Raw genomic sequence first — 43,365 nt, 5'->3', positions numbered from 1 at the left:
TACCTACGTGTTACTCACCCGTCCGCCGCTAGCTTATCCCGAAGGATAAACCCGCTCGACTTGCATGTATTAGGCACGCCGCCAGCGTTCGTCCTGAGCCAGGATCAAACTCTCCATAAAGTTTTCCCCATAAAGTGAAGTGAAAGCTCCGAAGAGAATTCCAATTACTTTCCGGGGGCCCCTAAGGGTTTGATGATTTGTGCTCATTTGAAGCTAGCGAGATTTTGCAATCTCTTTTTGAACGATTACTCGTTCGTGCTTACTCACTCGTTGTTCAGTTTTCAAAGATCAATTTCTTTCGTTCGCTGCCGTGTTACCGAAGCAGCGAAAAGTAATATACCATGTTCATTTTTTATTTGCAAGCTTTTTTTGAAATTCTTTTTTCATTCTTTTTCGTTGCCAGCCTGTCTGTCTTGCGGCCGAAGTGATAATATAGCATGGATGGTAAACACATGGCAATGTTTTATTTTTCCAATTGCAAAATGATTTAATCGCTTCAGCCGCCACCAGTTATCTCTCCGAATGTTTGGCAATCAAACAGATCTGTTCAACTTGGGAACTTCCTTGGTAAGTCCATTATAATTTTGGGTACCGAGTACGCCAGCAATGATTAATACTGAGCCAATAACATGATATCGTGTTACTTCCTCTCCTAGGAATAACGCGCCTGCAGCAATTGTAACCAGTGTGGAAAGATTCGTGAAGACACTCATTTGGGAAGCTTCGATTTTGGACAGCACATACGTTGACGCCAGAGCCGTTACTAGAGAAGACACCAGGCCTAAGAATAGTATTGACACAAGAAAGAGTGGATGAGACAAAGGCATTATCAAGTTCTCGAAAGATCCCACTTTCCAATGTGTAATTAATGAGGAGATTAGAAACACTACAAATCCGGTGCTCAGCATCAAGTAACTGATTTCAGATGGACTAAATTGTTTGGATAAGGAGCGTGCCATTACGCTGTATCCCGCAAATGAAACACTAGTGAGAATTAGCAAGGAGATGCCTGTTATATTAGAGATGTCTAACTCAGCTCCCTTCATTAGAAAGATAAATACAACACCGAACACCGAGCAACATATCGCAAGCTTCTGAGCCCGATTGGTCGATTCTTTCAAAAAGAGCGATGCACACAACATGGTAAGGATAGGTGTAAATGCGTAGAGGATCCCCGCCTCAGCGGCGGTTGCGTGCTGTAAGCCATACGCTTGTAAGGTGAAAAAGCCCAATGGATACATAGATGAGAGTAAAAGTGCTTTGCCAATGGGCTTGCCGCGATAGCGCAATTTTACGATTCCCAAAACAACTGGCAGCGATAATCCAAGAAACGATACGGCAAATCGATACATCAGCGTATCGAGGGGTTGCGCGTAGTCCAGCGCTATTTTGGCAAATAAAAATGAAATACCGATAATGACTGCATTGAGTACAGCTAGTAAATAGGCAAGTTTTCTTTCTTTGTGAGATGTCATCTCTTCAACTCCTTACTCATAATAGAATACGTCTAGCCAATCGGCTGACTGAAACGTTCTCTGATATCAGCATAAGTCCTTGAGCTATGCACAACAATGCTTTTACGCGGCAACTGTACCGGTACAATTCTAAGATGAAGAACGGAGGTTCAACGCTCATGTATAAATATTTGCTTATTGTGAATGACATTGAACAGCAACTCGAACAGGGGCAATTCAAAGCTGGACAGAAGCTTCCTTCTATTAGAGATCTCTCCATTCAGTATGCGTGCAACAAGAGCACTGTGATTCGTGCTTTTACCCTTCTGGAAAGTCGCCATCTTATCTATTCGATCCCTCAAAGCGGTTATTACGCGGTGCAACAACGAGGAGCAAGTCAGCAGCTACCTGAGAATATGGTATTTGACTTCTCCTCTGCTGCACCAGATCCCGAGCTGTTTCCTTACTTGGACTTTAAACATTGTGTTGATAAAGCTTTTGATATGTACAAAAATGAATTGTTTATTTACGGGACACCGCAAGGATTGCCCTCATTACTACGGCTTCTATGTAAGCATTTGGCTAACTACCAGGTATTCACGAAACCCGATCACATTCATATCACTTCCGGTGTGCAGCAGGCCCTCTCTATCTTGGCATTGATGCCTTTTCCGAACAAAAAGCGCGGAATTCTGATGGAGCAGCCTAGCTATCATTTGTTTATCCAATTAGTCGAAAGCTACCAGCTGCCCGTACACGGTATTCGTCGTTCACCACAGGGTGATATCGACTTAAATCACTTGGAGCATCTCTTCCGTACGGAGGACATAAAGTTCTTCTATACGATGCCGCGTTTTCACAACCCGCTTGGCTGCTCCTACCCTGAGGGCACAAAAAAAGCAATTGCCAAGCTAGCCAAACGATACGACGTGTATATAGTTGAAGATGATTATTTGGCAGACCTAGAAATGGATTCGAAATCAGATCCAATTTACGCCTATGATTCTTCTCACGTCATTTATTTAAAAAGCTACGCTAAAATCCTGTTCCCCGGGTTAAGAGTCGGCGTTGCCGTTCTCCCCCCAGCTCTGAATGACGTATTCCGCACATATAAAAAGGTAGCCGACATTGATAGCCCCATGCTTTCCCAAGCAGCCTTGGAAATTTATATTCAGAGCGGTATGTTCGAACGCCGTAAATATGCCATCAGGGATGCGTATTCGAGACAGTTACAGCAGTTGCATAGATCACTGCATGCCTATAAGGAGGATAGCTATCTAGTAGCTCCCCCAAGCCAATCTGGTGTATACACGCATATCATGTTCCCTCCTCATTTGCCGATTCCGCTTTTGGTGGAAAGATTGCAAAAGAAGCAGGTATTAATTCAAAACCTTACGCCTAATTACTTGCCAAGTTTTGAACCGCTGCCTTTAATGAATCTTAGCATCACACGGGTACCTGAGGATCGCATTGATACGGGCGTACGCATTATTGCGAATGAGATCAAGCATTTGCTGAAACAGGGAAGACAAGTCCTAAAAAGTAAAAACTGAGCACCGAGACCGCGTCACTTCCTGTCGACATCGGTTTCAAGCACTCAGCCCTTATGTGATTATGGTGTTATCGTTAACTTAGGTCGATCGGTGCTGGTGATGCTCTCACTTGATGCGAAAGAGACGTTTCCATTTGAATTTACTGCTGACGTGCTGTATACGCGAATGGAGAGCTTTTTGCCAGTAGACATCGCCGCTTGTACCTGAGAAGTTACATTAATGGTAATCGGCGTACCAGCAACGATCGTATACGTGCCAAGCACGGTGCTGGAGGAAGGCTTCGTATCCCAGGTGATGGCGCCTTCTGTCCAGGTGTTGTCGCTAACGAGTGCGACCTCATTTTGAATGCCGCTCATTGCTGCTGTGATTGGCTTCAATGTGATCGTTGCATTAGCGACGGTACCGCTATAACTGTTAAAATCGAATTTAAAATAACCATCCCGTTTGTAGCTGGTTAAGTCGTTCTTCGTATCAACCGTAACAGCCGTTGTTCCAGCTTGATTCGTAGTGGCGTAAGTGCCATCTCTCACATTCGCATCATCTACAGCTATCCAAGTATTAGGGGTAGTCAGGACGACACCAGCACCATTGTACGCACCGCGATTCGGTGCAGTCGACGATGAGACAGTGTTACCCCAGTAGTCTTTGCCGCCATTGCTGCTGATTAGGACCCCAGAGGACAAAGCAGGGGAACCTGTTCCCAGCTTATAGCCATTCACCGTGTTTAAACCAATGCCACCACTGCCTGCCCCTGCAAGGAGCGGATCTGTCGTTAATTTATGAGCATCGCTTGGCTCACTGGCAGGATGGTTACCATAGAAAACATTGTAATCATACACATCATTCGCTTTGACGGCGTACCCGCCGCTGCCCGCGTTGTAGACAATGTTGTTTTTAAAAGAGAGCGGATTACTTCCTCCAATCCCTGTTGTGATATTTGTGCTCAAACCAGAACCAATATAGAACGTATTATTATAAATTTGGCTATTCAATGGGGTATAGCTGCTATCGAATTGGAAAATACGCGCTCGATCATTCTGACTAATATTATAACGGACAATCATATTATCATTTCTTTTCGATCCACTCCCCATGATCAAAAGGAAGCCGCCCTCATTGTCATGACTATAATTGTACTGAACGGTACAGCCCGTCAAGTTAAAGTCGCAGTCAAAGCCTTGGCCGTCATTGGTTGTTTTGGTATTGTAGGCTTCGTTATATTGCATGACAGGATTCGTGCTGTTGATGGCCCAGATCGCCACATTATAATGGGTATCCCGCGCATGGGCTGTATTCACCACGTTATATTGAATCAAACCATCAATAGAAGCTCTCATAACAATGCCATCTCCGCCGATATCGTTCAGCGTGTTGTTGCTGATGACAAGATTCGTGTACGGCTCAAAGTTGCCTGCCCCGTCATTGTTCCCCCATGAACTGCCGTTGCTAATTCCCGTGCGATCTGTGCGCTCAATCGTATTGCCATCAATAAGAACATCGTTCCATTTTGTTCTTACAGCGGTTCCCGACACGGTCACAAAGATACCGCCGGTTACTTTTAGCGCATCAGTATTCGTTCCAGTGACGTCGTGAACATACATGTTTCGGATGTAAAAATGGTTATAGGTTCCCACATCATGCGCCTCAACCTTAACCCCGTAACGATCACCTGCCGAAGCGGAAGTGTTCGTTACTTCCAAATTATTGAGTTCCCAATACTGCTGATTGTAAAAATACACCGTGCCCCCGGTTAATCCATTCCCATTAATAATCGGTTTATTGCCTGTGCCGTATTTATCGATGATGATGGGGGATCCCGAAGCTCCGGACCCTAGCGGATGCAATTGTCCCGTCCAGACAGAGCCTGATTTAAAAAGGATTTTATCCCCTGGCAAAAAGGTCGTGCTGTTGACTTTGGTTAACGTTTGCCATGGTGCACCAGTGCTCAAACCATTGTTACTATCACTACCTCCGGCCGAATCGACATAGTAGGTTGTATTGTTCGCATAAGTTGTAGTCGAAAATGCAGGCATGGATACTACGACCGTTACTAGGAGTGTAAAAATTAGGCCGACAGTTAGGCACAATCGAAATGCTTTGGATATTTTCATTATTCATTCTCCTTTAACTCGAAATATAAGCGCTTTCATTTGAGGTCTAATCAAGAACACGACTTATTGCAGCCTTATTTCTTGATAGATGTGCTCCACAATCCTCACTTGTGCAGCGGCTGCCAATTGCTTCACTTTCTCTGTGTAACTGGCGTCTAGCGCGCGTTGCTTTTGATCATCCGTTAAGCCGCTAGCGTCCGTGTCACCTCCCTTCGGTGCCGTCTGTTCTTTAAAAACCGCTTTCACTTTCAAAACTAAATTGGAAAAAACATAGGTGTAATAGCCTCGTTCGTCATACTGCTTAGGACCGTATATGACTTGATTATTCTTGATTGCCTTTTCCCTACGCTGATTTTCCGTTAACCAATTCTCGAGAAAGACCGCATAGCTAAGGTCATTCACAAGGCCGTATTCTTGGGCTAAAAACTGTTGAACTTTGACTTCTTTCAATCGGTCTAGTGCCAGTTGTTTTGCTTTCTCGATCGGCACCTCGCCCTGAAAGCTTGTAGTCCAAAAGGAGGATGAGTTATCCGCATTATAGGTCTGCTTAAAGTAGCCAGCAGTCTGAGCCTTCACATCATGTAAAAAAAGTTGAAACTCTCGCTCATCTATCGCGGAATCATTGATATAAGCCACAGTTGCGGGTAAGGAACCCGCTAATGAATGATTTTGCCGCTCGGAGCAGCCTGTCGTCACAAAAATAGCTAGAAATAAGATGATCACGCTTAGCTTCATAATTCCCCTCCTTCATGAACACTTGGCGATGAGTTGATCCTACTGCTCCGACATCCGAAACACCCAACTGCCTTGTTGTACGGCATGACGAAGTTTAAATTGAATGCGATGCAGGCTGTCTCCCCACACCCGTACCAAACTTTCGTCTGTTATCGTGATGTGTTCAAACACGGCCTCCCATTGCTCATGCTCATAAAAAAGAATGAGCTGATTGTTCGCATGATCTTGCAAACGTATCTGACCCTGCTCATGATGCCGGGGGAGTTGACTTGACATGATATGGAGAAGCACTTGATCGGTAGGCTCAACAAACAAACACGATTCCCGCAGCTCAACAGATGGGTTCAGTCCTCTATGCAGTGTTAGACTGCGATGCCAACTCTGCACGCCCGCTTCATCCGGATAAGCACTGGCTAGCTCTACCTCGAAACGGACAGCGGCTTCGATGTGCGCATAGGTAACGTCCTCCGCACGGAAGGAACGGCCTTCCTTTTGCTCATAACCATGGATGACCGGCACACTGTGATAGCCAGACTGCATCGTCCAAATCTCATATCGCTGTGGACTGAAAGTCTTCTGGGTATACGTCTCCACCCCGATATCAATCAAGAACGGCTTCCCGTTCACATAAACCACAAAATGACCAATGTCATTATGGTTATGGCTTTCACCGTTGTGACCGCCTTTGATGGCCACAAATAGGCCTTGCGACGAGCCTTCCATTTCCCTTGCTGCCATCACTTGCAGATTCGGAAGCCATACATCTTGGACTAATGGTGGCTCCAGCGCTGCCTCTGCATGAATACTTGCGAAGCTATGCAAGCTGATCATTTCTTGGAAAAAGGAAATTCCCTTCCCTTTTCGATCAGATACCTGATAGCTGCGGAAGCCAATCTGCCCCAATGCACGAAGCTGATCATCCTGAATACGCGAGCCATACAAGTGGATCATGCTGTAATCCTGTGAAGCGATCGCAGAGCCATCCGCGAAATTAACATAGTAATGGTCGTCAATATGCATGTTGGAGACGAATTGTCCTAGCTTTCTAATCAAGGGTTGATCGTAAACCTGCAGCGCCCCATCTGATGCTCGATACAGCAGCTCAAGGTTGACCAAAAGCATCCCCGCCGCTCTAGCCCAGTACGTTGAACCTTCGTCGCAGCCGCCATCCTCGAACTGCACCTCTATGTACCGATCCAAGCTGCGCAGTACTTTATCGAAAAGTTTTAATTTCCATTCCGGCTCCAACTCTTGGAGCAGCAAGACGGTCAACATATTCGCATTGCACCAAGGGTTCCAGTTGTTAACTTCTCGTTCGCCAAAGCCCATCCACCAAAAATCATTTCGATCGGTGTAGGGCGTAATAATGCGGCGTTCTAGTTCAACACGGATGCGCTCTCTAATGAAGGGAGAGATCTCATCAAGCGGAGATTTCAGTAAATGCGACGTCCAGGCAAGTAACGCAGCGGTTTCACCGGCCGATAGGTCGAATAAAGGTTCTTCTACATCTGAGAGTATCTCCCCCGGTCGAAGGGATAAGTAATGATGAGCCGGCGCGCACCACGTCGTCTCCTCACAAAGGAGCCAGATGAGGTTCGTGATCTCCCGAAGGAAGCGGCCTTTGCCATCGATGCATTCTGCGATTAAAAGTGTGCAAAGAGCACTTCGTCTTTCTATCTCAACGGAATCGTAAGGCTTACGACTTCCCTCTTCGAAATAGGCCATAAATGCGGTAGCACGTAAAGATGGCCATTCATAGTTCAGGTAAGACTCTGCTTGTGTCACCCAAGCTTGCTGTAAGGCCTCGGGCACGTTGGCCCAAGCCTCCCGATCCTCTAAGGCAGGAAAAATGCGGCCCATCATGCTTTTGCCTATAATATGAGCTTCTACATCGGTTATCGTGATGAAATCTGTCAACTTCATGCCGCTAGCGTCCTCCTTGTCTAGAAAAGAAAAGACTGCCTCATTTGCAGTTTGGCTACGAATGTGACAGTCTTCAAATTCAGAGAAATGAATTCATATGCAAGCTATTTAATGACTTCGGTGTACTGCTTCTCAATCTCGTTTGCACCGGCCGACCTTGCCTTTTTGACATAATCATCAAAGGAATCAACGGGTTGCTCGCCTAGAATAATCTTGATGTAATTTTCTGTTGTTAGCTTCTGCAAATCCGCTGTGTATTTGCCGGAAGCCTCTACACTTGGCAGGTAGGATGGCGGTGTACCTGTTCCTTTAACTTTATCCGCAACGGCAAATTTGGCTTTGAACAACTGCTTCACCACATCCGGATTGTTCGTAACCATCCCAAAGGTACCCACAGCGCGTTGTGCAGTTTCACTTGGATTTTTGAGTTTAGAAGCGACAGAGCCGTCTGCGTTAATGACATAATCCTTGTCTTTGACACCGTAGTTAGCCAACATGTAATAGTCCTTATCAGTGACCAGCGTATCCAGCATTTTTAAAATTGTGTCCAACTTTCTAGGATCCTTCACAGCATTCTTCGTGATCACAAGTGATTCATTGTTATAGCCCCAAATGTTCGCACCATACGCTTTGCCATCAGGCCCTTTGATGGCTTTGCCGAATGACCATGTTTCCTCATATTTGGCATCCGGCTTCACTTTCATGAATTCTTGATAAACCGGGCCGCCTTTATCCCCTTCTGTAAGCGGCGGTGTCCAGTGATAATACATCACGTTGCCCGTCACACCGACACGGTTGTTAATGAAGGCATGGGAAGTCGCCCAATAACCGCCTTTATTCTCACCCGTAACGAACTCAGGATCGATCACGCCGTCTTTGTACCATTTGGCCAGCAGCTTCAGGCCTTCTTTCATCTCTGGTTGGATCGCATCCATCGTCACTTTGTTATCCTTGACGGTATACCAGAGTGCGGAGTAAGGCGTTGTCCCTTTAATGACGTCTGTCGGAATCGGTCCAAATGCGCCCAGCACAGTTTGCATGGCTGTACTGGACAAGCCATAGGTGTCTTTTTTGCCATTTTTATCAGGGTCATTATTCGTAAATTTGTAAATGGCATCTTCAAACTCAGACAATGTTTCAGGTACTTTGGTGATGCCGACGTTTTTGAGCCAATCCATGCGCCATACGAGGCTGGTCGGGTAGGTGCCATCTAAATTAAAAGCAGACAACCCATAGTTTTTGCCTTTATACGTGCTAGAACGAAAGGCAGATCCTGCGGTGTCATTGTCCATGATTAATTTGTAGTAGTTAGGTGCTTTCTGCTTAATCGTATCCACCGGAATTTCCGCTACTACCCCGCTGTCCACGAGCTTGGATAATTCAAAGCCTTTCAGCCTCAAAATGTCCGGAATTTCTCCCGATGCCATGCGGACGTTGAACACTTCACTGTATTTCTGTGAATCCGCAGTCCAGACATTGAGCTTCGCGTTAAATCGTTTGGACACTTCCTGCAAAACTTCGGAGTTCGGATCTGGGGCTACATCGTTGATGTTATAGCCTGCCCATTCGATCGTTACCGGTGCCTCATTCTTTGCTGCTGCGGTTGCCGTTGCTGTTGTCCCCGTTGCTGCTGGTGCTGCTGTACTTGTCGTGCTTTCTGTACCGCTGCTACATGCAGCCAAACTCCCTACTAACAATGCTGCGCTCACCAAGCTGCCTACATGACGAAATACGTTTCTTTTCATTTTTTAGACCCTCCTAGACATGTATGTTAGTGAACCATCCCCTGTGAGGGGGCTGGGGTTAACCTTTCAATGAGCCGATCATGACGCCTTTGACGAAGTATTTTTGCATGAACGGATAGACAACTAGCAAGGGAATCAAGGATACCATCAGGGCAGCCATCTTCATCGTGTCGGTGTTGGCATAAATCGTATTCACAGTCTCGACCGCTTGCGGTTCGGAACCTTCGAACATAATTTTGCGAAGAACAAGCTGCAAGACGGCTTTCTTCGAATCCTTGAGATAAATCATCGCGTTGAACCATTCATTCCAATGGTAAACCAATGTCCACAGTCCTACTGTTGCCAGTATCGGTATTGATATCGGTAGGATGATGCGCATCAAAATGACAAACTCATTCGCGCCATCAATGCGAGCTGATTCTTGAATTTCTTCGGGTAGGGACATGAAATAATTGCGAATGATCAGCATCGTAAACGTATTGATGGCGACAGGCAGCACAAGCGCCCATACACTGTTATAGAGACCGACGCCTTTGACAATCAGGTAGGTCGGGATTAAACCGCCACTGAAAAACATCGTGAATACCATGAAAATCGTCCAGAATTTGCGGTGCACCAAATTTTTCTTTGATAAGGGATATGCCGCTAAGATCATCAGTGTCATCGAGACGATAATGCCTAGAATGACTCGGACAATGGTGTTCTGATACCCGGTCCAGATCTGCTGATAAGCTAGAATTTTGCGATAACCGTCCCAATTGAATTTGAGTGGAATCAAATGTATGCCGTAGCTGCTCACGACTTCTGGCGGGCTCATGGATACCGTGACAACTTGCATGAATGGGATGATGGTCAGCAAGGTTAACAGGATGAGCGTCACATAGACGATCGTGTCTACGAAGACATCTTCCAGGGTTCGTTTCTTCTTACGTTTTGTTGCTATGTCCATGTGCGGATCACCTACCATAAGGAATAGTCATTGGTTTTCTTAGCTACATAATTCGTGAGGAGAATTAAGAAGAAGGCAATGATATTTTTGAACAAACCGACCGTCGTTGCGAAGCTATAATCGCCTTTCACAAGTCCAATCTGATACGTATATGTCGATATGACATCACCAACCGAAAGAACCGAAGCGTTCAGTAAGTTATAAATTTGATCAAAATCATCATTGATAATGCCGCCTACCGCGAAAATAAACATGATGGTTACGACTGGCATGATGGATGGCAGCGTGATGTTCCATATTTTCCGAAGTCGCCCCGCTCCGTCCATATCTGCTGCGTCATACAACTCTGGATCCACACTTGTAATCGCCGCTAGGTAGATAATCGTTGACCAACCGACTTCCTTCCATATAGAGGAGAGTACCAGGATCGATCGAAAGTACGTCTCACTCGTCACGAAAAGGATCGGTTTATAGCCAAATTCCATGATGATGGCATTGATCAAACCTCGCGTTGGTGATAGAAATTCAATCACAATCCCGCCGAGAATTACCCAGGAAATGAAATGCGGTAAGTAGGTGATCGTCTGAACCATTTTTTTAAAAAAGACGAGGCGAACCTCATTCAGAATGAGACAGAGGATGATCGGCGCCGGGAAGCCAAAAATCAATTTATACGTGGAGATGATCAGGGTGTTCTTCAGAACGGGTAAAAAGTAAAGTCCTGTGAACAGCTCCTTAAAATGATCAAACCCTACCCATTCGCTGCCGGCAACGCCCTTTAGTGGATAGTAATTCTGAAAGGCAATCACAATCCCATATAAGGGGGCATAGTGGAAAATGAGATAATACGCTATGACGGGCATTAACATGAAGAAATAATATTTCTGTTTCCAATACAGCTTGCTGGCACGCTCTTTCGTTTGGTGCGGTTGCACATGCTCCTTGACTTCTCGTGCTGCGATGATTGCGCTACTTTCCATTCCTTGCCTCCTGTTCCGAAAACTTGTGTGCGATTTGATGCCCTTATCGTACGGCTTATCTGGTGAGATCGACAACGCCCAATAACTTTACGGAAGTGCTGTTTTTTTTACGTTTTGTTGAGAATCGTGGGAAAATGCTCCATTTAGGCGGTTGCATGACAGTTATTTTTACCTGTGTTGTTTTTTTGCTCTGGGGGTGAGTGAGAAAAAGCTGCCATGCATATGTGCATCGCAGCTCTCGTAGGGAGATTAGCTTTCGAGGCTGTCTCGATAGCTTTTGGGGGTACAGCCGAAGTTCTCTTTGAACACATTCGCAAAATAGCGGGGGTTCGAATACCCAAGCTTCGCTGCAATCTCTTTAATCGATAAATCCGTTTCTCGAAGGAGACTTTCGGCGTGTTTCATTTTGATGCCAGCCAAATGCTCAGAAAAATTCGATCCCATGACCGATTTGTAGATCCGACTCACATAGCTCGAGTTCATATGAATACCTTCACTCAGGGAAGACAGGGATATTTCGTTGTAGATGTTTTGTTCAATATAAGCAAGAATCTGACGTTCCAGCGCGGTACCTGGGTCATCGTCAGTCACATCGGTGGTGTGGTATTCCATGATTTGCACCGCGACCCCTGTGAGCCAATCGGTTAAATCGGCAACATTATCCATTTTCCGGCCATAATCCCTTATGTCATAACCAAGGAATCGCTCTAGATCGATATCCATGGAAATCGCGGTTGTACGAATGATCGAGATCGCATCAAACACAGTGTTCCGGCAATAATCAATGTGGTACCTGCCTGACACGAGCGCTTTGCGTAATATATCTAAAATCGAGGATACCATCTCCTGATTCCGATTACGCAAGGCAACAGAAAGCTGTTCGATAATCTGTAATCCACTTCCATGCTCTTTACGTTGCGCGATAGCAAGATCTTCATATGAAATACAGGATTCCGTTGGCATAATGAAGGCGTAGTTTAAGCACTCGCAAGCTTCGGTGTAAGATTGTGCGATGTTGGCGTAAGAGTGGTCATATTCGCTTCCGAAGCCAAGCACGAATTTCCCTTTCATCTGCTGGCTGATGCTGCTATGAATCTTCCCTTTATCCAATGTGTGCGAATAATTGAAGATCACAATGATATGTCCTGCGTTGTCCATGGTCGAACATAGCCTATAGTTACCGAGTTCTTCCACATGTTGCAGCATACTGTACTGAATCATCATCTCATTCTTCAGGCCAATACCTTCTGCGCCAAAAACCTTGAGAGCCATACAAGCCGTTTTCTCCCGATCAAAATCAAGTTTCAGCGTAGCCTCCATATTAGCTACTTGCGGATCCGTCTGATCAAGATCACCTTGTAGCAAGCGCATGATGAACTTATCGCGAATGATTGGCTTATTCGTCTCCATTTGATGATTCAAATCAGTGATGGTATGGGATACCCGATCGATCACCTGATGGAGCATCGTATACTCGTTCTTCGCTTGCTTCTCATGACCATCGGAGCTTCCCAGATTGCGAATGGTTTGAATAATGCTGCGCAGCGGTTTATTGGCCCAATGGGTCATATAAATGGAAAAGAGCAAGCTTACTGTGAGCAGAATGATTGTAGTGATCAGCAAATAGCGCTTGAGCTGCTGCGATTTTTGATACAGCGTATCGATTGAGATGACAGAAACGTATTTCCAGTTGTTATATTTGGACTTAGAGAAGGAAACCACACTTTGAACTCCGTCAACCGATGCTTCGAAGGTTCCTGTGTCTGATTGCTGCAGCAACGTAGCCATGTAATCTTTTTGATTCCAATTCTGACCGACGAGTTGGTTATCACTGTGGACGAGTACTTTTCCTGTCTCATCTACAACAAATAAAACTTCGCCATCTGTCGGAGAAGATTGAATGAGATTATGAATCGCACTTTCTTTAATATTGATGGCAACAACAGCCTGCCGATTAGCCAGACTGTCGATCAGCGGAATATTCGAAATGTACGTGATCACTGACGTATTCATCGGCATGGTTATGCGAGGCGGCAGCCACCGATTTGGCGTATTCATGGTCCGTAAGACGTTAATCCATGCTTCATCTACACTTTTGAAAGAGCCTGCAGAATCCAGATTGGAATTATATTTATCATTGATATAAACATTCCCTGCCGTATACCAAACCTCAACGGATTGCAGAAAGTTTAGCTTGTACGGAATATCGGTTAGGAAGTTGCTGACCTCGGCGATTTTGAAGCCGTTGCCGCTAATATCATGCGTGAGCGGATAAGCCAGTACTTCATTGCTTGGAATATCTGAGAAATAAATATTCACCAGCCGAATAACGCGATCGAGAATCGTTTCATCTACGGCATATTTGAGCTTGTTGACATCTTGTGTACTCTGCCTATTAATTTCCTGATTGTAGGCAGTAGAAAAATAGTGGATATAAATGAGCTGCGGGGCTAATGAAAGGATGATTACGAGCAAGATGTTAAACAAAAGAATTCGTGAGTAGATCGTGCTCATTCTGGCTCGGATGTTGAACATGTAAGGTGGAACACCTCCTTGCAAGGTGGGATGATGTAGGGTGAATAAATAAGAGCGTGAAGATATAGAGCCTATTGATATAAAGCGTTTTCACAAATCACTTCTACTACTATAGCACAAATTTGTGAGCGGTGTGATTACTGAAATAGCACCTTTTAGGGCGCTATTTGTCCATGGAAGTGTCAATGCTTGCGTTGGAATTATGGTGAGTGCCCAGGCTGGGTAGCTTGTGGGGATTAACTGGATTTCCTACATCTATTTCTAAGAAAAATTTGTAATTAGGAAGTATAACTGGATATTCTACATTTAATTTGGCTCGAAATGTCCCGTATGGCGAAATTGGCCTGAAATAACGGGAGGAAATCCAGTTATTTTGCGAAATGCCTAGATTTCGCTTGAATTAGCTGCAGAAACTCCAGTTAGTTGCTTGGCGAAGATGCCCTGTGGCTAGTGCCGATGCTTGTGTTTGTACTAGTGCTATCTGACGAACGGAAAGAGAGCCAAGATTTACTCTTGGCTCTCTTCTTTTATTGCAAAGTGATCTTTACATTGTCGAGCCACAAGTTCACACTCGCATTGTCTGCTGTCTTGAACAAAGCACGATCAATTCCGGTAAAGCTGCCATTGGTGAAAGCTTGATTCATCAGCTTCGGTACGCCATCCAGATAGGCATCGAAATTCTTATCATCGACATCAATGACGAAGCGGACGGTATACCATGTATTCGCCGCTATAGCTCCTAATAGGATTTCGTTGCCAGCTGTATCTTTAAATGCAAGGCCGCCTGCCGTAGTGGAATCATAGATTTCAATGGCGCTGTCTAATCCGTTAGCAACGAAAAACCTGGTCCATTTGCCTACTGCATCTTGTTTAAATTTATATTCCACGGTAACCGAACCCGCATTTGTGCGCGTAAAATCACGTGTTGCTTCCACATGATCCGTGGATAAGGTATCGGTGCACTTGAAGCTGCTGTCACCACTTCCTGGTTGCGAGGTATCTACGGCACATGTTTGCGATGTATCTGCGCCTTCTACCGTCCAGTCCAATACCTGTATATTTCTAGTACCCGCTGTGGTACGCGGCTCCCCTGCTAAGGTTCCATTTGGATAACCAGTAAACGTATCTTTGATAACCATTTGGCTTGTGCCTCCTGGCGCTGTAATACTCACATTATCTAGATAAGCTGTCGTAGTCGCCGTATTGGAACTAGCGGTTTGGACACGCATGCGATCGAATTGCGACACTGTGTTTGTGAAGACAGGGGCTGTTGTCGGGGACTTTTTGACCCCGTCGATCCATACCTCGAAGGTCTGTGTTGCTGTGTTCGCAACGACCTTAATGGCGTAGTTGGTGCCAGGTGTCAGATTCATCAGCGTTACCTTGCTGCCATCCGGTTTCGCATAGGCAAAGCCAAATACATCAGTGTCATAAAGCTCAATGCCGTTCGTGCTGTTATTACTCAATAACAAACGATTCCAACTCCCCGTCGAGGTCGTCCGTTTATACTCAAATTCCCATGTTACGGTGCCGCTGGCTGGCGAAATTTTGCGCTCTAGAGAGGCTTTGTTCGTCTGAATGGTGTCGTTCAAGCGCAGCTTTTGCGCTGCTCCATCCAATTCAACTGTCGCGGTAACACCTGAATCCGCTGTGATCGCCCAGAATGGAGGCAACTGGCCTGGACTAACGGTACCAAACGTATCGTTGATGAATTGGTACTCCATTTTGGAAATGGTATTCGTTCCGCCAATAATCTCTACCGCATCAATTCGCACAAAATCATCCATTGAGCCTGTGCTATGCATACCTTTGGGAACTATCTTTAATGTATGGTTTCCTGCTGTCAGTCCGGATACGGTATATATTGCACGGCGATCTTCTTTCTCTGGTGCATATAGATCGATTGTCTCAGAAGGCGTCGCACTACCATCCAAGTATACATCCGCTTGACCGCCATCAATATCACGAGTGCCGATAAGGATCGCTGTTGTCCCGTTGAAACTAAATTGCAGTTTATCGTTTGCTGTCCTCGAACCTACCTGTGATCGATAGTAATTCTCATAATCTGCAGAGACATATTCCCAGGCACCGACAAAGGTCAAGTTCGGATCTTCATTATCATAGCGTTTCACATCAACCTGAGTAGTAGAATCAAGCTTACGAATTGACAAATTATCAAAGCGTGCGGTGTTATAACCGCTGCCGAGCTGGATCTGACCACTCGGAAAGTCTGTATCTGTCACGCTGGCTAACTGAGTCATAGAGCTGGGATTCGATACGGGATTGATATGGGCTTTGATGTTCGTACCGTTAAAGCGAAGCTTCAGGGTGTACCATGTGTTCACAGCAAATCCGCTGTAGGTGCCAGAAGCAAGCAGACGAGTCCCTGCTCTTAGCTGCCAAGCTCCACCGTCATGCATCTGTAGTTGATAGCCGTCGGCTGGAACGTCGGTACCTTCCGCAGCAACCGTTTTGCGATTATGATTTACACGCCCCCCAATCATCACGTACCCCGTTGAGCTCGTCAGCTTCACATCGTATTGCACCTCATAATTACGCCAATCCAGGCTGCCCATAATCGAATACGGCTCAGGTGTCGAGCGATACTTCCAATCAAGCGGTTTGTTTGCTGACGTAATTACTTGCGCTAACGCTTTCCCGCTTCCTTCGTTTGCGATTTCAAAAGCCCCTCCTTGATCGGAGAAATAGAGAGGCTCTTTGCCAACGCTATAGCTATCGAAATTGTCGGTGTAATCTGTTGTTAACGAGAATGCCTCTGATGCGGGGTTCGCATTAGCTGCTGTTCCTTTTTGCTGACCGGTGGTCGTTGTAAAGGTATAGATAGAGAACGGATCAATGGTAACGGTAAAAGATCCACCAGAAGGCGTGATGTTGCTTTGTTGAATAAACTGAGTACTCTCCGTTGTTTTCCAAGGTCGGATGGTTCCCGTAGAAAGACCTCCCGACAGGTTGAATGTGTAGTCTTTAGCTACAGCACTTGTATTCAGCACGATGAGACTCCAGTTGCTGCTCGACGGATCTTTCAACATCATGTAGCCGCCACGATCATCCACATGGTTGCCACTGTCAATGTACTTCCAACCAATCCCAGAGAATTGGGTAAAATGAGCAATCGTCCACAACCCCGGCAAGACATCATAGTGTCCAGTCCAAGGTGTGTTCGCTACCAGCATACTTTTATAAGTAAAAGGGGTACTCGTATAAGCACTTTCGACTCCTGGGTGCATCTCATACTTCGTTAATTTGCCGACGGCATTCATTCTCATAATTCGATTGGCTACATCCAACGGACCTGTGACAAAATCTCTGCGCGAAGGCGCCAAATCTTCACCATCCCATAGCTTCAGCCCTGTGCTAATCGCATTCGAAGTGCTCGTTTGATTATAGTGGATGTTCATCGCTTCCAGCGAATTCCTCAGTGCTGTATCGGTTACCGCTTTATCTGCGATAAACCAGCCCACGTTGCTGTCCGCCGCCACAAGACCGACATTGCTATATCCGTCTTGATTCAAGTTCGGCCGAAGGGTATTCACCACAAAGTTGCGGCTAGCACCGGTTGTGCTCCAATCGGACGCTTTGGTATTTTCATTTTTATCAGCAGCCAAATAGTCAAAGCTTAATCCGTAGCTAGCTTGCGCTCCGTCCAGAAATTTCTTGTAGTAGGTGTACAAGTCGTTATCATTCGCAATCCAAGCAGGCGTACCCCATCGCAGTGCCTCCAGCTCAATCAAGGGATTCAAGGCTTTGGCTTGCTGTGCAGCCCATAAGTTCGTTCCCCGTGTAATATCAAAATCGGTACTTGATCTCATATGGCTAGGCTCCGTACCTGACGATGAATTGACATCGCTGCCAATTTCCACTTTGACATGCTGTAAGGAGGCACCGAACTTTGGCTTGAACAACATTTTCATAATATCATCCCGTTGATTAGCCGGATAATCCATCAACAGCTTCGTCATGCCGTTACTAAAAACGGCGCCAACGCCTTCATATGTGCTGCCTACATTCGTACCATTGATGTTGACAACGGTTGGCGCTGCTGCAGCTGAAACGGGAAGCAAAGTCATTCCCCCGATACTGGATGCCAGCAGGGATAGGGCAAGTGCGGCGTTAGCGCTGCTCTTCCTTGATTTGAACTTAAACATGAACTCATCTCCCTTATCGTTATGGATGTATGAAAGCACGAAAAAACGTGACACAAACATCAAGCTCAATGCTTATGCCACGTTGTACGTTAACTCCTCCTTTACGTAAGCAACTGTCCTGCAACAACCTCCACCGCATTCAGGTACACACTCGTATCTGCGGATTCAGGGTGCTTCATCCCTTTGACAACTAATTTAATTTCCGTCTCTGCATCTGGATCTAGGCCATTCACGCTGTATAACGATTTGCGGAATCCAGTTTGCGGTCTGTACGTATCAACCGTACCTTGATAAGTGCCATTCAGATAAATATCAAAGAATCCACCGTCGGCACATGTCTTTCCAACAATGCTTGCGGCTTCTCCCTTGAATCTGAATGACATCTCTGCTCCAGCAACTCCTGATTTAGCCAACGTTCGTGCATACACATTCCAATCACCATCGGCTCTACCCCAATCACCTGAGTAGTGCAGTGCTGCATTGGTATTGAGGTAGCGGATGCAATCCACTGGTGCGGATTCCGTGATAGGCTCGACCCGCAGGCTACGGAACGCATGTCGATGGTAACTGCTCAATAGTGCCGCATGACCACTCGAAATCTCGCTATCGATATGTTCAAACAATTGCTCACCGTTCCAATAGGCTTTAATGGTTTTGCCTTCAAACGCCAGCTCCAAGGCGTACCATGCCTCGGGATTTAAAGCGGTCGTATCTCCCTGCAAAAGGGGGTATTTCCCTTTCATCAGCTCATACCTCCCCGTGTGTCGCATGCGCAGCCAATAGCCTTCCGGCGGCTCATTGCTTTTGGATGTATAGCTAATGCGGCCGCCTAATCCGATATAGCCTGAATGCTGTTCCAGCTGGACCTCTACCGACAACCGATAGTTGGTCCATTCCAGGCTGCCGAAGAGCGTATAGGGTTCCGGTGTTCGGCGATACGTCCAGTCGATCGGGATTTGCTCTTCCCTCACTTGCTGACGAAGAATTAGACCACCGTCATCAGAATTCAGCTCAAGTTCAAAAGCGCCGCCTTGATCGGACAAATACTTCGGATTCCCACTGGGACGACCGTCCGTGAAGTCATCACGATACGGAAGTGGAAATGTCGTTTCCGCTGTTATGCTTAGCTCTTCATCGCCTTTGCGCTGCCCTGTTGTCGTTGTAATTGTATAGATGGCAAATGGCTCGGCTGTGAATCGATACGGGCCATCCGACTCCAGATGTGTAGCAGCCAGTTGAAAGTGAGAATGTTCGGTTGTCTTCCAGATATACAGCTTCCGATCGGTATTTCCCGTATCGAATTGGTAACGGCATGACGCTGGTCCATTGTTAAGCACAACGATGGAGATATCCTTCGTGTTGGGATCGGTAAGTGTCACATAGCCGCCCGTCTCCGATTGTCCACATGCGTCATCGAGATAGATCCAACCAGGCTGCATGAACTGCGTAAAATGGGCAATTACCCAGAAACCAGGATCAATCCGGTAATGCCCAGACCAAGGCCAAGTGGCAACTAAGATGCCTTTGTAGTTAAATGGTGTGTTCTCGTACTCGGCTTCAAGCAAAGGATGCAGCTCGTACTTCACCATTTTGCCATCGACATACATGTCGATAATGCGCTTGCCGATATGCAGCGCACCTCGGCTAAAGCTGTGGCGGAATGGCGCGAGGTCCTCGCTCAGCCATAGCGATCTCCCGCTGACCTTGGCCGTCTCCGTGCTGTCCTGGCGATAATGCACGCCATAGGCGTGCACCGCCTCGAACAGCTCCGGATCCTCGGCCGCATGGTCGGCGATATCCCAGCCATGGTCGCTGTCGTCAGCGACCAACTTGATGTGGCCGAAGCCTTCCCGCTTGAGGCCAGGGACTAGCGTGTTTACGGTCCAATCGCGACTGAAAGCGCCCTCATTGATATCCGGACCGAGGAAGTCGAATTCAAGTCCGTATTCGTCCTTGGCTCCGCGCAAGAAATTCAAATAATACGCCAGTTTATCCTCGTCGTTCTGAATCCAAAGCGGCGTCCCCCAGCGAAGCGCGTCGAGCAGCAGCGCCGGGTTGATCTCCTTAGCAAGCTTTGCAATGGGTAGTCCATAACCTCGTGTAATGTCAAAATCCGCTCGACTCCGCATATGCGACGGCTCGGTACCCGCCGAAGTGTTCACATCGGAGCCCAGCTCCACCTTCAAATGCTGCAAGCTAACCCCATACATCGGCTTGAATAATAAATCCATGATTTCATTGCGTTGCTGCTCGGGATAATCCATAAGCAGCTTCGACATCCCATTGCTTGTAATGCCGCCGATGCCTTCAAACGTACGACCTGGCTTCGCATCGGCACATGTAATCTTACTCACAATCTTCTGATCTTCCATCCTGGTACCCCTTTACTGGGTAGATCGCTTTGATGCGTCTGCCCTCCTAAGGATTATTTTTTAATTTCGCTCATGATTTGTTTGTACTTCTGATCCTGCTGCTTCGCGATTTCATACATGTCTTTCGCAAGAAAAGCATTATCCTTCTGAGTTGCGTACCAGTTGGCCATCCACTCTTCGACTTTCTTGCCGTCTGCTTTTTCCCAAATTGCGATGGCTTCCTTCATGGCATCATCTGTGGAGTATTTATCGCCTTCCACGATGGATTTGGCCCAAACCGTCCCATTGCCAGCACCAACCATACTATTCACTTGTTTGTCTGTGTTCGTCACAATCGTTGCGAGGTCTTTCGGCAGCTGCGGCATATGCTCCGAGTGCGTCAATTCTGCGTAAGGCAGATCGAACGTTAGGTACGTGTCACGCAGCAATTGGTAGTAATCCTGCACTCGCGGGTCACTCTTATACTGAACCGCTGCCGTGGAACATTTATTAAAGCGCAAGCCTGTATTCGTTAGCATTTTCATGTAAACCGTGATATCACTAACTTCTTTCTTAAATTTGTCGGCATCGATAATTTGTGCACAACCATCAACTGTTTTCGTATGAACGCCTTCCGTCCCATTATCGAGAACATCAGCCGTGGAATCCTTTGCCATGAAATCAATATATTTCATTACAGCGTCCGCATTTTTCGTTGAAGCCGCAACAGCACCTGTCATTTGCACTGGATTTTCCAACGAAGGCGTAAAGCGTCCGAATGGACTTGTTGGGAACGGCATCAGCGTCATCGTTGCAGTAGGTACGTTCTTTTGAAGCGGATCTAGAAACTGTGACACGATATCCTGCGGTGTATTAAAATTCGGTGAAATGATACCAACTTTTCCTGTGATAAAGTCTTGTTTGGCCTTCGCCATATTTTTATCATTGAAAAAGTCCTTATCTACAATGCCTTCACTGTACAGCTTTTTCTTAAAATCTGTCGCAACCTTAATGTTTTCCCAGCTATAGATAAGCTTGCCGTCTTTGACAACCCAAGGCTTAATTGCATAGAACATTTGGTTGATCGTGTATTCCATTGAGCCAGCCAACGCGATACCAAACGTATCCTTTTTACCATTCCCGTCTGGATCCTGTTCAGCAAAAGCCTTCGCAACCTTATATAAATCGTCCGTTGTTTTCGGCATGTCGAGACCGAGCTTCTTCAACCAGTCTGTACGGATAATGACACCACGCAGCGGATTGACCCATTGAATATGCCCGACTTCGTACAGCTTACCGTCTGGCTTGGTGCCGGCTTTACGGAGCAGCGGATTCTGCTCAAGCAGCTTCTTGTAATCTGTGGAGCTCTTGGCAATCAAATCATCGAGAGGCAGCAGCTGTTTTTGCTCGTACAAGGGGTTTCTGATCGTTGGATCGAACACCATTAAGAGGTCGGGTGCAGAACCAGAGGCGAACATGACATTCGTTTTTTCTTTAATCTGGGCAAAAGAAACCGCTGTGAATTTCACATTCTCAGGCCCTTTCTCGTTGATCCACTTGGTCCAGCGATTAGACTCGTTCGTTCCTTCTTCTTGGGAGACACGCCCCGTGTCATAAGCGGTTACGGTAATGTCCTTGCGAACCTCCGGCGCTTTGGTCGGTACGGATGACACCGATGACGATGCAGCCGGTGATGCTGTAGAAGCTGTTTCATCATCTTTGGAGCAGCCGATCACGGTAAGAGCCAAAACGGCGGTTGACGCTAAAGCAAGCTTCACTTTCATATTTCTCATGTATACATACCCCTTTCATATATAAAACGCTTGGTAAGCATGGTGAATCCAGCATGAATGAGACTAGCCTTTTACAGCACCGAGCATAACGCCCTTCACGAAATACTTTTGCAGGAACGGGTAGATCACGATCATGGGCAGCATCATAATCATGACACTAGCCGCCTTCAAAGATTCTGGCACAACTTCGACTTGGACGCCTGTTAACACGATCTCCTGCAGAAGCTGTTGGTTTTGAATCATATTTTGCACAAGGACCGCCAAATTATATTTCGCGGATTCATTGATATAGAGCATCACATTGAAAAATGAGTTCCAATAGCTTACCGCATAAAATAGCGTGATCGTCGCCAGCACGGGCTTAGATAATGGCAAAATAATTTGCAGCAACTGACGCCATTGTCCGCATCCGTCCATTTTACCCGCTTCTTCCAGTTCATCAGGTATGTTCTCGAAGTATGTCTTCATGACGAGCATATTGTACGTATTTACGAGAGCGGGAATCCATAGTGCCCAGTAACTATTCACAAGTCCAAATGTTTTCACAATGAGATAAGTAGGAATCATCCCCCCGGTAAACATCATGGTAAAAATCAAAGCCAAGGTCACATAGCGTCTGCCGGGAAATAATTTACGTGACAATGGGTAAGCGGTGAGTATCGTAACCAGCATGCTTAACGCGACACCAACAACGGTGATCACAACACTATTTCTAAAGGCGGATAGCATCCGTGTCCCTTCAATCATTGACGTAAAGGCATCTGTATTCCATCCAACCGGCCAGAACGTTACCCTGCCTGACAGAATGTCCTGCGTATGACTGAGCGATAATGAGGCAATATGCAGCAAAGGCAGCAAGCACGTCAAGGCGATTAACGCCAGTAAACCATAATTAAGTCCGAAAAAGAGGCGGTCTCCGAAGGACGTTCTCATGTTCTCATGTCACCTCCACTTTAAAATAAACCATGGCCAAATTTACGCGCCAATGCATTGGCAGAATAGACAAGTACAAAGCCTACAACGGATTCGAAAAACCCCATTGCTGCCGTCAAGCTGAACTGCCCACCTTGAAGGCCCACGCGATACATATAGGTCGAGATAACCTCGGAGACACTGGCGTTTAATGAATTTTGCAACACATACACATGATCAAAGCCAATCTCCATTACCTTACCTAATTGTAAAATGAGTAGAAGGACGATCGTTGTGCTAATCCCCGGAATCGTCACATGACGAATCTGCTGCCATTTGTTCGCTCCATCGATGTTAGCCGATTCATACAGAGAGGGATCAATGGCCGTCAATGCAGCCAAGTAGATGATGGCGTTAAAACCCATTTCCTTCCATACTCCTGAGGAGATAAAAACAGCGATCCAACTCTTCGTGTTGTATAAGAATGCGAATGGTTCACCGCCCGAAAGCTTGATCCAGTTGTTCACGGTGCCTGATTCAATTGACAGGATCGAAATAATTAACCCCCCCACAATGACCCATGAGAAAAAGTGAGGCATATACAGAATGGTCTGCACGATCCGTTTGAACCACATCCGACGTGCTTCATTCAACATAATCGCAAGCGCGATCGGAATGGGAAACCCACAAATAATCGTTAAACCGCTCAATACAAGTGTGTTGCGGATGATGTCCACTGTCTGGTCTTGTTTAAATAATGTTTCAAAGTTGTTCATCCCGACCCAAGGACTGTGAAGAATACCATCCGTGAAATTGTAGTCTTTGAAGGCAATGACAAGCCCTCCCATCGGCAAATATTTAAACAGCACATAGAACAATATGCCGGGAATCAACATGAGAATAAGGGGGAAGCTTTCCTTCCAGCGAAGCCTTGATCTGGCTTTCACTTTACGCAGTTGATTCGGTATAACTGTGGTATGTACCTCCGAATTTGGGTTCATTGTATCTCTCTCCTTTCTACTACTTATTATAGAAGGAAAATTTCAAACCTACCTTGAATCTGATAAGCAATACCTCGAAAATTATACGAAGATCATATGAAATACGTCTGTTGGGTCTTAGTATGACAATCGGGATGGACAAGCATCTCGCCGCTCTGGCAGTTTTGATGGAGTTTGTAGAGTTGGTGAGAATTGCGATTCACAAATTTGTATTAACTGGAGAAAATCCATCTATTCAACTTCTTATATTTAAAGAAAGGCACGCAGCTTTATTCGCTACATGCCTTTGACTGCAATTTGAACTAGCCCATCTTCCGAAATTCACTCGGCGAGCAATGCACCCAAGTACGGAAAACCGTAGTGAAATAGTTCGGATCCTCGTAGCCGACCGATTCGGCGATTTCGGATATTTTCATATTCGTATTGCTTAATAGAATTTTCGCCTTCTCCAAACGGAACTTCGTTAAGTAGTTGGTGTAGCTTTCGCCTGTTTCTTTTTTGAAAAGGTTGCTAAAGTAGCTCACACTGAGATGCACGTGCTGGGCGACATCATGAATGGAGCAAGCTCCCTCGTAATTTCGCTCCATATACGCAATAGCTTTATCCAGTAAATTGACATTTTTCCCGGCAAGCCACGAATTTAACTGCCACATAAAGGCTTGTATCTGTTTGGATAGCCACTCCGCGACTTCGGTGGATAATCGAATTGGCTGGAGCGCCTCAATCCACTCCCCAAGTCCTTTCTCCTCGGCGTCTTCTCCTTCTAAAGCCCGCTTACTTGCTGCTGCAAGTGCCAAAGCCGTGCTGAGTCCCTCGATTTTGGCATCGTTCACATTCATCTCGGTCACTTGCCGGAGATGAATCTCCAAATATTCACGCAGCTGCTCTGTTTTTCCCTGTACGATGAATGACATAACTTCGGTTTGTATGCTTTTGCTCCGAGCGGCATGATCAGGGATCTGCAGCTCTGCTTTACCGTTCCCCTCATAGGAAGCGAAATGTCCATATAAGGAGTTCATGCTCTCATAGGCTTCTGACCGGAGTGTTAAACCAAGCAGGCTTTGCGCAGTCGCCACCAGTCCAAGCTCGAAGGAGGCGAGTGAGTAAGTTTTATCAGTCAGCACAGCGAACACATCGTGCTTCGCATTCGTAATATTGCCAGATAACTGCGAGATGGCGAACCATTCCTTCATCATGTTCAGCAAAGCAAATTGCAGCAGTCTCGCATCTTCGCGCCGATAGCTTTTGGATGACGGCGTGTAGGTCTCAACTGTAAATACCAATAGTTGTCTGCCCTCACAGGTTGTCTGCAAACGTGCCACTGCATCTTCGTCCATCGGAAGACCCAAAAGCCACGACTGAATGTGATGTTCAAGTAGACGATTCCGTTCCAATTGACTGCGTTCTTCCTGCTCTTGGCGATCCGCATACAAACGATAAGCTTTCTCCAGCGGGTGCGCTAATTCTTGTGCTGAGATGGGCTTCAACAGGAAGTCTATCGCCCCATAGCGAAGCGCTGCCTGCGCAAATTCAAAATCCTTATGCGCCGTTAGCACCATCACATCAATCGAGCGGTTCAACTCGGAGATGTGTCTGCAAAGCTCAACACCGTCCATTTCGGGCATGCGAATATCCGTAATAACTAGATCCGGCTCAAGCTCTTCAATAAGGGATAAGGCTTGAACACCGTTCTCAGCCTCCCCGATGACGGTCCATCCAGCGTGGCTTGCTTCTATCATTTTAGACAAGCCCCTGCGTATGAGATGCTCATCGTCTACAAGTAACAGTTTCCCTTTCATCGCTGCCGACTTCCTTCCATCTGGGTTTGAACGGGGAGTATTAGTTTCATCGTCGTGCCCGCATTAGGTTCACTGTGGATAACTAATCCATACGGAGAACCATACATAAGACTGACACGTCTGATCACGGTTTTCAGACCAATTCCACCAGTGGTACTGGTTGGCTCCTCAAGCCTGCGATGTTGCAACTGCATGATTGTATCCACCTGCTCCTGTGTCATGCCTCGACCATTATCACTAATTTCGATACATAATAAGGATTGCTCCATGTACACCTTAATGCGCAGAATGCAAATTTTGGACATTTGGGCAAAAGCGTGCACGAAAGCGTTCTCCACCAGGGGCTGCAAAATGAGCCGGATTACTGGAAGCTGCTCCGCTTCCTCGTCTACTTGAATAAACGTCTCGAGTCTGCCGCCAATCCGTACACTTTGAATATTGATATATTTCGTGATGTGCTCGATCTCGTCTTTTACAGTCGTATGCGCATTTGGGTTTTGCAGCGCATAGCGCAGCAGCCCAGACAAGGAAAGCACCAACTGAGCTGCTTGTTCGTCATTCTCACCTAGGTAAAGCTTCATATGAATTGTATCCAATGTGTTATAGAGGAAATGAGGATTTAATTGCGCTTGCAGCGCGGTGAGCTCGGCTTCCCGCTCATTTAACTTACGTTCATACACTTCCTCTACGAGTGACTCAATATTCGCTGCCATCTCATTGAAACTATGGCCTAGAAAAGCGAGCTCATCCTGAGTGGAGATGCGAATGCGCGTATCGAAGCGGCCACTGCGGAGCTTTTTCATTCCGGTAACTAACGTGTAAAGTGGTTTGAGCAATCTTTTTCCAGTGAAGAAAATAAGTAAAGAAGCTAGCAGAATACTGACGAGACCCGAGTAGAGGGCGATTTGGAAAATAACCTGACTCTTCTCATTAATGGATTTCAGTGACAAGGTGCTGATGAGTGTCATCCCGGAGTCTCTCGTCTTATTGCGGCTAACGAGGATCGACTCCCCATTCGACTTCACAATTTGAGAGTCTGATACGTGCAACAGATCTTCCAGCTTAAATGCGCTATTTGGCTTAGCATTCGTATAGACGACCTTGTCGTTGCTGTCGAGTAGGATCACCTGCGCGTTTTCGCCTTTCGCTAATTCATCAAGAATGGATCCAAAGATCGATTGATCGTAAAATAAAATCAGGTTGCCGTAGAGTTCCTGCTTCTTGTTCTTCATATAGCGTGCCGCAGAGATCACATTGCGATAGCCGGAGCTTTCGATGCTCGATATTTTCAGAGGCTGCCACACCAGCTCACCATTAGATCCCTCTAAGGAGCGAAGGACCGCTGCGTAGTTGGCATCACTGAGGGGGATGACCGTACCTGCATTATTTTCAAAAAAGTAGCCGGAGCCCTTCGTATTGTACACATACATGCTGGAAAGCTTGGGTTCATCAATCGAGATCTGATTCAGCAGCTTCGTCAGCTCGTCCTGATCAAGCAAGCGGTTGTAGAAAGTATCATCAGCACGCTCTGCTGAGCGCCTGAGAATATCTTCAATATAAGGATGGAACACGATATAATTGGTTGCTTTATATAGATTCTGAATTTGCGTCTCGACACGTGCGGTTGCCTGCTCATTGGCCTTAGCGAACTGCTTGCTGATTTCCGTCGTAAAAAGCTTGAGATAAACGGTATAGGTGGCATATCCAGAAATGAGGAAGATGACCAAAATCAAAACGGATAACGAAGCAATGAGTTTAAACGATAGCTTCTTCTTGAACATTCCTGCACCCCCGTACACGTATTATAGCTTACAGGAGGTTCAGATGCCTCGAAAATCATATCATTTCTCTCGAAAATTATAGAGAAAAACCGCTGGTACTTTTACCCAGCGGTTACCAAAGAATGACACGTTACTCTTTATACTTTACGCCAAAGCGTTGCATACTTCTTACGGTATTTCAGATCCTCTTCCGTAGCTAGTTCATACCCAATTAACTGTAAAAAATACAATTAATTTACCGTTTTTTAGATGAAAATTGAAAATAGATGGAAATTATGTAGTTAATTCGTTCCATTATTCCAGATTTGATGAATACGACTGAAATTACCTACATGTTTTACAGTTAAAATTGAAAAAGCGCCGATATGGTCAATTTTAACTGGAGGTTTTCCATTTATTCTGAATTCCAAGGAAAAGAAAGTGCCAATTTAGGTGGAAGATAGTTGAGGGGGAGCCTGTAGTGGAGGATGATTGGTGATGGAGGATGATAGAGAATAATGGATAATGATGGAAGATGATGGCATGGGTGAGAGTAGCTAGTTCATACAGGTTGAAAAGTTTTCGGGAAATTAGCCAGCCCGAAGCAAAACTTATCTACTTGGGGCTGGGCTATTAGGGTAACCTTCTTGTAAATCTTTTTGCTACTTAACATTAATTCCATCTCCTTTTCCTTACGCTTCGTTATCTAGCTGATAACTAACCATTCTTTCGAAGTACAATGTCCACTCTCCCTTCGTAATTAAGCGCTTACACAATAAAAAGAGAATATGGCAATACTCCAATAACATAAAGGAATATTGCCACATTCTACTTAGCTCATTACATATACTCTTACTTATTATTTCTTAGCAGTTGCGTACCAATCGTTTACCTCTTTGTAACTTGCGTCTCCGCCTGAGGATTTGAATTTGGTTTGGAAAGCTTCAAGACCCGTCAATGGTTCAGCACCAAAGATCAACTTCGTCGTGTAGTCACTAACCATTACGTTCAACTGTTGGAAGTTTTTGGAGAATTCAGGCATGAAAGGAGCATAGCCTAACGGATCTGCCGATCTCGATGTTGCTGGTTGAACAACATTCATGAAGTTCCAAGCGTCGAATATACGCATATCTTTACGAACACGAGCCTGCCAATAAGTTTGATAGATTCTGTCGTCCGTACCTGTTAAGAAGTTGTTGGCTTGATTACGCTCATCTGTAAAAATCGGTTGAATCGGTGTATAAGCGCCATCTTTCAACGTGTAATGTTTATTTTCTTCACCAATTGCCATCGTTCTGAATGTATCTTTCTCAAGCTTCGCATTCATCCATTTAATCGCGTCTTCCGCATGCTTGGAAGCTTTAGGAATGTAAGTAATACGATCGAAGCCTGCTGAAGCGCTTAAACCGGATTTCCCATCTTTTCCTTTTAGCGTTGGAATATAGGTAGCTTTTGCTGAAGGAATATTTTTGACTAAAGCATCTGTAACGACCGGAACATCAGCCCAGTGAAGCATAATGATTCCCGCTTTACCGCTTGAGAATTTCTCTTTGGCAGTTGCATCTTTATTAGCAGCGAATTCTTTGTCGAGCAAGCCTTGTTTAAAGAGATCACCAACATAATTGACATAGTCTTTATAAGCAGGGTCTAGTACGCGAGGTGTTAGCTTGCCGTTCACATCATTCCAGAAGTTCGCAAGACCAAATGCACCAGCAATGTTAGGGATAATCGGAGCTTCACCTTTAACGGTTAAAGGAATATTTTTGTCCCCGTTTCCACCAGGATCTTTTTCTTTGAAGGCTTTCAGAACAGCTGTAAGTTCATCCAATGTTGTTGGCGCTTTCATTCCTACTTTATCAAGCCAATCTTGACGAATATATAAGCTTTCGCCTGCAAAAGAGAGCGTTGTTGTTGGGATCGCGTATAACTTTCCATCAATTTTGGCAGCTTCCAAAGCAGAAGGAGAAATGGCTGCTTTAATATTCGGACCGAACTTGTCGATCAGCGGACCTAAGTCCGTTAATGCACCTTTTTTGGCATAATCTGCGTATAGGGCTTTAAAGTCTGTTGATCCACCTGTTGTAATTGCATCATAAGATTCCCCAGAAGCAATTAAGATATTCAACTTGTCCGCCGGTTTATCCTGTGGCAGCATATCGTATTGCACTTTATAACCTGTTGCTTGCTCCAAATATTTAGCAACCGGATACGTATTATAGTCGTCCTTTTGCCAAATTTGAAGCGATTTCAATTCCGGCTTAGGTCCAGCTGAAGCAGTAGCTGCGGCAGTTGTACCAGCTTGGGCTGGTGTGCTGCTTCCTGTATCCGTACTTTTGGAAGCGCAACCGACAAGAGATGTTACAGATAAGCTTGCTGCTACAGCTAGGAGCATCATTTTCTTTTTGTTTTTTAACATGTGTTGTAAACCTCCCTAGTCTTCTGTTTAATATATCATTAAACCCTCGATGTTATCATCAAGGGTTTTAATGCAAATTCACCCTTTTACAGATCCAATAAGTACGCCTTTGACAAAATGCTTCTGCAAATATGGATAGACAAGTAGCATCGGAATAATTGAAGCAATGACGGTTGCAGCTCTAATACCTTCTGCAGATACGTTCATCAAATCATCAACACTTTTGTTCATCGCACTGGAGCTATCAGCATCCATGACGATATCACGCAAGTAGAGTTGTAATGGTTTAAGACCAGCATCATTAATGTAGAGCATCGGATGGAAATAGTCGTTCCAAAAATAAACCGCATAGAACAGTGCAATCGTTGCGATGACAGGAACACTTAACGGAAGAATAATTTTCCAAAGAATCGCGAAATTGCGAGCGCCATCCATTTTGGCGGATTCTTCAAGCGCCTCTGGCAAGGATTCATAATAACTTTTGATAACTAACATATTGAACACACTAATCAGTGCTGGCAGCATCAGCGACCATAAACTATTGATTAAGTGCAGTTTCTTCATTAGCAAGTAATTCGGAATAATTCCACCATTAAACATCATTGTGAAAATAAATAGCACCATAATAATGGAAATACCGGGAAGATGTCTTTTGGACAATGGATAGGCTGTTAATGCTGTTACCACAATGGCAATCACGGTACCTACAACCGTAATTAGTAAAGATATCCCAATCGAGTGGAGAAATTGGCTGGAGGACACGACATACTTCATCGTATCTAACTGGAAACCAACTGGAATAATCCCAACTTTTCCGGATACTACAGCTGTTTCTTCACTAACTGCTTTGGACAAAATATTCGCAAGTGGCAGCACAGTAGCTAGGCCGCAAAGAATTAAAACAAGATAAATACATATATCAAAGGTCCAATCACCAAGTGATTTTTTGTGCATGCTCTCTCACTCCTACCATATGCTTCGTTTAATCAGCTTTTTACTGAGTTCATTACCGGCTACGATTAGAATAAACCCAACAAGAGAGTTGAATAATCCGACCGCTGTACTAAAGCTATAATCCTGTTGACCGAGCCCCTGCCGATAAACGAATGTCCCGATTACATCACCAGATGCATAGACGACGGAGTTGTACATCGTTAGAATCTGCTCTGTACCCGCTTCAAGCAAGTACCCCATGCGTAAAATTAAGATGAGAACGATGGTTGGTACAATTCCTGGCAAAGTAATATGAAGCATTTGTCTGATGCGGCCTGCTCCATCGATCGAAGCAGCTTCATACTGTTCCTGCTCGATACCTGCAATGGCTGCGATAAAGATAATGGCGTTCCAACCTGATTCCTTCCAACCTGCGGTGAAAACGACTACACTTCGGAAAAAGTGGTTGTCCAGGAAGAAAGAAATTGGCGTCCCTCCGAACCACGCAATGACATTGTTCACTAGACCACCTGACGGTGAGAGGATATTAATGAACAATCCTGAAATAATAACCCATGACAAGAAATGCGGGAGAAAGATAATGGTTTGAATCGTCTTCTTGAAGAAAGCCTTTCGAACCTCATTTAAAAAAAGTGCAATGATGATCGGTATTGGGAAAAGAAGTACGATTTTGTATACACTGATTACCAAGGTATTTACAAAAACCTGATAAAACTCTTCCGAATGAAGCAACTTCTCGAATTGATCTAGACCGACAAATTTACTTCCGGTAAAACCATCGAAAATATTAAAGTCTTGAAAAGCGATGACAACCCCATACATAGGGGCATATTTGAATATTAGCAAAAATAGGATCCCTGGGATTAATAAAAGGTATAAATCATAATTAGTGACAATCAGCTTCCAACGGCCGCTACCTTGGGTCTTGGGCTTGGCGTGAGCTGTTTTTCGTTCAGTCTCTGCAAGTGTTACACTCATGTATGGCTCACCTCCGTGTTCTTATAGGTCAATTATATAGGTGGTCAGAGTCGACTTGTAGATGGTAATATTTCTGTTTCTGGTGCAATCTTATGATATTTCGCAAAAAAAGCCGACCTCTTTACCGAAGAGGCGGCTTTTCTCATAACTCTGTATTTTTGTATTTAAATGGATATTTATTAGTTTAATTCCAGTTAACTATGCGTGATGTGACACTTGCCCTTGTTTATAAAAGAGAACATTTTGACTACTTAGCGCGCTGTGAAGTGTGTCAATCGAAACGTCCTGGACAGCACAGGCGTCATCCGTAGCGATGGATGCTGCGATTCCTGCAGCTTGCCCTAGTGCGTAACACGTAGCCTGCACCCGCATGGAGGACATCGCTACATGCGTAGCTGAAATCGACCGTCCCGCTACTAGCATGTTATCCAACTGCTCTGTCACCATGCATCGGTAAGGGATGTCATAACCATCGACCTTACGCTCATCTGTCGTTTTCTTACCATCCGGACTATGGATATCAATCTCGTAATTCGTTTGTGCGACCACATCCGCAAAGCGTGTTCCGCTGACAACATCTTGCTCCGTTAATGTGTATAGACCTTGAATCTGGTTAGTTTCACGAACGCCCACTTGATTCGCAATATGTGACAGCGCGTAGGTTTCAAATCCATTGCGTTGTAAGTAGTTGACGACGGAAAACACTTGTCTCAATGCCTCTGTTTCCGCGTAATTGACGTCCTCGATTTTGGCACCATTGCCTTTGACACGTGTCATATTCACAAGCAATGTTCCGTCATTGTTTCGTTCCCAATATAAACGGCGGCCTTGCGGTAGATCCGATATTTCATCATATCGATAGCAGCCTTCAGGCAAAATTTGTGCTACTGGCTTACCTGTATTTTGCATCATAAACATCAATGTCATGGGTTGGGTCATGCCATCTTCATCTCGTCCGGACGTGTAAGGTACACCCGCATCTAGTGCAGCTCTTGCATCTCCCGTACAGTCGATGAACTGCTTGCCTTCGAAAGCTTTCAACCCCTCCCGCGTCGATACGATGACAGCCTTCACGCTTCTGTCTTCCTTCACCGTGCCGATAAACTCAGCATGATAGATGACGTGTACGCCTTCCTTCTTCATTTTCTCATTTAAGTACTGTCTCAGTATGAAAGGCGAATATTGCGGGGCGATCGAAACATCATGATCCTTAGGCAAATGGTCGGCCAGTGCTTCGGCAATCATCTCCCGGTAAATACCAGTTACATTACCAATCGGCATAAAAATACTGACGTTTCCGAGCGTCCCCATACCGCCTAATTGGCCCGATTTTTCCAACAAAGTGACTTTCTTCCCTAATCTCGCTGCGCTAATGGCAGCTGCCGTTCCAGCAGGTCCGCCGCCAATAACAACGACATCAGCTGAATCATACGTTTCGATCTTTCTTTGAAAATCATAAGTTTGGGTAGGTTGGGTGCTCATCGTCATCCTTCTTTCATTACGTTAAGTTATTTTAAAATGCCCCTACATTATTACCCTTCAGCCTCTTGAAGTTTAGCCCACATTTGAAAGAACTTCTCTCGCTCTTCCATCTCTACATCCGCAACCTGCCTTACATAATCCAAGTCCTCACCGAACATTTCCGGCGTCCACTTGCGACCGAAAGCAGCATGCGTCACTTCGTCGGCCCAGTCGTAATCCTGGAATCGCTCCATCAACGGGTGTTTGGCATCGTCACGGCAGAATTCGTACTCGGCAATTTTGCCAGGACGCCTCATCGCCTTCTCCTCAAAACCAATGCTCAAGAGCGCATATCGCTGGGCGGGAAGCTTTCCGATAATTGGATCATAACCGCCTACGTATTGCCGCAACGCCATCCAATCAATTCCTTCTGCCTCAAGCGCCGCCTGGCCAAACAACGCGTGCCGTACTTCATCCCACAGATGCCGAGCCAAATCCTGATAAAACTCCCAAGGCATCAGCTTCAGGTCATAAATGACGCTCGCCAGATTCTCTACTGCCGACATTTCTTCTTGCCTGGCCTTCATCATCGCGATCAAACGGATTTTCACAGGATCATCCGGCAAGTTCGGTATGGCCGTTCGTCCCATGGCCGGCGATCCCATCCTTTTCGCATCCCGAACGGCATGTTTCGGCATTTCATACACCTTGCCCGATCGCCATCTAGCGGGAACATGCGTGGAAGTGCCGTGCTCGCCGCTAATACCTCCCGCTGCCTCTAAATAGCTTATCATTCTGCTTTCGAATTCCGCGGCTAACTCTAAGGATTCCCCTTCTCGCTGTAACGCCTCAATCATGCCCTCTCCCCACTCGATCTGTTCTCGCAAATCGGAAGAAAGTGCCTTTAGCAGACGCACCGTCGGATAATCGACAAGCTGCTGAGTCTCTGCCATATGTTGTGTATATGCTTTTAGTAAGGCCGGTTTCATTACCCTGTACAGACCGACAAGCAGTTCCAGATCACTCTCCGCATGAATTAACTCCTCAAAAAGCAAGGTCAGTGTCACATTTGGATCTTTTTGCAAAAGCATGGGAGAAGTTCTCAGTTCTAGAATTCGCCGACGGAGTGAACCTGCCGCCTCTGCGTCCTCATACAGATGCTTGCCCAGCGCTGCCTTCAGATGCCAGTGGGCTCTTGCTGGAAGCTGCCCTGCTCCTAAGCGGAACATCTGCTCATGGATATACCTATATCTTCGCAACACCTTTGAGTTCTTCTCTACACTGTAAGTGCCAGTACCAAAAGGATTTGAAATACCTGCATACGAGATCATCTTGGCCTCCCTGAGTTTGAAGTATAGGGTGTATGGCACTATTATAGGTGGAGAAAGCATCGTTTGGCTTTATCAAAACACGCTTTTGATTTATCAAAACGTCTTTTTTCTTATTCACGTCTCGTTTGACTTGGCGGGCATCCAAATCGAAGTTTATACATTTTTGAAAAATGATGCACACTCGAGAATCCACAACTGTCAGAGATGCTCTGCAGCGACATTGAGGTGCCACGCAACAGGTCAGTCGCATAATCAAGCCTAAGCTTCAACAAATATTGATGAGGGGCAATACCGAACTGATTTCGGAATATCATGGAGAAATAGGAGCGTGACATAAACGCTTTACGGGCCATTTCCTCTACAGAAAGCGGTTCAGATAAACGATACTGCATATAAGCTGGCACCCAGTTTAAGGAAATTGTATTTTTATGTTCAGAGCTTTCATGAGACGTATATTCTTTTAATAGCTCCAGAATAATTTCTGCGGCATACACATGCGCTTGAAGCTTAGCCAGTGCATGTTGACGGTTCCAGTGCTCGATAATTTGCAGGAGGACATCCACCATCCATTCATGCCTTGTAGATTTAAAAACAACAGGCACATCAATGTCAGCAAACGTTGTTAAATCTGGTTGCAAATTGACCAATTCAGGTTGATTGCCACGCTCCACCGGCATAATCATAGGAAGTCGCTCTCCACCTCCAGACGGGAACAAATCAAAATGGAGCGCCAATACCGTCAGCGGCGACTCCGATTCGATCTGATGCAGAACACCAGGTTGAATAAAACTGAACTGCCCAGGCTTCAAGCTATGTTTATTCGCATCAATAGATAATTCTGCTGAACCTTCTTGTACGTAAAGCAGCAAATAATCAGTAATGATTCTCGCGTGCGTATTCCACTGTTTAAAATACAACTGATCAGCGTATCTAATGTGTGGTATTACATCTTGATTTAGAATGGATTCGGCTGCCAAGACATTTACTTCCTTTCTCCCAGAACATCACTAACCGAAAGAGCATTCATCATCGAATGAGGAATGCTCTTGTTGCTAGCTGCTAGATTCTGTTATTTGCCGTTGCAATTGAAATCTTGCTGTAATCGTCGTTCCTTCTCCAAGCTGAGATTGAATGCTTAGCCCATAGGCTTCACCCGAGAACAAACGAATTCGTTCATTCACATTGTATAAGCCATATGAACTTCCAGAACCATCTGTTCGCATAGCCGGTCTAGGTTCAGTTAGCAAAGTTTGGGCAAAACCAGGATCCATACCAATACCATCATCGGTGACGGACAACAGCAGGTTATCATCTTCTATGAAGGCGCGAATCGTGATTTTACCTGTTTTCCCTTTGGATTTACGTATGCCGTGAAGTAAAGCATTTTCTACAATTGGCTGCAAAGTGAGCTTGGGAATGAGGCACGATTCTAATGTATATCCTTCTTTAGAGGCTTCATCCGATTCATCCTTCCCTACTAGCTCAAAGAAGAATTCGAAGCTTTTGGGAAAACGCGTCTGTTGTATTTCTAGGTATACCTTAGCAAGCTCAAGCTCATCCGTAACAGTTACGACATCCCTCCCCTTATTCAAACTGAGCCTGAAATACCGAGCAAGTCCGTCGATCATTTGACTAATGTCGTGCGCTTTATGTCCAATGGCAATCCAATTTATCGTATCCAATGTATTGTAGAGAAAATGGGGATTAATCTGTGCTTGCAAGGCACGCAACTGTGCCTCTCGCTCCTGTACCTTCGATCTGTAGGTTTCTTCCATTAAATCCTTCACGCGATGAATAAGATGATCCACACTTTTTTCTAGTAGATTAAAATCGCCATCCGATGTGATCGTCCTTTCCTCAAGGCCAGCCACACCTTCGCGTTTAATGGCTCTAATAACCGTCTGGACGCGGCGATTCATCCCTCGCACGATAAAGGCTAATAAAATGAAAACGAGGATCAAGAATAGTATCGTCACCCCTGTTAACGTAGCTACACTCGAAAATTGATTTAACGAGGCAGCTCGTGAGTTGATACCCTTCTTCGGAACCTCAGCTACAAGCTTCCAACCTGTGGCGTCTACTGTGGTGTAAACGACATATTGTTGCGTATCATTCTCAACAATGGGCGATACACCTTCCTTGTTTGCTTCAATAGCCTGTAGAACCGATTTCGATTCTAAATTAGTCCCTAATAAGGATTTATCGCTGTGAAACACAATGGAGCCATCCGGAGCAACGATAAAGACACTCTGGTCTTTGTTCAGTGAGATGCCTGCGACAATATTTTCAAGCGTCTTCGCTTCTACGTCTAGGGATAAGTATCCGGATACACTGTCGAAATGATTTGGGTCTCTTAGGAGGCGAATACCAGAGAATATAAATTTGGTATCCTCTGGATTCTCAATAAAATTTTCCTCATAAACACCTGTCCAAACGAGATGACCGCTAGCATTTTTTACTTTCTCATACCAAGGACGTGTCATGAGTGTTTCAATGGTGAAAAAATTTACTTTCTCATGAGAAAATAGCTTTTTCTCATCTACATATAGTCGAACACGAAACACATTCGTATTGGTCTGGATATTATCAATTAATAATCGCATTTCTTTTAAGGCATCAATTTGGTCGCTGTAGGAGGACGAATTATTTAAATACTCCACTAGCTTCAGATTTGTAAACAACGAATTCGACGTATCCCGCAAGTTATCAAACTGATGATCCAAATTAATTTCAGCCTGTTTCAACGTTTGAAGCATCGAACGCGTCACTTCTTCTTCCAGAATGTGCGAATATCGCTGGGAATAGGCATATAGAAAAATGGAAGCAGGTATGATAATCAACACCGCGTAGGCGATCAGCCATAGCCTTGCTGCAAGAACACTTTTGAAAATCATCGTAATAAACGTCCAGCCTCTGTTCTTGACATGCACGATGAACCCTACTCTCTTTACATGACTTGCTCACGGAAGGAGCTCGGTGTATACCCCGTATATTTTTTGAATATTTTGCTAAAATAACTAGGATCCGAATACCCCACTGCATAACACACTTCATAAAATTTATTAGCGGGATCCTTTAATAGTGCTTTCGCTTGCTCCACGCGAACCTTGGTCATATACTCGTTAATCGTTTCCCCAGTTTCTTGTTTAAAAAGCAAACACAAATACGTCGTAGACAGGAATACTTCGGTCGCGATATCGCCTACTTGCAAATTCTCCGCATACCGTTTATCAATAATCGCCCGCGTGCGTTCGATCACATTTTTGGATTTGCCATTTCGTTTCTCACCAATGCGCTCACATACCTCGACCAGAAACACTTCAACAAGACGATGTAAAGCGCCTAACGTTTCTTGCTGGAACACTTTAGCCATAAGCTCGTTTTCTTTGCTTGCGAGATCTTGCTTCTGTACGTGCAGTTCCAATAATATGCGACTGGCTAAAAGCAACAATTGAAGACTGATGTTACGTCCATACGCAATACCATCTGTTCGGTTACGCGACAGCGCATTGTACATCTCGTGCAGTTCCTCCTGCACTTTCAAGGTATCTGCAGACTTTAAGGATGAAACGATACGCTCTTGCTGAGAGGCATCAAATCGATACACACTCTCCTCGGCTTGCTCCAAATTGTCCATCGAAATGATCTGGTTTTTGCCTAAAAACCATCGTTGATCGGCCGCTTCCCTCGCTTGCGAATAGGATTGCGGCAGGCTGGCAAGTCTAGAAATCCGTTCACCTACCCCGATCGTCACACTGATTTTCAAATAATTATGAAGGCTTTCGCGAACTTCCTCTGCCAGGGTGAACAGCAGGTTCTCCTGATCATCTTCCCCAGCCATACGAAGAATGCCTACGAATTCGCCGATCTGATTTTCAAAAACATAGCCGCCAATATCTCGCTCAATCAGCTCCTGCACAATATTCAGAACCGAATAGGACAGCAGCTGTTGGTCTCTCTCTGACCGGGTTTGCGCAACCTCAGTGGCATCATCGATACGAATAGCTATGACCCAATAGGCTCCCTCCATTGGCAAGTTCAAATTGAGAAAATCAATACGATCTTGCACACGTGATGGGTAAATAACACCTTCTCGAATCAGCGACATCAGAAATTTCTCTTGCAGCAGAGGCATGCTCTGTATGAGCTTGACCTGCATATCTTCAATGAGCTTGCGCTCTTGCTGCTCGGCATGGAGAGAGCTTACTAAGCGTTCTATAACAATCTCCAACTCGCCTAAATTAACAGGCTTAAACATATAATCAACCGCTTTAACCTTCAGCGCAGATTTCAAATACTCAGCATCATCGTGACCACTGACGAACACAATTTTGATATGAGGAAACCGTTCACTTATCTGGTTGGACATCTGAATCCCATCCATATTAGGCATTCGCACGTCTGTTAGGACCAGATCCGGCTTCTCACGCTCGATCACCTCTAGTGCTACGTCACCATCGTCTGCTTCGCCTACAACCTCAATCCCATGTGCCTTCCAGTCAAAATAATTACTTAACCCGAAACGAACTGTCGGTTCATCATCCACAATGACAAGTTTATACATCTGGTGTCGGCCTCCCTAATCGCAGTTCTCTTCATTATAACTTGGACAAAGCCAGGAGACATAGGAGGATCTTATGATTTCTGGTGCGATCTTAAGGTGAGAATTGGAGGGATGGATTAGGATGTGATCCCTGTGGTGGTAAGACCGATATGAAATTCTCCCTGAATGCGAATATGTTCAAAAGGCAATGTCGGATTGGCAATTCGCCACAGCATCCGATCCGCTGCGCGGTATCCCGTTTGTGAGATTGGAAGAAGCGGACGTGTAAATTCCGGTAAACCATCAGGTTGCTCATTGAGGAAGCCAACTAAGGAAACATCGTCTGGTACTCGAAACTGAAGCGCCTTGCAAATGTCATAGACCACTGACACTTCATGATCAATGCCGCAAATAATGGCAGTTGGCTGTTGTTGTTGAATTTGATTGAGGAGTTCATTATGCCACGCCAAGTTGGTGTCGCGGTGACCGATACAATGCTCGGAAGGCACGATCGTGATGCCAGAAGCTTGCATCGCGTAGCCAAAAGCCTGCCAACGCAGAATAGATCCGCGCTGCATTTGGATGTCACCTACATACATAATGCGCTCATGCCCTTGACTACGCAGATAGGCCACTGCCTGGCAAGTCGCTTCGTACACATCCCAGATAACACTATCAATTTTAACACCCGACGGTGGAAAGCTTAGCAGAATTCGGGGAATGGGAAGGTCAAATAGCGCAGCTTCCCACTCCTGAGGCAGAATACTCGGCGCAATGAAAATACCGTCCGCATATTGGACTCCTGCCTCCTCTAGCCACACCGCCATCTTCTCTTGCTTTATGCGCTGCGGCAGCATAAGCAATTCTATGCGATGCCCGAAGGAGAAGAATCGATCTTGCAGACCTTGTAACAGCAAACGATTATAGGACACAGATTCTGCTGTCTGAACAAGCAAAAAACGCAGACGCTCATTCGGATAAGGTGCAATATGATCCAACCTTAAACTACGGATCTGATCCATCGTGTAATATCCGAGCTTCTCGGCAGTATGAACAATGAGTTGGCGAGTAGCTTCTGACATACCATGCTTGCCCTTCAGTGCTTTATTGACGGTTTGTACCGTTAAGCCAAGCTCGATGGCGATTGTTTTCATGGTGACGGCTTTGCGGGTTGGCATGGGGTTATTGTACCTCCAAGACGTTGTTTGTAACGGACAAAAGTTAAAAAACATAACTGATATGACTTATCCATGTCCACTATATCATGCTTACTTTTTAGATGAAACAAAAATTAAACTAGTTCCTTTCCAACAGCGATCTATAATGAAAACAAAGGCTTTCTGAACACGTAAACGCGAGAACATTGCGGCGCTTAGACTCGCCTACGTCCACCCACTAGGAGGAAAATTCGAATGACTAACTCATCTACTAACAACTCAACCGTAACCATACCTGCTCAAAAACTTACTGTCAGTCACACCCCCGATGTCGTTGTTGTTGGCGGTGGCGCTACAGGTATTGCCGCTGCAATTGCTGCTGCACGTAATGGTGCCAGCACGCTCTTAATTGAGCAACGAGGCTACCTAGGCGGCATGGGAACAGCTGCACTTGTACCTGCATTTTGCCCATATACCGATGGAGAAAAACCTGTTATTCGTGGTATCGGTCTCGATTTGCTTGAGAAAATGAAGCACGCAGCAGGAGAAGATTTCCTAAACCGGTATGAACAATTATTGGACTGGGTTCCGATCGATGTCGAAACGCTCAAACGCGTCTATGACGCTGAAGTGCTTGCTAGCGGCGCACAAGTACTATTCCATACCGTAGCTGATCAAGTGCTGCTTGATGGGGATCGCATCAACGGTCTTGTCATTAGCAATAAATCCGGCCGCTCCGTCGTGCAAGCGAAGCTGTACATTGATGCCTCTGGAGATGCGGATCTTGCAGCATTGGCTGGAGTTCCTTTTCAAGTTGGGGGCGAAAATGGTGAGCTCCAGCCTGGTACGATGTGTTATGTCGTTACTGGTGCAGATAAGGATCGCTTCAGTCAATTTCTCGCTGAAACGGGTCAGCATCCGCAACTTGAAGAACTGGTAACCTTAGCCCAGCAAAATGGTGAACTGCCTGAAGGACGCAAACGCATTTCAGGGATGGCTTGGATATCGAACTCCGTAGTTGGTTTTAACTTCGGCCACGTCTTCAATATAGACGGAACAAAAGCGGAAGATTTAACACGTGCCGCGATCGAAGGACGTCAGTTAATTGATACACAAATCCGATTCTTGAAGAAATATGTGCCTGGCTTTGAGAATATTTTCCTTGTCCATTCCGGCGATCAAATCGGTATTCGCGAAACCCGCCGCATTCAAGGCGACTACACCCTAGTCGTGGATGATTTCCTCACGATGCGTACCTTCGAGGATGATATTGCCCGTAATTCCTACTTCATTGATATCCATTTGGCGAATGCCGGTTCCACAATGACGATTAAGCATCTGCCAAAAGGTAAATCCCACGGCGTACCTTATCGCTGTATGCTTCCGCAAGGCAAATCGAATCTCATCGTCGCAGGACGCTCTGTTTCGTCTGATCGTCCTGTACAAGGCTCGCTTCGCGTTATGCCGAACTGCTTTGCGATGGGGGAAGCGGCAGGCGTTGCTGCCTCAATGGCGAGCGTTAATGGTGTCGGTTTCCGTGAAGTGTCCATCCCTGAATTACAGCGTAACTTGATCGCACAAGGTGCATATCTGGGAGATAATCCAGGACTGGCGTATGCAGATCGTGAAGTCGCTGTCGGTTCTGTTCATTATGAAGAAGAGAATTAATTGAAAGGAGACTCACAAACTTGCTTAACAAATGGGCGGGCAAAACTTGGGGCACCCTCGGAGATAGCATTACCGAAGCAGGCGGGTATCAGCCGTTAGTGCAGGAAGCATTGGGCTTCGCGAGCGTGATCAACTATGGCAAAAGCGGCTGCCCCATGACAGCCGGGGGCGACCGTGACTATGGTGCGACGACTCATGTAGGTCGGACGATCGACACATCTTTGGATTGTGTTACCATCTTCGCCGGGGTCAATGATTTTCGTTTGGATAAGCCTATCGGGGAGCTGGGCAGTACGGATGTCTTTACGTTTCATGGCGCCTATGCCACATTAATCGAGAATATTTTGACGAAAAATCCGACGTGTCGCTTGAGCCTATGGACACCGTTGCAGCGGGATAAAGATCAATATGACATTTTCTATGTGAACGCAGTTGGCCATCGCCTCATTGATTACGTTGAAGCTATCAAGCAGATTGGCTTGCTGTATGGGCTGCCTGTGCTTAATCTGTATGCAGAAAGTGGATTGAACAAGCTGACACTGCCTCACTTCACATCGGATGGCTTGCATCCGAATGAGGCTGGGCATCGGCGGATTGCTGATATGGTTGTGCCGTTTTTGTTGGGATTGTAAAAAGTTTAAAAACAGCCGATCTCGGGGGTTAGATACCTGGGGTGGCTGTTTTTTTTATTTTCATGGGGACTGATGAAAGGGTGGATGACTTGCGGGAGTTATGGTGGGCGGGTGGATGATGGATGACTTGTGGGAGTTCTGGTGGGCGGGACGGGATTGGATGACTTGTGGGAGTTCTGCTGGGCGGGTGGATGGTGGATGACTTGCGGGAGTTATGGTGGGCTGGCGCGACGGGATGGATGGTGGGCAACTAGCTAGTTTGTACAAGGTTGCGAAATAGCTGGATACTATCCAGCTATTTCATCGAATTCGGCCTATTTATTGAGAATAAATGGAAAAATGAAACTAGAATAAAAAGTAGACACCTCGTTAGGAGATGAGGATAATAATCTTATCAGGAGGTGTTCATTTTGGGTGAACAGCGGCAAAGGTATAATGATGAATTTAAACAACAGACG

The 43,365-nt window shown here is 45.6% G+C and carries 28 protein-coding genes and 1 rRNA gene; 3 read left to right on the top strand and 26 right to left on the bottom strand.

The window, feature by feature from the left end; genetic code table 11:
* The 3 genes from HQN88_RS36335 to HQN88_RS36325 all read right to left on the bottom strand — a co-directional run.
* A 16S ribosomal RNA gene (locus HQN88_RS36335) occupies window positions 1-120 on the bottom strand; the annotation flags it as partial.
* A gap of 225 nt (window positions 121-345) precedes the next feature.
* Entirely contained in the window at window positions 346-507 is a 162-nt protein-coding gene (locus HQN88_RS36330; protein WP_173121361.1) for a hypothetical protein, read from the bottom strand.
* Window positions 508-533: 26 nt separating this feature from the next.
* Window positions 534-1,475, bottom strand: a complete 942-nt coding sequence (locus HQN88_RS36325; RefSeq protein ID WP_173121359.1) for a DMT family transporter — start codon at window positions 1,473-1,475, stop codon at window positions 534-536.
* Between the two features lie 158 nt (window positions 1,476-1,633).
* Here HQN88_RS36325 and HQN88_RS36320 point away from each other — a divergent pair, with 158 nt between their 5' ends.
* Window positions 1,634-3,007, top strand: a complete 1,374-nt coding sequence (locus HQN88_RS36320; RefSeq protein WP_173121357.1) for an aminotransferase-like domain-containing protein — start codon at window positions 1,634-1,636, stop codon at window positions 3,005-3,007.
* Between the two features lie 59 nt (window positions 3,008-3,066).
* Here HQN88_RS36320 and HQN88_RS36315 read toward each other — a convergent pair whose 3' ends face one another.
* From HQN88_RS36315 to HQN88_RS36205, 23 genes are all read right to left on the bottom strand, one after another.
* Entirely contained in the window at window positions 3,067-5,118 is a 2,052-nt protein-coding gene (locus HQN88_RS36315; protein WP_173121355.1) for a CBM96 family carbohydrate-binding protein, read from the bottom strand.
* Window positions 5,119-5,181: 63 nt separating this feature from the next.
* Window positions 5,182-5,853 (bottom strand): hypothetical protein, encoded by a 672-nt coding sequence (locus tag HQN88_RS36310; RefSeq protein WP_173121353.1) that lies wholly within the window; start codon window positions 5,851-5,853, stop codon window positions 5,182-5,184.
* A gap of 39 nt (window positions 5,854-5,892) precedes the next feature.
* Window positions 5,893-7,776 carry a heparinase II/III domain-containing protein gene (locus HQN88_RS36305; RefSeq protein WP_173121351.1) on the bottom strand — a complete coding sequence of 628 codons (1,884 nt, stop codon included), beginning with the start codon at window positions 7,774-7,776 and terminating at the stop codon, window positions 5,893-5,895.
* A gap of 104 nt (window positions 7,777-7,880) precedes the next feature.
* On the bottom strand, window positions 7,881-9,521 hold the full coding sequence (locus tag HQN88_RS36300) for a type 2 periplasmic-binding domain-containing protein (RefSeq protein WP_173121350.1): 1,641 nt from the start codon (window positions 9,519-9,521) through the stop codon (window positions 7,881-7,883).
* 58 nt (window positions 9,522-9,579) lie between these two features.
* The gene (locus tag HQN88_RS36295; protein WP_173121349.1) at window positions 9,580-10,470 is read right to left on the bottom strand and encodes a carbohydrate ABC transporter permease; all 891 of its coding nucleotides are present in this window, start codon (window positions 10,468-10,470) and stop codon (window positions 9,580-9,582) included.
* An 11-nt stretch (window positions 10,471-10,481) separates the two neighbouring features.
* Window positions 10,482-11,450, bottom strand: a complete 969-nt coding sequence (locus HQN88_RS36290; protein ID WP_171630487.1) for an ABC transporter permease — start codon at window positions 11,448-11,450, stop codon at window positions 10,482-10,484.
* Window positions 11,451-11,699: 249 nt separating this feature from the next.
* Window positions 11,700-13,985, bottom strand: a complete 2,286-nt coding sequence (locus HQN88_RS36285) for a helix-turn-helix domain-containing protein (protein WP_173121347.1) — start codon at window positions 13,983-13,985, stop codon at window positions 11,700-11,702.
* A 527-nt stretch (window positions 13,986-14,512) separates the two neighbouring features.
* The gene (locus tag HQN88_RS36280) at window positions 14,513-18,151 is read right to left on the bottom strand and encodes a hypothetical protein (protein ID WP_173121345.1); all 3,639 of its coding nucleotides are present in this window, start codon (window positions 18,149-18,151) and stop codon (window positions 14,513-14,515) included.
* Between the two features lie 101 nt (window positions 18,152-18,252).
* On the bottom strand, window positions 18,253-20,523 hold the full coding sequence (locus HQN88_RS36275; protein WP_173121343.1) for a glycoside hydrolase family 30 protein: 2,271 nt from the start codon (window positions 20,521-20,523) through the stop codon (window positions 18,253-18,255).
* Between the two features lie 53 nt (window positions 20,524-20,576).
* Window positions 20,577-22,295 carry a type 2 periplasmic-binding domain-containing protein gene (locus HQN88_RS36270; RefSeq protein WP_173121341.1) on the bottom strand — a complete coding sequence of 573 codons (1,719 nt, stop codon included), beginning with the start codon at window positions 22,293-22,295 and terminating at the stop codon, window positions 20,577-20,579.
* A gap of 63 nt (window positions 22,296-22,358) precedes the next feature.
* Window positions 22,359-23,228: a carbohydrate ABC transporter permease gene (locus HQN88_RS36265; RefSeq protein ID WP_173121339.1), complete on the bottom strand. Its 870-nt coding sequence runs from the start codon at window positions 23,226-23,228 to the stop codon at window positions 22,359-22,361.
* Between the two features lie 20 nt (window positions 23,229-23,248).
* The gene (locus tag HQN88_RS36260; protein ID WP_173121337.1) at window positions 23,249-24,208 is read right to left on the bottom strand and encodes an ABC transporter permease; all 960 of its coding nucleotides are present in this window, start codon (window positions 24,206-24,208) and stop codon (window positions 23,249-23,251) included.
* A 302-nt stretch (window positions 24,209-24,510) separates the two neighbouring features.
* Window positions 24,511-26,007, bottom strand: a complete 1,497-nt coding sequence (locus tag HQN88_RS36255; RefSeq protein WP_173121335.1) for a response regulator transcription factor — start codon at window positions 26,005-26,007, stop codon at window positions 24,511-24,513.
* Complete coding sequence (locus HQN88_RS36250) at window positions 26,004-27,788, bottom strand: cache domain-containing sensor histidine kinase (protein WP_173121332.1); 1,785 nt, start codon at window positions 27,786-27,788, stop codon at window positions 26,004-26,006. Before HQN88_RS36250 ends, HQN88_RS36255 begins: the two co-directional genes overlap by 4 nt.
* A gap of 838 nt (window positions 27,789-28,626) precedes the next feature.
* On the bottom strand, window positions 28,627-30,183 hold the full coding sequence (locus HQN88_RS36245; protein WP_173121330.1) for an extracellular solute-binding protein: 1,557 nt from the start codon (window positions 30,181-30,183) through the stop codon (window positions 28,627-28,629).
* A gap of 78 nt (window positions 30,184-30,261) precedes the next feature.
* Window positions 30,262-31,137 carry a carbohydrate ABC transporter permease gene (locus HQN88_RS36240; RefSeq protein WP_173121328.1) on the bottom strand — a complete coding sequence of 292 codons (876 nt, stop codon included), beginning with the start codon at window positions 31,135-31,137 and terminating at the stop codon, window positions 30,262-30,264.
* Window positions 31,138-31,149: 12 nt separating this feature from the next.
* Window positions 31,150-32,115 (bottom strand): ABC transporter permease, encoded by a 966-nt coding sequence (locus HQN88_RS36235; protein ID WP_173121326.1) that lies wholly within the window; start codon window positions 32,113-32,115, stop codon window positions 31,150-31,152.
* 198 nt (window positions 32,116-32,313) lie between these two features.
* Complete coding sequence (locus tag HQN88_RS36230; protein ID WP_246320643.1) at window positions 32,314-33,597, bottom strand: FAD-dependent oxidoreductase; 1,284 nt, start codon at window positions 33,595-33,597, stop codon at window positions 32,314-32,316.
* 50 nt (window positions 33,598-33,647) lie between these two features.
* Window positions 33,648-34,907, bottom strand: coding sequence for a hypothetical protein (locus HQN88_RS36225; RefSeq protein ID WP_173121322.1), 1,260 nt, complete (start codon window positions 34,905-34,907; stop codon window positions 33,648-33,650).
* A gap of 110 nt (window positions 34,908-35,017) precedes the next feature.
* On the bottom strand, window positions 35,018-35,884 hold the full coding sequence (locus tag HQN88_RS36220) for an AraC family transcriptional regulator (RefSeq protein WP_173121319.1): 867 nt from the start codon (window positions 35,882-35,884) through the stop codon (window positions 35,018-35,020).
* Window positions 35,885-35,959: 75 nt separating this feature from the next.
* Entirely contained in the window at window positions 35,960-37,837 is a 1,878-nt protein-coding gene (locus HQN88_RS36215) for a cache domain-containing sensor histidine kinase (protein WP_173121317.1), read from the bottom strand.
* A 17-nt stretch (window positions 37,838-37,854) separates the two neighbouring features.
* Entirely contained in the window at window positions 37,855-39,471 is a 1,617-nt protein-coding gene (locus HQN88_RS36210) for a response regulator (RefSeq protein ID WP_173121315.1), read from the bottom strand.
* Between the two features lie 116 nt (window positions 39,472-39,587).
* Window positions 39,588-40,628 (bottom strand): LacI family DNA-binding transcriptional regulator, encoded by a 1,041-nt coding sequence (locus HQN88_RS36205; protein WP_173121313.1) that lies wholly within the window; start codon window positions 40,626-40,628, stop codon window positions 39,588-39,590.
* Between the two features lie 234 nt (window positions 40,629-40,862).
* Between HQN88_RS36205 and HQN88_RS36200 the strand changes: the two genes are divergently transcribed.
* Both HQN88_RS36200 and HQN88_RS36195 read left to right on the top strand, forming a co-directional pair.
* A complete protein-coding gene (locus HQN88_RS36200) occupies window positions 40,863-42,275 on the top strand; it encodes an FAD-dependent oxidoreductase (protein ID WP_173121311.1) in 1,413 nt (470 codons plus the stop codon).
* Window positions 42,276-42,295: 20 nt separating this feature from the next.
* A complete protein-coding gene (locus HQN88_RS36195; protein ID WP_173121309.1) occupies window positions 42,296-42,907 on the top strand; it encodes an SGNH/GDSL hydrolase family protein in 612 nt (203 codons plus the stop codon).
* The last annotated feature ends 458 nt before the right edge of the window (window positions 42,908-43,365 follow it).

It is taken from the genome of Paenibacillus qinlingensis (assembly GCF_013204845.1).
Lineage (GTDB): Bacteria > Bacillota > Bacilli > Paenibacillales > NBRC-103111 > Paenibacillus_E > Paenibacillus_E qinlingensis.
Note: the sequence above shows the minus strand (reverse complement) of the source record. Positions and strands in the feature narration are given on the sequence as shown.

Bases quoted from the DNA above. Each gene is read 5' to 3' on its own strand.
- HQN88_RS36325 (WP_173121359.1), bottom strand. From the start codon at position 1,475: ATGACATCTCACAAAGAAAGAAAACTTGCCTATTTACTAGCTGTACTC.
- HQN88_RS36320 (WP_173121357.1), top strand. From the start codon at position 1,634: ATGTATAAATATTTGCTTATTGTGAATGACATTGAACAGCAACTCGAA.
- HQN88_RS36315 (WP_173121355.1), bottom strand. From the start codon at position 5,118: ATGAAAATATCCAAAGCATTTCGATTGTGCCTAACTGTCGGCCTAATT.
- HQN88_RS36310 (WP_173121353.1), bottom strand. From the start codon at position 5,853: ATGAAGCTAAGCGTGATCATCTTATTTCTAGCTATTTTTGTGACGACA.
- HQN88_RS36305 (WP_173121351.1), bottom strand. From the start codon at position 7,776: ATGAAGTTGACAGATTTCATCACGATAACCGATGTAGAAGCTCATATT.
- HQN88_RS36300 (WP_173121350.1), bottom strand. From the start codon at position 9,521: ATGAAAAGAAACGTATTTCGTCATGTAGGCAGCTTGGTGAGCGCAGCA.
- HQN88_RS36295 (WP_173121349.1), bottom strand. From the start codon at position 10,470: ATGGACATAGCAACAAAACGTAAGAAGAAACGAACCCTGGAAGATGTC.
- HQN88_RS36290 (WP_171630487.1), bottom strand. From the start codon at position 11,450: ATGGAAAGTAGCGCAATCATCGCAGCACGAGAAGTCAAGGAGCATGTG.
- HQN88_RS36285 (WP_173121347.1), bottom strand. From the start codon at position 13,985: ATGTTCAACATCCGAGCCAGAATGAGCACGATCTACTCACGAATTCTT.
- HQN88_RS36280 (WP_173121345.1), bottom strand. From the start codon at position 18,151: ATGTTTAAGTTCAAATCAAGGAAGAGCAGCGCTAACGCCGCACTTGCC.
- HQN88_RS36275 (WP_173121343.1), bottom strand. From the start codon at position 20,523: ATGGAAGATCAGAAGATTGTGAGTAAGATTACATGTGCCGATGCGAAG.
- HQN88_RS36270 (WP_173121341.1), bottom strand. From the start codon at position 22,295: ATGAGAAATATGAAAGTGAAGCTTGCTTTAGCGTCAACCGCCGTTTTG.
- HQN88_RS36265 (WP_173121339.1), bottom strand. From the start codon at position 23,228: ATGAGAACGTCCTTCGGAGACCGCCTCTTTTTCGGACTTAATTATGGT.
- HQN88_RS36260 (WP_173121337.1), bottom strand. From the start codon at position 24,208: ATGAACCCAAATTCGGAGGTACATACCACAGTTATACCGAATCAACTG.
- HQN88_RS36255 (WP_173121335.1), bottom strand. From the start codon at position 26,007: ATGAAAGGGAAACTGTTACTTGTAGACGATGAGCATCTCATACGCAGG.
- HQN88_RS36250 (WP_173121332.1), bottom strand. From the start codon at position 27,788: ATGTTCAAGAAGAAGCTATCGTTTAAACTCATTGCTTCGTTATCCGTT.
- HQN88_RS36245 (WP_173121330.1), bottom strand. From the start codon at position 30,183: ATGTTAAAAAACAAAAAGAAAATGATGCTCCTAGCTGTAGCAGCAAGC.
- HQN88_RS36240 (WP_173121328.1), bottom strand. From the start codon at position 31,137: ATGCACAAAAAATCACTTGGTGATTGGACCTTTGATATATGTATTTAT.
- HQN88_RS36235 (WP_173121326.1), bottom strand. From the start codon at position 32,115: ATGAGTGTAACACTTGCAGAGACTGAACGAAAAACAGCTCACGCCAAG.
- HQN88_RS36230 (WP_246320643.1), bottom strand. From the start codon at position 33,597: ATGAGCACCCAACCTACCCAAACTTATGATTTTCAAAGAAAGATCGAA.
- HQN88_RS36225 (WP_173121322.1), bottom strand. From the start codon at position 34,907: ATGATCTCGTATGCAGGTATTTCAAATCCTTTTGGTACTGGCACTTAC.
- HQN88_RS36210 (WP_173121315.1), bottom strand. From the start codon at position 39,471: ATGTATAAACTTGTCATTGTGGATGATGAACCGACAGTTCGTTTCGGG.
- HQN88_RS36205 (WP_173121313.1), bottom strand. From the start codon at position 40,628: ATGCCAACCCGCAAAGCCGTCACCATGAAAACAATCGCCATCGAGCTT.
- HQN88_RS36200 (WP_173121311.1), top strand. From the start codon at position 40,863: ATGACTAACTCATCTACTAACAACTCAACCGTAACCATACCTGCTCAA.